The sequence below is a fragment of the Spiroplasma endosymbiont of Phycita roborella genome (assembly GCF_964031195.1).
Lineage (GTDB): Bacteria > Bacillota_I > Bacilli_A > Mycoplasmatales > VBWQ01 > Spiroplasma_E > Spiroplasma_E ixodetis_A.
This window is the reverse complement of record NZ_CAXIQJ010000007.1, coordinates 1-57,671: the sequence shown is the minus strand read 5'-3', so window position 1 is coordinate 57,671 and position 57,671 is coordinate 1. Positions and strand designations below refer to the sequence as shown.

Below are 57,671 nucleotides of genomic sequence, written 5' to 3'. Positions count from 1 at the left end.
ATGTAGTGAAGAACAAGCAATGCAAGCTTTAGAATCGTTTGAAAGTAAATGAAATAAACAATATCCTCAAATTACTAAATCTTGATATAAAAATTGAGATAATTTAATGGTTTTTATTAGTTATCCAGTAGAAATCAAAAGAGTGATTTATACTACAAATGCTATTGAATCTGTTAATAGTCAATTACGAAAAATCATCAGAAATAAAAAAGTTTTTCCTAATGATATGGCAGTTTTCAAAATATTTTACTTGGCAATTGAAAATATAACAAAAAAATGAACATTGCCTATTCAAAATTGAAATACAGCAATTGCTCATTTTATGATAAAATTTGAAGACAGAATTAATCTAAATTAGTAACTTTGTAAAACAAAGATACACAGATTATTAAAAAGCCTCTAATTTAGAAATTTAACTTATTTTTTTGAATACCTTTTTCTGTTGGATATTCTCTTAAAGTTTCTTCTCATGGTTTAATTTTTTCTTTTAGATTATTAATCACTTTTGGTATTTGTGGTTTTTGTTGTTTATTTAAAGACAATGAATTACTTGAAGGTAAAGAATTTGTTGATGTAGATTTCGAATGAAATCCTTCATCACTACTGCTAGATAATAATTTATTTTCTAAATCACAAATTTTCTCATTAAGTTTAAATATTTCTGATTCATATTTTTCAATCGTTTGTTCATCAACTTTGATAATTACTTTTTGTTGTTTTTGATTTAATAAGTTAAATAATAAATTACTATTATTTTGTAATAATTTATTATTATGGTTCAATAATTTATTTATATTTTCAGTTATTTTATTAATATTAGTTATTAAATTTTTATGATTTTCTTTTTTTTCATTATAAGTTAAATTTAAAGTTTCAATTTTTTTCTGATTATTTAAATTTGTTTCTTTTAATAATTCACAATTTTTCTCTTCTTGTTGAATTAAATTATTAATATTTTGATTTATATTGATTTTTCCAAATGAAAAAATTTTAATAAAAAAATTTTTAAATATATTAATTTTTTGTTTTTTTAACTTTAAAATTTGATTTTTATAATTAATTATTTTTGTTTCTATTTTTTCCTTTTGTTCACTTCAAAAAATAATATTAGTTTTAAAATTTTTTATTGTAATTTCATTTATTGAAATTTCGTTTTGAAAATAATTTCTTTCTTTTTCTAAATTTTGAATTTGTTTTTCAATTTCTTCAATATTTTTTTGATTTTCTAATATTTGACCATTAATAAAATCTTGTTCTTTTTTTGTAATCATATTTTTTAAATCTCCTTAAAAATAAAAAACTCATTTACTTTAAAAATAAAGCAATGAGTTAAAAAAACTTTATTTAGTTCTTATTGAAATTATATATGTTTATATATAAATATCAATATTATTTGTTAAAATATCCATCGGGATATTTGTCATCTCATTTTATATCTCCTTGATGTCTTGATTTAATATCAAAATACAAAAATATTTTGTGTTGATTATTCATAGGTTGTGACCATATAATTGCTCCTTTACCACCAACAGTTTTTATATGGTCATAATTATAAAATGATAAATCTTTACTATTTTCGTGGGTAAGCACCCCCCCATGATTAATCCTATTGTTCCGGTTGTAGCACCAGTTAGTGCTAATGCTAATGTTATTTTACTTAAATTTGTTTTTATTCATGTTTTCATCTTTAATTACTCCTTTTTTCCTTGATTTTACTTATAAATTGTACTATTTTTGATTATTTTTACAGTATCCTTTTAAATGTGTCATTATTTAGTGATAATTTCCTATTAGTTATCGAGTGAAAATTTCTCAAAAAGTGAAGTTAAATATACTTGGTAATAAAAATGGAAAGAAGCATGACTATGAAAGAAAAATATAAATACAAAATTATAAATGACATTGTTATTAATAAATTATCTAAACATCAAGCCAAAAATAAACTTAACCTAACTATTAGAAGAATTAACCAATTAATTCAAATTTTTAATAAAGAAGGTAAAGTTGGTTTTATTCATAAATCTCGCAATAAAATTTCTAATAAGGCAACAAAAATAGAAATTAAAAATAAAATTATAAACTTATATAAAACAAAATATTATAATTTTAATTTTCAACATTTTTAGGAAAAATTAATTAATGAAGAAAACACTAAAATTGCATATAGTACAGTTTATAATCTATTAATTCAAGAAAAAATCACTTCACCAAAAAGACATAAGAATAAAAAAAATAACTTGCATCCCACAAGAAATCGTAGAACAAATTTTGGTGAATTAATTCAAATGGATGCAAGTAATCATCATTGATTTGGTAACGATAAACCAAAAGCATTTTTACATGCTGCAATTGATGATGCTACAGGAAATATTGTTGGACTATGATTTGATCACCAAGAGACATTAGATGGTTATTATAATGTTTTTTATCAAATTTTAACTAAATATGGCATACCAAAGATATTTTATACTGATAATAGAACAGTTTTTGGATATAAGAAAAAAATTGATTCAGGTAAAATAAACACAGAAAATGACACTTATACTCAATTTCAAAAATGCTGTAATGATTTAGGTGTTGAAGTAATTAGAACCTCAATTCCACAAGCTAAAGGCAGAATTGAACGATTATTTGGAACACTTCAAAGTCGTTTAATTAGTGAATTACGACTTAATAAAATTAAAAATTTAGAAGATGGTAATAAATTTCTTAAAACATATATAAACATTTTTAATAATCAGTTTGCTTTTCCTATTGATGATAATAAATCTGCTATGGTTAAAGCTCCTACACAAAATGAAATAAATGTTTATCTTTCAAGATTTTGTAAAAGAAAAACAGATAGTGGTTCAACTATAACATATTATGGTAAAAAATATTTTCCTTATAAAAATAACAAAGTTCAATATATACAACCTAGAACTGATGGAATGGCAACCCTTTTTAGGACTATTTTTTGGTAGACATTTGTTTTTGATAACTAATTGGAGTTAGGTAGTTTAGAGTACTGTGAATTCTTATGTTGTTATATCAATTGATGTAATCAAATAATTCTAATTTTAATTGGATTAATGATGTAAAATTTTTATCATTAATAAATTCAATTTTGAAAGTTTTAAAGGTTGCTTCAGCAACAGCATTGTCATAAGGACATCCTTTTTTGCTTAAAGATCGAGTTATGTTGAAAGCTAATAAAAGTTTATCAATAGTTTTATTATTGAATTCATTACCGCGATCAGTATGAAATATTTCAATATCTTTTAAACAGTGATTTGATTGCATAAATGCTTGATATACTAATGATGCATCTTTTTTAACTCCAACACTATGTCCAATAATTTCGCGGTTAAATAGGTCGATTAATAGGCAAATATAGTTTCATTTACCATTAACTTGAACATAAGTTAAATCACTAACAATAACTTCATTTTTAATTCTATTATTAAAGTTTCTATTAACAAGATTGGTTATTTGACTATCATTGACTTTATTATGATAATTTTTGAATGATAATTTAGTGTATTTTGATATTAAATTATGCTTATTCATAATTTCTTTAATTTTTCTGCGTGATAAATAAATTTCTTGGTTTGCTAGTATGACTTTTAATCTTCTAGTACCATAAACTTCTTTATTTTCTTTAAAAGCACTAATAACAGCTTGTTCATAAATATTATTTTGAATTTTATTTTTTTTCTTTAAATTAAAATAATATGTTGATTTAGAGAGTTTTAAAAAATGACACATTGTGCGAATTTTATATTTAGATTTATTATTTGCAATAATCTCTACTTTCTGCCTATTATTAGTGCTGCTTGCTTTAAAATATCAATTTCCATTCGTAACTGTTTTAATTCTTTATTTGCTTGAATTAATTGTTTTTCTAAATCTGAAAGATTATCTTTAGTTTTAAAACTACCTGAATTAGTAAATTGCTTAATTCAATTGTAAGTAGCTGCTCTTGTAACATTGTATTCTTTAACAAGGCAAGATACTGATTTGCCACTTTGATATAAAGCTACTATTTGTTTTTTAAATTCATCTGAATATGAGTTAATAGTGACCATAATTATAATTCCTTTCTTTTAACTAATTTGTTCACTTGTCTATGTAATTAGTGTCCAATAAAGTGTAACCCATCCATCTTGGTATAATGTCTGGAAATAAAGGAAAGTATGTAAAAGAATATAATAATTGTAAAAATTTAATTAATAATGGTCAATATGAACAATTAATTGATTATTTATATAAAGAATTAGATAATCATAAAAAATTAAAGAAAAAATATTTTAAAAATAATAAACAAGGTATTGAAAATCAAAGTGCAAAGTGAAATATTGGTTGTTATACTGAAACTAATATTTGACATGTTTTAAAAGAAATGCTTGGTAATAGAACATATAATATTTTAATTTATATTAAAATGGTTATTTCTAAATGTAATAAAATAAATACAGAGATACAATTATTATAAATTAAAAATTTAGTTTTTTTTAAAAAAAAACTAAAAATAAATTAAAACTTATTAAATGCACTTTAGTAAGAATTTTTGTTGTGTATAAATATTAAATTTATTTTAGTAATTTTTAAAATTAAGTATTTTAGTTGAAATATCTTTTAAAAAATAGTAAGATGAATGTACAATTTCATAAAAATCCAAATTATTTCTTGTCTAAAATATAATAAGACTATATAAGATTTAATTTATTCCGGATTTTTGATAATCTCCCTCAAGTACATATTGAATGTCAAGGTCAAAAAGGACCAGAATATGTACTAACAGAACAAGAAATTAAAGAAGCGGATGTCGTTATTTTAGCAACAGATGTTGCAATTGACTTAGAACGTTTTATTGGTAAAAAAACATATACTTGTGGTACAAAACCAGTAGTTAAAGATGCTAAACAAACTATTAAAGAAAGTTTAACAAAAGCAAAAATATACGGTGAAACCAATGGAAATAGTGGTGATTTTATTTTAAATGCTTCGAAAGGTAAACCACCAATTTTAAAACATTTATTAAGTGGAGTATCATATATGATACCATTTGTTGTTTTTGCTGGTTTAATTTTTGCTATTGTTGGTGGTATCGCAAAAGGCACTTTTGGTAATGGATTTGAATTTAAAAATTCATGAGAAGAACAACTTGCTTGATTAAAAACAAATCCACCGGGAGTTAATTCTGGATTAATTGGTGGTACAACGCTAATGCATGTATTAATGATTATTACATTTTTATTAGTATCACCTGGTACGGGAATGTGATTTGGATGAGGAGTGTTTAATCTTACTGCTAGTTCTAAAATTGATGCAAGTCAACCTTTTCAGAGTAATGCTAATGTTTCATGAACATTATTTAGTGCTCTTTATGGAGGACTAATGGCTGGTTATTTAGTTAGATTTGTAAATTCATGAAAAGTGCCAAAATGATTATTACCAATTATGCCAATTATTATTATTCCTGTTTTTTGTACAGCAATTATTGCAATTCCAACAGCTTTCTTTTTAGCAGCACCGTTTGGATATGTAATGGGTGCATTGGATTATGGTTTAAGTTGAATGGGGTTACATCCAAATATAGGGTTTTTAGTTGGATTATTATTAGGAGCAATGGTTGGATTTGATATGGGTGGTCCAATTAATAAAACAGCTGTTCTTGTTGCAACATCATTAATGGTACAAGATGGTGGTCGATTAATGGGACCAGTAGCAGCAGCGATTCCGATTGCACCATTGGGTTGTGCATTAACATCAACAGTATTTAGTCGTAAATTATTTACAAAACAAGAACAATCATTAGGGTGAAATGCCTGATTATTAGGGTTTATGGGAATTTCTGAATCTGCTATTCCATTTGCAGTGAGAGATACATGAAGAACAATAGTTGCTAATGTTATTGGTAGTGCTGTTGCGGGTGCTTTAGCATTTGGTTTTGGTGTACTTGGTCATGTTGGGGCTTGAGGTTCTTTTATTATTGCTTTATTTGGTGGTGTTACTAATATTGATGGTAGTTATATTGGTATTTTATGATATGCAGTAGCTATTATTATTGGTACGGTAGTACAATCTATTATTTATACTTCACTTTTATTGCAAAAGCAAGGATTATATAGATCTTCAATTTTAACGTTATTAAATAAAATTGGAATTAAAACTAAAAATAAAAAAAGAAAATAATATTAATATATGAATAATAAAAAAAATTGATGATTTGAAAATCAATATAGTCGAAGTACAATAACTATTGATGATAAAAAAATAACTATTTATCATAAAGGATTAACAACTTTTAGTTTAAAAAAACAAACTAAAAATACTATTATGATTAATAATATTAATTATTTAGTTCTTAGAAAGCCAACTTTTTGACAGTGTGGGTACCTTTATTTTGTTTTAAAAAATGAAATTGAAAAAACTAATAATCAAGAAATTTTATTATCTAATTTATGTATAGCCTTCAAACGAAAAAATGAATTTAAAGAAGCAGAAGAAATTAAGAGTATTATTGATAATTTAATTATTTAAACTAAAAAAGCATTTTATGTCATTATTTAGTGATAATTTCCTATTAGTTATCGAGTGAAAATTTCTCAAAAAGTGAAGTTAAATATACTTGGTGATAAAAATGGAAAGAAGCATGACTATGAAAGAAAAATATAAATACAAAATTATAAATGACATTGTTATTAATAAATTATCTAAACATCAAGCCAAAAATAAACTTAACCTAACTATTAGAAGAATTAACCAATTAATTCAAATTTTTAATAAAGAAGGTAAAGTTGGTTTTATTCATAAATCTCGCAATAAAATTTCTAATAAGGCAACAAAAATAGAAATTAAAAATAAAATTATAAACTTATATAAAACAAAATATTATAATTTTAATTTTCAACATTTTCAGGAAAAATTAATTAATGAAGAAAACACTAAAATTGCATATAGTACAGTTTATAATCTATTAATTCAAGAAAAAATGACTTCACCAAAAAGACATAAGAATAAAAAAAATAACTTGCATCCCACAAGAAATCGTAGAACAAATTTTGGTGAATTAATTCAAATGGATGCAAGTAATCATCATTGATTTGGTAACGATAAACCAAAAGCATTTTTACATGCTGCAATTGATGATGCTAAAGGAAATATTGTTGGACTATGATTTGATCACCAAGAGACATTAGATGGTTATTATAATGTTTTTTATCAAATTTTAACTAAATATGGCATACCAAAGATATTTTATACTGATAATAGAACAGTTTTTGGATATAAGAAAAAAATTTATTTAGGTAAAATAAACACAGAAAATGACACTTATACTCAATTTCAAAAATGCTGTAATGATTTAGGTGTTGAAGTAATTAGAACCTCAATTCCACAAGCTAAAGGCAGAATTGAACGATTATTTGGAACACTTCAAAGTCGCTTAATTAGTGAATTACGACTTAATAAAATTAAAAATTTAGAAGATGGTAATAAATTTCTTAAAACATATATAAACATTTTTAATAATCAGTTTGCTTTTCCTATTGATGATAATAAATCTGCTATGGTTAAAGCTCCTACACAAAATGAAATAAATGTTTATCTTTCAAGATTTTGTAAAAGAAAAACAGATAGTGGTTCAACTATAACATATTATGGTAAAAAATATTTTCCTTATAAAAATAACAAAGTTCAATATATACAACCTAGAACTGATGTAATTGTACTTAAATCATTTATTAATGAATTCTATCTTAGTTATAATAATAAAATATATGAACTAAAAGAAATAGCATTAAAACCAATTATTAAAGAAGATTTGATAAAAACTAAAAAAGTTTATATACCAAATAAAGACCATCCTTGAAGATATGGATATCAATAATTTTTAATTAAAAGTAAAAAAACATATTTTAGAAGAGATTTATTTTATTAATACTAAACCATATAAAATTTTAAAACATTTGTATATGAGCAAATTTGGTGTCTTAAAATCAATTTTAAAGATATAAAGATATTGCAAATGCAATATCTTCCCCTTTTACATCTGTGGTGAGCTTGGTTTATATCCACTTGTTAAAGGTTGATTTTCACTGTTTGCACTGCGTTTTCATTGTTCAAAAATTGAATCAAAATCATAATCTAAACTTGATTTTAATTTTAAATATTTTCCTACATTATCAACCCTTTTTTGTCCTTTTGATTCGATTTTATCTTCTAAATCATATATATTTAATTTTTCAATATATGGAATTATTTTATATTTCTTTTTTAAATTTTCATTTAATGTTTTTAGATATATTTCTAGTTTTTCTATTTCTTCTTTAAGATTTTTTTCAGTATTTATTATATTATCTAATTCTTTATTATCTTTAATTTTACCCTCTAATTTTTTTATTTCAGAATAATAAAATTCATAAACTGGTGAATTAGGTTTAACTTTAAACATTTTTTATTTTCTCCTTTGAATAAATAATAAAAAAACTCATTTATTTTATCTTAAAATAAATGAGTTAAAAACTTATATAATTTTTTGTATAAATTAATTATACAAAAAATTTTAAAAAATTAAAAAACTTTATTTCTATTTTTATCTAGAAAAGAATTTATTTGGAATTTATGTTTATTTAACAGTATAACTTTTCAAAATAATTTATTTTTTAAAAAATATTTTTGGGAAATTTTCACTCGATATTGACATAATGTTTATCTATTTTTATAAATAATATGGAAACTATTTATTATTATTTTACAGTTTTTTTTATTAAAATATTAATTTTTAAGAAAAGTTTTAGTAGTAGTTATCCAATTGATAACTTTCTTCTTTTTTCGCTATCATTTTTTTCTGTATTTTCTAATTTACGCTTTTCTTTGTTAACTTCTTCTTTTGTTAATCATTCTTTTACTTTATTAAAATCTGTTTTCTTTTCTTCTGATCAATTTGTATCATCTTCATCTAATATTGCATCTAGGTATATCTTAAAAATTGCTTTTTTATTATCAGATAAATTTTGATCAGTTTGATATTTTTTGAAATTATGAAAAGCAGTTACTCGTTGTTCTAAAACATCTTTTTGTAATTCATTAAAATTAGGACAATTTGGAAGTTTTTTAATAAATGTTATAATTTTTGAATCAACATATGATAAATCATCTAACATACTATCTACTTCTTCTTTTATCTCATTATCAAGAAGATAATTTTTATTTTTAAAAGGATTACTATCTATTTTGTTAATATCAGTTAATACACTATTAACCAAATAATTAGTAACTTCTTTTAAGTTATATTTAATAGCTAAAGTTCATCAAGTTAATCCTTCTCTAGTTATATAATTATTATAGTTACATTCATTTGTTATTAAAAAATCAATAATCATCATTTCAATTTGATTTTGATTTCTTGGTAATTGATGTAATCAATCAATTATCATATCTTTAAATTTAAAAGGTTTTTCATTATTTTTATTTTTAATATCAAAATTAATTTCTAAATCACCATTTTCATTTTTTAATAATAGTGTTCTTATAATTTTTTTATTATTACTTCTAATTGCTCTATGTAATATAGTGTTATTAAACTCATCAATAGGTGTATTAATATCAAAATATTTGCAATTTTCTATTATTTCTAACATATCAAAATTGTTGTTTAGGATTGCTATTTCATAAGGTATATTACCATTATCATCTATTTGATAAAAATTAGTTTTTTAGTGATGGCAAAATTAATTCTAAAATCAGTTTTATTACCTTCTTTAGCAATAATATGTAAAAGATTTTGATTTTTAATATTAACACTATTAATATTAAAATGAGAATTATTTTGAAAATCATTAACTAATTCACGAATTTCTTTATTTGTCGGATATGCATCAGCTTTATTAATTTCTTGTATTAATAATTTGCAAAATGGAGTTTCATTTTGCAAATTTACTAAATTGGGATTAACTTGTGAATTATTAATTAGTTGCTTTGCTATATTTTTAAACTCTCCTCCAAGTTTTCAGTCTACAATATATTGTTTCATAATTGCTAAATGTAAAGGTGAATTTCCTTCAATATCTTGTTGATTTAAAAAATTTTTATCATTTTTTTTAAAATTTATTAATCAATTAATAAGTTTTATTTTATTAGTTGTAAATTCTATTAATTCACTTGAAGTTTCTCAACCTTCCTCGTGTGGATCATAGTTATATTCATCTTCTATTTCTGCTCCTTCATCTAAATCTAATAAAAAACTATTATGAAGGGCATTTCTATTATTATTATCTAAACCAATAACTTCCTCATCACTAATGTTTGGATTATTCATAAAATCTTCAATAATAGAAAATTGAATTTTTTTATTTTGAAATTGATCAATAAGGTAATTTAATGTTAGCATACTTTTATCTGTTCCTATCTATAATATGAAATTCCTGTTACTTTATTAAAAGTAACAGGAATACAAAAACTTTCTTTAATTTTACACTTATTTATATCATAATTTTTAAAAAAATCGAATACATTTATCTTAAAATTAAAATTTAGTTTACAATCAGCGTTTATTAACCTTTATATATATCATTTTTAATAATTGACTAGCAATGAAATAAACAATGACAACGCCAGCTAAATAAGCATAAAAAATTAAAGGAATTGGTGTTAAACCAATAGTAGCTCCTAATTGTGTATATGGAATACTAATGCCAATAATAGTAATTATAATTGTTGTTAAAAATAGCTGATGAGATGGCATACTTTGAATAAAAGGTACCTTAGAAGTTCGTAATAATTGTACAATTAATGTTTGTGAAGTAACTCCTAAAATAAATCATCCAGTATGAAATAATGATTGTTGATATATGCCAGCAGCACTATTAGGATCTACATTAGCAAAGTTGGAAAATATATGTAAACCGTATCCTAAAAATAAAAAGGTGGTTATATCAAATATTGAACTTAGCGGTCCATTCCAGAATGCAAAAGGTAAAATGCTTTTTGCATTTCATTTTTGTGGTTTTTTAATAAAGTCTTCATCAACCCTATCTCAAGGAATTGCTAATTGAGAAATATCATATAATAAATTTTGTAGTAAAATTTGAATTGCCATCATTGGTAAAAAAGGTAATCAAATTGAAGCAATTAAAATACTTAATGAATTACCAAAATTAGAGGAAATAGTAATTTTAATATATTTTAAAATATTACCAAAAGTATTTCTACCACTGATCACTCCTTGCTCTAAAACATCTAAATCTTTTTCTAATAAAATAATATCAGATGCTTCTTTGGCAATATCAGTAGCACTATTAACAGATATTCCAACATCAGCGTGATGCAAAGCAACAGCATCATTAATACCATCACCTAAAAAGCCAACAGTGTGACCATTTAACTTTAAAATATCAATAATTCTTGATTTTTGTAATGGGTCCATTTTCGCAAAAATAGTAGTTTTATTTACTAATGCTTGTAAATGTTGATCATCCATATCTTCAATGTCACTACCTAATAAAGGAATTCCTGGTTCTAACCCCACCTTTTTACAAATTGCTTTAGTAACAATTTCATTATCACCAGTCAAAATTTTAACATCAATTCCGTGTTGATTAAGAGTTGTTATTGCTTTAATAGCACTAGGTTTAGGTACATCTAAAAAACCTATATATCCTAATAAAACTAAATTAGATTCATCTTCTATTTTAAAAATTGTTTTGTCACTAGCAAAGTCTTGATAACCAATTGCAATTACTCGTAAACCATCATTATTTAATTCCGTACTTAATTTTAAAACATTTTCTTTAATTTTATCAGTTAAGGCAATTACTTTCCCTCCAATTTCAACTTTAGTACAAATTTTTAATATTTCTTCTACTGCTCCTTTGCAAATTAAAGTATTATTAATTTTATCTTTTGAAACTACTATTGACATTCGTCTTCTTATAAAATCAAAAGGTATTTCATCAATTTTACGATAGGGCATTTCAACTATTTTATTATGATGAGCTTTAATGTGTTGGACAATTGTTTTATCAATATTATTTTTTAATCCAGTTTGTAAAGAACTATTTAAATATGCCATTTCTAAAACTTTGTTTGATTCAACACCTTCTGGATCTAAGTGTTTAACCAACTCAATTCTATCCTCAGTTAAAGTACCAGTTTTATCAGTGCATAAAACATCCATTGCACCAAAACTTTGAATACTAGTTAAATTTTTAACAATTACTTTTTTATGTGATAATCTAATTGCACCTTTTGCTAAGTTAGCACTAACAATCATTGGTAGCATTTCGGGGGTAATACCAACAGCAACTGATATTGAAAATATTAACGCTGTTAAAATATTATTTTTAGTAATTACATTAACAATAAATATTAATGGTACCATTACACACATAAAACCAATAAGAATGTAAGTAACTTTTTTAATACCTTTACTAAAACTAGTAACAGGACGTTTACTAGTTACTGCACTAGCAATTGATCCAAAATAAGTATTAACACCTGATGCAATAACAATAGCAATAGCACCACCTGAAACAATACTAGTACCCATAAAACATATGTTTTCTAATTCTAGGATACTACTTTTTTTATTATCATCTTTAGTATGAATAGCGTGTTTTTCAACAGGAAATGTTTCACCAGTTAGTGCCGATTGATTAATAAATAGATCGGTTGAAACTAAAATTCGAACGTCAGCAGGAATCATATCACCAGAAGATAAGAAAATAATATCACCTGGTACTAAATTTTCAATTAATACTTCTTTTGTAAAATTGGCAACACTATTTAAAGCATTAAAATCAATTTTTTTATTTTTATTACTAAATCTAAAAACACTGGCTGTTGTTTCAATTAATTGTCGTAATTTTTCTGAAGATTTATAGGAACGATAATCTTGAAAGTAAGATATAAAAACACTCAAAATAATCATTACTAAAACAATAATAGCACTGTACAAATCAACATTTTTATCAGTATTAGTATCAATAATACTGTAACTAATAAAATTATAGATAACTATTATCATTAAAACAATAATAAAAGGATTAAAAATATTGTGCATTAATTTTTTGTATCAAACAAATCGTTTATGAGAAAAAACATTTTTACCATATTTTTTAAGTCTGTCTTCTACTTCTTCCTTTTTTAATCCGTACATACTACCATCTAATTGTTGGATAACTTCTTCTTTCGATAGTTGCGAAAATTGTTTAAACATGGTTGTTGTTTTTTGTTCTATATGCTTCTTTTTAAAAAATTGCATTATCAACCAACCTTTCTTCAAACGTATAATTTAATTGTATACTAAAATCAAAAGAACTTTATTTTAGTGAATAAAGTTCTTAAAACTACCAAATATTTAAGAATAATATTCTTCTATTTTCAATAAAAATTTGTATTATTTTAAATACAAATTATTTATATCAAAAATAGGAGTAAACATCAATGATTTAAAAGGAGTTGAAATATAATTATAAATCTTCTAATCAATTTTCTATATTTATTAATCAAATATGATAGTATTTAGTTAAACTTGATATGAGTTTTATATGAGTTTTTAAGCTATTATTTTTAAATAAGAATAATAGTTTTTTATTTAGAAAAATGAAAGGAAATATAAATTAATTATTTAAAAAATAATTAATTTATAAAAGGTAGTTAAAATGACTGAAAAACAGAAAATAGAAATTAATCAACTAAATTTAGAAATAAAAAAATATCATGAATCAATATGAATTCTTATCGACAAATTTAATGAATTAAATAATCTTTATAAACAACAAAAAATAAAAATATCAAATACTAAAAAAGAACAAGTATATAGGGGCGTTGCCCCTAGTTGCTTCGCAACTTACCCCAGTGGCGTAAACGCCACGGCCAACCAACCAAGGTTCTGGTTGGCTTCGACCAATAATATAGGTTTACTCTATTTTAACATCTTTCTTATTTTTCTTAGAATATTTATTTCTATAATAACAAGCACGGCATACAGTATTTTCAGTTTCTTTCTTTTCAGTTTGTAATATATTATCCAACTTATCTAATCCTACTACTCTAATATCATCAACAGTAAAATCTGGAATGGCAACCCTTTTTAGGACTATTTTTTGGTAGACATTTGTTTTTGATAACTAATTGGAGTTAGGTTGGATGGGTTACACTTTATTGGACACTAATTACATAGACAAGTGAACAAATTAGTTAAAAGAAAGGAATTATAATTATGGTCACTATTAACTCATATTCAGATGAATTTAAAAAACAAATAGTAGCTTTATATCAAAGTGGCAAATCAGTATCTTGCCTTGTTAAAGAATACAATGTTACAAGAGCAGCTACTTACAATTGAATTAAGCAATTTACTAATTCAGGTAGTTTTAAAACTAAAGATAATCTTTCAGATTTAGAAAAACAATTAATTCAAGCAAATAAAGAATTAAAACAGTTACGAATGGAAATTGATATTTTAAAGCAAGCAGCACTAATAATAGGCAGAAAGTAGAGATTATTGCAAATAATAAATCTAAATATAAAATTCGCACAATGTGTCATTTTTTAAAACTCTCTAAATCAACATATTATTTTAATTTAAAGAAAAAAAATAAAATTCAAAATAATATTTATGAACAAGCTGTTATTAGTGCTTTTAAAGAAAATAAAGAAGTTTATGGTACTAGAAGATTAAAAGTCATACTAGCAAACCAAGAAATTTATTTATCACGCAGAAAAATTAAAGAAATTATGAATAAGCATAATTTAATATCAAAATACACTAAATTATCATTCAAAAATCATAATAATAAAGTCAATGATAGTCAAATAACCAATCTTGTTAATAGAAACTTTAATAATAGAATTAAAAATGAAGTTATTGTTAGTGATTTAACTTATGTTCAAGTTAATGGTAAATGAAACTATATTTGCCTATTAATCGACCTATTTAACCGCGAAATTATTGGACATAGTGTTGGAGTTAAAAAAGATGCATCATTAGTATATCAAGCATTTATGCAATCAAATCACTGTTTAAAAGATATTGAAATATTTCATACTGATCGCGGTAATGAATTCAATAATAAAACTATTGATAAACTTTTATTAGCTTTCAACATAACTCGATCTTTAAGCAAAAAAGGATGTCCTTATGACAATGCTGTTGCTGAAGCAACTTTTAAAACTTTCAAAATTGAATTTATTAATGATAAAAATTTTACATCATTAATCCAATTAAAATTAGAATTATTTGATTACATCAATTGATATAACAACATAAGAATTCACAGTACTCTAAACTACCTAACTCCAATTAGTTATCAAAAACAAATGTCTACCAAAAAATAGTCCTAAAAAGGGTTGCCATTCCAATCATTAATGTACCTAAATTAAAACCTAAATCACCAAGTGGAAAACTAAAAAACTTCATAAAAATTGAAGCAAATAATTGCATAACCGTTGTAATAAAAGGTATAAACATAATTTCACATCCTAATGTCTTGTAAATCTAAATAATCCTAAAATTAAATAAAATACAAAACTAACATTTATTAAAGCAAGAATAGGCAAAGGTAAAGTGTATAAACTATCATAAAAGAACGACTTAATAAAAAGTGTCACAGTATGTAATCCAGCAAATGAACTTAAATACTGCATATAAATAGTTTGTACCAAAGTATTAACAACTGGTAAAAGTCTACCCAATAAAGGTAAAACAAAAACCAAACTAAAAAATAACTTTACCATTTGCTTACTCCTTTCTAATTATTAATGAGTTCCATGGATAATATGACCAACAAACTGCTTAATAAATACAAGAACCATAAATACAATTGAAATTAACACTGGTCAATTTGTAAGTGTCCCACCATCGCCAGTTGTAAATACTCAACCAAAAATATAAGTAAAAGCATTTAATAATTGTTGTCCTACACCACCAATCATATTTAATAATGCTGATAATCCAGCGGGCATATTAATCACCCCCTTTCTCTAATTCTTTTTGTTGTTTTTCCATTTCTAATTTACGTTTCTTCTTTTCAAAATCTTTACGACAAAAAATACAATCAGGCTCACTATCATTCTCCTTTATATGTTTTTTATGTTTGAATTTCTGTATACCCTCATGTATTCAATTACGACAAAATCAAAGTATAAGACAAAACCCACCAATATATAAAGCATATTTTATAATCTCCTTAAAATCCATTTTAAACACCACCTAACGTATAAGCATAAGAATAATCCCAATTTAAACTTGCTCTATCTAAATTAATCTCAGACATACTATCATCATTTAAATCAATATCAATCATGCTGTCATTTGTACTTTGATAATCACTAACACTAACATTAATTAATCTTGCTCTTTCATCTGTAAATACTTCTTGTAATTCTGTATTATTATGTGTATTTCCTAACGGTAACAATAAAGTATTTATAATCTCACTTGCTCCGGCAATAATAGTAGGAATAGCAAAATAATTACTAAAATCATTATTAATACCCATTGCTACACCACTACTAATCAAACAACCACCAGTTCCCATATTTGCTATTTTACGTATAGTTTCAAACCTATTAGGTATTAACTCAGTTAAACCACTAATAAGATTTGCTATACCAAAACCATTTAAAGATATATAAGTATCTCAATCTACAAAAGGTACATCAATTATTGGTTTAACAGTTGTAAAGGGTGGATAAGTTGGTCTTGGGGGTTCAGTAGGGCAAGGTGGTCAAAAACAAGATTCATCTCTTAATAAAAAAACTGACTTATCTACATACTGAACAAACTTAGCATAATTAACTAAACCAATTGTTCCTAATCCTAAAAATATCTTTTTATAACTATTAATAACTTTATTTCTAGTAGTTGGTCTTTGAATAATATTTCATATATCAATTCCTAACTTTTTACTAAATAATAAAGAATTAATAGAACCTAATACTGGGTCTTTTAAATATTGACCATAATAAGCACTAATTCCAATCATTGCACTTAATGGGCTTATTCCAGTTCTTAAAATTTTAGTTAAAGTATAATTACTAGTTTGTTCAAATTCATTAATAGGCATAAATAAAACTCCTTATTTTATAAAATATAAGGAGCTTATATATGAATTATAATCTAATCCATTAGGGGCTTAAAATGAAAAATATATAATCCATATATAAGCCCCTTATTAAATTCTTAGTTTATACATTATTATTTTCATTCAGTAATATCTACAATAGTACCGGATAAATCCAAAACTAAATTATAATAATTACCGACTTTTAAATTTAATTTATGTAAATATTTTGAAAAGTCATTAACAACTGTTGGATTATACCATTTATCCCTTACTTTACCAGTAGGAATATTCGTTTGTTTATTAATTTCCAAAAAGGTTAAAACATCAAAATTTAAAAATTTACCTTGATTATTTTTATCGGGTATCATCTTATCTTTTTCAATATTAACTAATTGAGTTTTAAACATAAAAATTGCTAATCCTTTCTATAAATTTTAATAAAAAAAATAATAGATTGAATTGGCAAACAATTAAGTAATTAAATTAAAAATATTATAAATACAAAATTAATTTAATAAATAAAAAGTTTTTAATATTAATATTTAACTATTCCTTGGCTGGAACTGTTACCAATTCAAATAAGTTAAATATCATTTAAAAACTAATCTAAAACAATATAAACTTATAATAATATATTACTAAATTTTATAAAAATATCAATAAATATACAAATAAAAAAAGTAAGCATTCTTTAATTCCAGCCAAGAAAAATAAAAAATACTTACTATAAATTAAGTATAGCAAAACAACAAAAAAATACAAATATAGTATATATATATATATATATATTACTTGAAAAAATTTAAAATTAATGTAAAATACGATTTTTTAAAAATATTTTTTCAATTTTAGTTTTATCAAAAACTTTATAAAGAAAATCTAAAACTTCATTTTTATTAAATTTAATTTTTAATCAATACCTAAATCGCAAACTTTCTAAACTAACATAATATTGAAAATCTTTAAAATAATCACTAACAGCAACATAATCATAACTTCCACCAATTAAATGAGTAACACCTTGTTCATTCGGTTTAGTTTTAAATAAATAAAATTCTTTTGCTTTTTCACATGCTTGTACTAATTCTTGTAAACTTAAAGTTTTAGTACCACGAACTACAAGCGGATTTTTACAATTTCTACTAAAAGAATATGTTTGAATACCAACATCTTTTTGATTTAAAGATTTAATATTTTCTTGTACTTTTGTTACATATTTACTTAAATACTTAACTACAAATTCATTTGTTCCTTTATGTACAACTTTTAAATCAATACCTTTATTATTACCAACGTGTGGTCATCATTTAGTTATCATACTATAAGGTATTTTACGATTAAATAATATATGAAAATGAACTGCACCACGTTTTTGATATTCATAAACATAAAAATATCTTAATTCACCTAAATGTTTAGAACGTTTAGGGTCATTTCATCAACGCTTTAAACGTTTAAAGAATAATTGTAAATCATGTTTTGCTTTTTTAATATCAGTTTCATTTTTATGATAAGTTAAAGTTAAAAAACTTAAAATTCTTGCATTATAAAAATTATGTAATGCTTTTTGAACTAATTTGCATTTAGTACGAACATTATTATTTCTTAACTTAGTAATATTACCAATATTTTTTACACCTAATTTATTTCTTTCATTTTTCAAAATATCAATAGGCAAAACAACATTTTTAACATAACAAGCATAAAAAATCTTTTTAACATAAAAATTATATGAAATATCCATTTATAAACATTCCTTGGCTGAAATTTCTATAAAAATAAAATTTGAATGATTTATAAATAAATATAAATCTTTATATATCTTATCATAGAAAATAAAAAAAGTATCAAACTTTACACTTGCGGTGAAAAATGATACTTAACCAAGAAAAATTATATTCTAAATATAAAAAAATACGTAATAAATATTTAATTGAAGATAATCCAGAATTAAGTAAAAAATGAGGACAAGAAATGAAAATTAGTGGACAAAAACATACAATGAAATGAAAAAAAGTAATGGAGCAAGAAAAAAGAGCACTAAAATTAAAAGAAGATTGCCAAATTTTGGAAAAAGAAATTAATGAATTAGAAATAATACTTAACCAAAAATTAGATAAAATACCTACCATTCTTAATAATAATTTTAATCATATAAAAAATAAGGCAAATGATGAAAAAATAGATAATTTACAAAATATACAACATACAGTAAAAGAATATAAACCAAATTTATAATAATAAAATTGTTATTATTCATAGTAACAATTTTATTAATTTATTACACATATATCTAATTTCTTATATCTTTTATTTTTTCTGATATAGTACTTAATTGTAAACTTAATATAAGTTTTAATTTTTAACCATTACTTTAGTTTAAAAGTAAATGGTTTTTTATATTTTAAAAAAGGAGATAAAAAGAAAAATGAAAATACAAAATAAAATTATACTAAGTTCAACCATTTTCGGTGAAGTTATAGGAAATATTGCTGGATGATATTCAATCCCAACAATGATTGCTGAATGATTAGATATTATGGAATATGATTTTATTGATAATTATATAAACAATGATTTTAATCCATATCGTTCTACAGTTAAGGGTGTTTTAATATGAGGTTTAATTTCAGCAGTAACAATGGCAATAACTTCAACTGTTAGTGTAAAAACTATTGAATATGTAAAAGTACTTTATGAAAATAGAAGACAAACAAATAGTAGAGAAATTGATGAAACAACACCTTTACTATCACAAACACAAATAAATTCAATAAATAATAATGAAGTAGAACCACCATTAGTATTAAATCCAGCAATAAGTGCAATTTTATAATTAATATGGAGTGGAAAAGATATGAAAAAAATATTATTACTACTTGCAATAAGTAATACTTTATCAATGACCAATAGTAATTTTTCTTATAATATTAATTCAAATTTAACAAGTATAATAAAAAGTAATGATGAAATTAATTTTTTAGCAACAGCAGATATTCATGCTGGATATCCTCAATCAGTTAGTGACAAAACAATTAGTGCCCTTGCTAAACATTTACCAGAAAATAATAATAGAGGTGTTATTATTTCTGGTGATTTAACAGGTTATGTTAAATATACAGGGAATTTATTTTCTTATAAATTAATGTTAGCATCAATCTCTAATCATCTTTTAGCAGGTTTTGGTAACCATGATTCTGATACTACTTGTAAAGTTAACCAAACTTGACTTAACCAAAATATTGTTAAACAAAATGCTATGACAGCAACTCACTTACTCTATTATACTTCAAAAAATGAAGTTTCTGTATATTCTTGAAATTGATTAGGTATACATTTTGTTCAATGCAGTTTAGCGCCAATTAATAAAGATACTTCAGGTTGAAATTTTGGAAGAAGTGATCCTGGGCCAGCATTAACTGAATTACAAAAAGATTTAGAAATAAATGTTGGTTTGAGTAATATGCCAATTGTTTTAGCTTTTCATTATGGATATGATGATTTTTCAATTGATCAAGAATGATGAAATAAAGAACAAAGAACTGAATTTGAAAATGCAATTTTAGCAAAATACAATGTTATTTTAATGTTAACTGGACATCAACACTTTGTGCCAACCAAATATGATGAAAAAATAATTGCAGTTAATGTTGGTAAAAAAACAATTTATGATGTTTTAAGTGGTAGTGCACTTTTTGGTGGTTATTCTGAAATTTCTATAAATAAAACTAACAAAGAAATTACAATTAAACGTCATAACGTACAACAAAATGATGAAATTGTTATTAATAAAAAAATTAAATATTAATTAAAATTAAAAAGTAAGTTTTATTAAAACTTACTTTTTTTAAATATACAAATTTTTTATTTATTATAATTTGGTGCTTCTTTTGTTAGTTCAACATCATGAGGATGTGATTCTCTTAAACCAGCACTTGAAATTTTTACAAATTTAGAATCTTGGATTAAAGATAAAATATTTTTAGCACCAACATAACCCATACCACTTCTAATACCACCAACTAATTGAAAAACAACATCTTGTACTTTTCCTTTAAAAGGAACGCGTGCTTCAATTCCTTCTGGCACTAATTTTTTAATTCCTTTTTGAAAATAACGATCACTACTACCACGTTTCATGGCAACTAATGAACCCATACCAACATAATTTTTATATTTTTTACCATTGACAATAATTTCCTCACCTGGTGATTCTTCTGTTCCGGCTAAAATGCTACCTAACATTACACAATTGCTACCAGCAGCAATTGCTTTTACAATATCACCAGAATATTTAATACCACCATCAGCAATGACAGTTACGTTTTTATTTTTTGCTCAATTATAAACATCATTAATAGCAGTAATTTGTGGAACACCAACTCCTGCTATTATTCTAGTAGTACAAATGCTACCAGGACCAACACCAACTTTAATACAATTTGCGCCAGCTTCATAAAGTGCTTGTGCTCCAACTGCAGTACAAATATTTCCAGCAATAATATCTAATTTTGGATAAGTTTTACGAATTATTTTAACTGTTTTTAAAATCCCTAAACTATGACCATGTGCTGAATCAACAACTAATACATCAACTTTTGCTTTAACTAATGCCTCAACTCTTGCTAAAGTGTATTCACCAACACCAACAGCAGCACCAACTCTTAATCGTCCTTGATCATCTTTACAAGCATTTGGATAATCAATAGCTTTATCAATATCTTTTGTTGTAATTAAACCAATCAATTTATTATTTGAACCAACAATTGGTAGTTTTTCAATTTTATTTTTTAACATAACTTGTTTTGCTTGTTCGATTGTTGTTGTTTTATCACCAACAATTAAATTTTTGGTAGTCATAATATTTTTAACTAATGCATTATCATTATCAAGATATTTCAAATCACGATTAGTAACAATTCCAATTAGTTGATTTTCTTCATTTACAACAGGCAATCCAGAAATTCGATAAGTACTCATAATTGATTTTGCTTCACTAATTAAAGTTTGAACACCAATAGTAATTGGATCAGTAATAAAACCTGACTCATTTCTTTTCACTTTTTGTACTTCTAAAGCTTGTTCAGCAATTGATAAATTTTTATGAATAATGCCAATACCACCAACTCTTGCCATGGCAATTGCTAGATCAGATTCAGTAACTGTATCCATAGCAGCAGATAAAATTGGAATATTTAATTCAATTTTATTTGTTAATTTAGTTTTTAAAGAAACTTGATTTGGTAAAACTTCTGAATATCCTGGAACTAATAATACATCATCAAAAGTAATTCCTTCACATATTATTTTTTGATTTAAATCTTTATTCATAGTTTACTCCCATTCTATAGTACCTGGTGGCTTTGATGTAATATCATAAACTACTCTATTAACACCATCTACTTTATTAATAATCTCATTTGCAACTTCATCTAGAAATTCTCATGGTAAATGTGAACTTGTTGCTGTCATAAAGTCAATTGTATTAACGCTTCTTAAACTAACAACATAATCATAAGTGCGATTATCACCCATTACGCCCACAGTTTTAACTGGTAGCAAAGTGGCAAATGCTTGTGATACTTGATTATATATATTTTTTTCTTTCAATTTGGTAATAAAAATATGATCAACTTCTTGTAAAATTAAACATTTTTCTTTTGTTACTTCTTCTATAACTCTAACTCCTAATCCAGGACCAGGGAAAGGATGACGATTAATTAATGTTTCAGGTAACCCAAGTTTTAAACCAATTTCTCTTACTTCATCTTTAAATAAGGTTTTTAATGGTTCTAACAATTTAAATTGTAAATCATCAGGTAAACCACCAACATTATGATGAGTTTTAATTGTTTTTGAACTTGCATGTTTACTTGAAGATTCAATAATATCTGGATAAATTGTTCCTTGTGCTAAAAAATCAGCCGTTTTAAATTTTCTTGCTGCTGTTGTAAATACATCAATAAATTGTTTACCAATAATTTTTCTTTTTTCTTCAGCATTTTTAACACCTTTTAAGGCAGTAAAAAAATGTTTACTTGCATCAATCATTTCAAGATTAAGTTTAAAATTTTGTTTATAAATTTCCATCACATCAATTGCTTCATTTTTTCTCAATAAACCTGTATCAACAAAAATGCAAGTTAACTGTTTACCAATTGCCTTAGAAATAATGGCAGCGGCAACTGAAGAATCAACTCCACCACTTAAACCTAAAATAACTTGTTTATCTTGGACTTTATCTTTAATTTCTGAAATTTGATTACTAATAAAATCATCTAAACTTCAATCTTTCGTGCAACTTGCTATTGTAAATAAAAAATTTTCAATTATTTGCTTACCAAATTCTGAATGGGTAACTTCAGCATGAAATTGGATACCATAAATTGGTTTAGTCAAATGTGCAATTGCTGAAATTGAAGAATCAGAATGAGCTATTTGTATAAAATCTTTTGGAATTTTTGTTACATGATCAGCATGACTCATTCATACTTTTGATTGATTAGCAACTTTTTTAAACAATTTATTATTTGGTTGATCAAGATATAAAATTGATTTTCCAAATTCTTGTTCATCTGCTAATTCTACTTTCCCTTTAAAATGATTTGTCAATAATTGCATGCCATAACAAACGCCTAAAATGGCAACTGGTAAATTAAAAATTGCTTGATCAATTTTATAAGCATTTTGTAAATAAACACTTGATGGTCCACCAGATAAAATAATTGCTTTTAAATTGGGATATGTTTTTATTTTTTGATAACTAATATTAAAAGATAAAACTTCAGTATAAACATTTGCTTCTCTTACTCTTCTTGCTAATAATTGTGTATATTGACTTCCAAAATCTAAAATCAATACTTGTGTATTTATCATTTTTATTCCTCCAAATATAATAGTAATTAAATCATTTTTTGACAAAAAATAAAATAGATTACACTAATAATTATTTTATGATAAATTTTAATTTCTTTAAAATATAATTAAAAAAATTGAAATTAATGATAAGAACATATGAAAAAGAGTAATCATTTATTAATGATTACTCTTAAAAGTTAAATTATATTTTAAAGAAATTAAGTTGTAACTGATCTGGCTTCATTTTCATGAATTTTAATTCGTTCTAATTCTGTTTCGGGTTCATTAAGTAAATATTTTATTGCTTCTTCTTCAGTCATTGGTATGAATTCTTGATCTAATTGATTTTGATAATCTAAATTTGATGCTAAGCGTATTTTTAATTTTGGTTGATAATAAATAAAATATCAAATAACAGCAATTGCAATAAACATTCAAAACATTAAGAACTCAATAATAACAGCTATTAATACTTCGCCTCTTTTATTAATCATGTCATTAACCATGCCATAATTAAAAACAACAAACTGACTAAGCAAAAATAAACCACAAGCAACAAAAATAATTCATTCTCAAATTTTAATTTTAATTTGTTTACGATAACCCATAACACATGTGGCAGCTAATACAAAAATATATACAGCAATAGTAATGTTAGTAGAAAATCCTAGTACTGTATTAAAATCAAAAGGTGCACCAATTAAATCTGGGATTATTAACATAATAATACAAGCAATAATAGTAATAATTAAATTAGCTGTACTAGCACGCATTGCAATATTTTCTTTATTTAATTTGGCTAATTTTTCAGTAATATATCCTTCTTTGGCTAATGGTTGAATCATACCACCAGAATATAAAGAATTTTGCATAGCACCATTTAATTTCAATGATAAAGTAGAAACAACTAGTACAATCATACCAGTAATACCAGCAATTCCTGATATAACATTATTTGGATTATATTCATTAGTAGCTCCAGATCAACCATTTTGGCCATTTGTACCGTCAATAGTAATGGCACCAAATATTAATACTGATACAGCTAAATAAAAAATAGTTGATAATAATAAAACTATTAAAATACCTTTACCAAAGTTTTTAGTTGGATTTTTAACATTTTTTCCAACAACAATAAAAGTTTCAAAACCAATAAAGAAATAGAAGAATCCACTAAATGCATTATTAATTTTTGGTAAAGTTAAATTAATGTTTTTTGTTCCTTCAGCCGCTTCTGAAAATGCTAAACCTTTATTAGTTACTACCAAAATAATAGCACAAACAATTAAAAACAAAGCAGAACCTCATTTAATAATACCAGAAATATTAACAAATCAACGAAATCCCTTCATTCCAAAATACATGCAACTAGCAACAGCAGCATAAATAAAAATACCAATACTATCAATAATTAAACTTGATCATCGTTCAGGAGCTCAATCAAAAATTGATAATTGATCTAAATTCACTCGAAACATAGAAATAATAGTTACAATAATTGTTGAAGGTAAAGTAATATATTGAATAAAACCAATTATTCAACCTCAAAAACGACCAAAAACTCCACGAACATAAACATAAGCGCCACCATTAGTGTCATGATAAACACGACTACATTTAGTAAAAGCAAGTGCAGTTCCCGCAGCAATTAAAGCACATAATAAAATAACTCATAGCATATATAAACCAACGCCACCATTATTTCAATAATAAATGCCAATTAATGCCATTGGAAATGCAATACCACAAGTATAGTTAAAACCAATTCATATTAATTCATTAAGACTAATTTTTTCATTATTAGCACGAGATGATTTTGCTCAAAATTTTAATTTTTTTAAATTAAACATTCAATTAGTAATTCCTTTCAAAAAATAAATTATTTTTAATTATAACTTAAAAAAATATTTTTATGATAAAAAATATTTTTATTTTTTAATTATCAAAATTTTATGATATTAGAACAAAAGTAGTTTTAAAGTGATTAGCAAATTAAACAATAAAATATAACAAATTATATTATTATAATTTGTTATATAAAGAATTACTAATTATTTTACTTTTAATTTTCCTTAAATAATGAGTAAAAAAAAAGGGCGGTTGTCAAAGTTACGAAATAATTAATTATCATATTAGTAACTTATTTCCGAAATTACCATTTAAAAATGATGATAGACAAATTAAATTCTCTTTTACCCTTAAATTTATATTCGTGGATGGGTTACACTTTATTGGACACTAATTACATAGACAAGTGAACAAATTAGTTAAAAGAAAGGAATTATAATTATGGTCACTATTAACTCATATTCAGATGAATTTAAAAAACAAATAGTAGCTTTATATCAAAGTGGCAAATCAGTATCTTGCCTTGTTAAAGAATACAATGTTACAAGAGCAGCTACTTACAATTGAATTAAGCAATTTACTAATTCAGGTAGTTTTAAAACTAAAGATAATCTTTCAGATTTAGAAAAACAATTAATTCAAGCAAATAAAGAATTAAAACAGTTACGAATGGAAATTGATATTTTAAAGCAAGCAGCACTAATAATAGGCAGAAAGTAGAGATTATTGCAAATAATAAATCTAAATATAAAATTCGCACAATGTGTCATTTTTTAAAACTCTCTAAATCAACATATTATTTTAATTTAAAGAAAAAAAATAAAATTCAAAATAATATTTATGAACAAGCTGTTATTAGTGCTTTTAAAGAAAATAAAGAAGTTTATGGTACTAGAAGATTAAAAGTCATACTAGCAAACCAAGAAATTTATTTATCACGCAGAAAAATTAAAGAAATTATGAATAAGCATAATTTAATATCAAAATACACTAAATTATCATTCAAAAATTATCATAATAAAGTCAATGATAGTCAAATAACCAATCTTGTTAATAGAAACTTTAATAATAGAATTAAAAATGAAGTTATTGTTAGTGATTTAACTTATGTTCAAGTTAATGGTAAATGAAACTATATTTGCCTATTAATCGACCTATTTAACCGCGAAATTATTGGACATAGTGTTGGAGTTAAAAAAGATGCATCATTAGTATATCAAGCATTTATGCAATCAAATCACTGTTTAAAAGATATTGAAATATTCCATACTGATCGCGGTAATGAATTCAATAATAAAACTATTGATAAACTTTTATTAGCTTTCAACATAACTCGATCTTTAAGCAAAAAAGGATGTCCTTATGACAATGCTGTTGCTGAAGCAACTTTTAAAACTTTCAAAATTGAATTTATTAATGATAAAAATTTTACATCATTAATCCAATTAAAATTAGAATTATTTGATTACATCAATTGATATAACAACATAAGAATTCACAGTACTCTAAACTACCTAACTCCAATTAGTTATCAAAAACAAATGTCTACCAAAAAATAGTCCTAAAAAGGGTTGCCATTCCAATCTTTAATTGCAATTGCTTGCTGAACAAAAGCCAAAGTAATAGATTTTAAATCTTTTATTTTATTAAAAACTTTTTTACCATCATGTAATATAATTTCTTTACCATTAATTAAGTCTCTAGGAGTTGTTCCTATTCATAATCCTCCATCATAATAAGGTTGGAATAAATAGTTAGCATGTTGTTTAACTTTATTAGTAACTGATTGACCATCACGATTAGGGTTAACTTCAATTCAATTACGAATTAAACCTTTTCACGTTTCTAAATTTATTTTTATCATAATTACTTTTTTTCCTTTCATTAAAATAATAAGATTTATTAAAATATTAATTTTTCTAAAATTATTTCAAAATAAAAAATAATTGGCAATTTAGCACCAATTTTAAAATATTATTAGGAAAATTAAATTAAAATAAATCTTAATTCTAATTTTATACTTGAAAAAATTAATATGTAATAAAAAATTTCTTATAAAAAAGTACTTTTTTATAAGAAATTAATTAAAAATACTTAAAAATGTCCAAAAAATAGACATTTTTAATAAAAATAAATTTATACAAATTTTTTAATAGCACTATGATTAGAACTAATAATTCTAATACCACCATGATTTTTATGAAAAGCAACTTGAATTTTATCACCAATTAATTTAGTAATAATACCTTTGCCAAAAATTTCATGAATAATTATATCTCCAACATTTCAATTATTAGTTATTTCAACCTTATCTTTATTATCAGCTTTATAGTAATTAAATTTAGAATGATTACGATTTTGATAAGTTGCTGCCATTTCTTGATGTTCGTTATTAATGATTTTTAAATATTTAAGATCTAAATCTTTTAAGAAACGAGATGGTTGTTTCATACGATCCAAGATATATGAATATCCACCGGCACTAGATAAAAATAATCATTTTTTTGCCCTAGTAATTGAAACATAAAAAAGTCGTCGTTCTTCTTCAATTTTATCTAAGTTTTCTATACTAGATTTACCTATTCCAGGCAAAATACCTTCATTAATGCCAACTATAAAAACAACATCAAATTCTAAACCTTTAGCACTGTGAATTGTCATTAAATTAACGGCTTTATTAGTACTATTTTCATCTAAATCAGTATATAAACTTACTTCTTGTAAAAATGAGGTTAATAATTCTTCGTCTTGTAATTCATTATTACTACTATCATATTCAAGCAATTGTTCTAATAATTGTTGAACATTTTCAATTCTTTCTTTTTCAAGATTATCTTCTAGTTTTTTTAAATAATTAGTTTTATTTAATAAATTTTCAACCATGTTATGTAAAGAAGTAACATCTTTGATATTAGTTTGCATCTCATTAATTAAATTAATTAAAGGTTGTAAATGTTGACGATAATTTTTTGGTAATCCATACTGAAATTTAAATAAGTATTCATTTAAAGTTAGTGATTGTTCATTAGCAAGTAATAATAAGTTATCAATAGCTTTTGGTCCAATTTTAGGTGTTGCATTTAAAATTCTAATCATTGATATATTATCATTTCAAACAATAATTTTTAAATATGCCAAAATGTCTTTAATTTCTTTACGTTCAAAAAATTTATAACCACCAAAAATTTTATAATTTATATTATTATTAATCAAAGCTTGTTCTAAATCTTTTGATAAATAATTATTACGATAAAGAATAGCAATTTTATTCAAATCTAAATGATATTTTAAATGAATTTTTTTAACAGTTGTTGCAACTCAATGTGCTTCTTGATCACTACTACTAGCATGATACATAACAATATCATTACCAAGATCATTTTTAGTAAACAGTTCTTTTTCAATACGTTGAACATTATTTTTAATTAAACTATTAGCTGTATTTAAAATCTTAGTTGTTGAACGATAATTTTGATTTAAAATAAATGTTTGTGTATTAGGAAATTGTTTAGTAAAATTCAATATTAAATTAATATTTGCTCCTCTTCAACTATAAATAGTTTGATCGGGATCACCAACTACAGTAATATTTTTATGATTTTTAGCAAGTGACAATAAAATATTATATTGAATATCATTAGTGTCTTGAAATTCATCAACTAAAATAAAATCAAATTTCTTTTCTCATTTTGTTAAAATATATGGAAATTCTTTAAATAGACGTTCAACTAATAATAATAAATCATCAAAATCTAAACATGAATTAATAAATTGATATTTTTTATACGATTCAAAAACTTTGATACGTAAAATTCACTCATCTTGATTTTGATAATCAGCTAATAATTCATCTTGAGAAAGATAATTATTTTTTCAGTTAGAAATATTAGAACTTAATAATCTTAACTCCTGCAATTCAGCTTTATGTGAAAATTCTTTTTGAAAAATATCTTTTAATATTTTTTGTTGATCTTCTTGATCAATAATATTAAAATTATTATTAATATTTAAATGATGAATATCTCTTCTTAATATTTTGGCACATAATGCATGATAAGTAACAATATTAACATTAATGTTGATATCATTTAAAAGTTGCATTATTCGTTCTTTCATTTCGCGTGCTGCTTTATTAGTAAAAGTTAATGCCAATATTTTTTCACTAGCAATTTTAATTACATTAATTAAGTAAGCAATTTTATATGTTATAACCCGCGTCTTTCCAACTCCAGCCCCCGCAATAATACGACATGGGCCATCAACATTAATAATTGCTTGTAGTTGTTGTTCATTTAGATTTTCTAAAAGTTTTGTTTTATCCATGTTATTTATCCTTAAGTTAGTAAGAGTATATACTATTAAAGACTATTTATATTTTCTAATTCGTCATCATTAATATTTCCTGGTTGAGAATAAACTAAATGAATATGTGGATCATTAACGTTAGTTAATATCTTCCGTTTATTAGTTGCAAGCGGTTTCTTGTTAATGACAAAAGTTTTATGATTACGATCAAAGAATAGCTGATGATATTTATCAATTTTAGTGACGATCATAATCCCACAATACCAAGCAAAATCAAAACTAACTACAGAACGAATAAGAATATTTAATCAAGAATTTAAAGTACTATTACTATTAATAGTAGCAATGTTTTCATTAAAAGTCAATTTCATAAAAAGAATTATTGAAGTGGTTAATAATAAAGGAATAAAAACTAAAAATAGTTCACGATAAAAAAAATGTTTTAACTTTAAATCTTGATTTTTTTCATTTACTAATCTTATTTGAAAAATTAATTTTCCTAAAGTTTGACCCTTACATTTTCATGGAATAATAACAAAATATATAATAACAATAATTATATTAATAATAAAAATAATTATTAATTGTCATGATTCTTGATTACCTTTATTATCTAAATAATGGATTGCTAATCCAATTATTAATGGGATTAAACTAACAAAAATCACGTCAAAAATACGTGCAATAATACGTTTTCATGTTTTAGCTATTATATATGTTTCGGTTGTATCTAATTTTTTAATATTCATTTTTTTACTCTCAATATTTTGAATCATCTCTAATATTATTATCTTTAAAATATTTCTTAAAATAAGTACTTAGATCAGGAGCATAAGTGGTAAATTTATCATTTGGATTAATAGTATTAAAATAAGAATTTTTTTTAAAATTTTTAAATTTAAATTCAATAATTTCTTTGACACGATTATATGTTTTTTCAATTAATGCAGGTTTTTTAGAAATACTAATAAATCTTAAAAGAGTATATAGATAGTATCTAACAAAAGCATATTCCAACTCTTCATATAAAACTTTTTTAATTTTATAATTATTATAATAGTTTAAAATATGTATTCATTGATGCATTAGTTCAAAAATATTATCATTTTCCAATGTGTTATTTTTAGACGTTAATAATGTTTCATTAATTGCATAATATGTTTTACAATGTGCTAAAAATGAGTATAAAAATAAACTATCAAATTGGATTTCTTTACGAAATTGTAAATTATATTCATTAATAATACTAACTTTCATGATTTTTGTTGTTAAAACTGGTGTTGTTAAAGCAAAGACTATTTTTCCTTGTGTTGTATTTAAATTATATAATTTATTAACTTCAGTTCTAATTGTTGAATGAAAAACATTATTTATATCAAATTCATAACGAACACAATATTCAATACAATCTAAATCTTTATTATTATCTAAAATTTTATTAACTGTTTCAACAAAATTAACGCTAAGAATTTCAGTTGGATTTAAAATAACTACATATTGTCCGGAAATATATTTAAGACCAAGATTACGACTAATGGCAATACCTGATACTTGATAATTAGTAATCATTTTTAAATTTTGTGGATATAATTTAAAATATTTACTAAATATCTCCAAATTTTCATTGTTAATGCCATCATCAACAACAACAACTTCAAAATTAGTTTTTTTATTTACAAAAATCTTTGCTAAAAAAGAATCTAAGTGTTCGGATTCAAATGAAGTTGTATATAAAATAAAAGTTAGTAGCATAATAAATATTTCCTCCCTTTTATAAATAATTATAACACTTCTTTAACAATTTTAAGTGAAGGTTTATCAACATTTATTTTTTATTTTTTTGATTACTATTTTTAAGTTTATTTTTAGATTCTAAAGTAGATTTTTCTATATTATCTGTTTCTTTAATAACTTTAACAGTCATATTTTTATGATCAAAAATAGTTTTTAAATTACCTTCAATAATAACGGTTTCAGTATTATTAGGTTTAATAACGTTTCGCTTTGCGGGATTGGTAACTTTTTTCTTTTTTTGTCCTTTTAATATTTCTGCTCTTAATAAAGCACGTGTTTTTCTAATTTCAAATTTTTCAAATTTAAAAAGAAATGATTTAATAAACTTTTTATACGAATTAACAAAATATCGAAGTCTTTTCTTGCTTCGAGCATGATTATCATATTTTAATAAAATACAAACATAGTTTAATTCATTTCTTGCTTCTGATTCAATTAATGAATTAAAAAAACTGTGATAATTATGACTTAAGTTATATGGTTGACCAGATATTGGACTTTTATAAGGAGTAAAACCTAGATTACCAGTAGTTTTATAATACTTAAAATCAGCAATTCGTGTTGTCATTTGTCCCTTAGGATGTTCTGGTGATTTAATTTCTGATATTTTAAAAATATTATTTGTATCAAATTCTAAAAAATAGCAATATACCTTATGAACAAAGTTACCTGCAGTTTTAAAAGCAATATACAAATCTACTTTTGCTTCATAATTTAAATTATCAAAAATACTAACGTATGGTTGATAAAAATCATATTTTTTATCAATAATTTCTCATCCTTGTTTTTTAATAGTAAGTTCAATCTCATCAGCACAAATATTTGGATTTAAAATAATTTTCTTCATTTTCTACTCCTAACTCTAATATTTTCTAAGTCTATTTTATCAAATTATATATAAAGTGTGGGCTAAGAAAATTTTCCACTTTGATTAATAATTAAAGTACTTTAATTATTACTATTAAACAGCTAACAATACATCATAAAATTATCTTTAAACTATATGAATATATCATATATTTCTACACATAATAAACATTCCTTTTTGTTCGCTAGTTATTAATTAAATTACACCACTTACTCCTTCCAATTTTGAAAATGTTTCATGGTTATTACAAAAGAAATTTTAATCAATTTATTATTAGAAACATGAGTATTAATTGAAAGCATAGTCCCTTAACTAGCAAAATATGTTATAGTAACATTATTAATAATTTTTTAATACATAAGTCATTTTCTTCTTTTACTTTTTTATGTTTTTTATTTTATAAATTAAGTTTTTTTGAAAAAATAATATATAACATTCTTTAAAGTACTCTATTTTTATTAGAAAATATTAATAAAAAAGGACACCTAAAAATATAATGTTTAATTTTCATCAGTAGTAGTTTTATTATTTAATGATGAAGAATTATTAACAACTAATTTAATTTTTTTATTTCCAACTTGATTTTTTGCATCTTTATGATCATATCATCAATTAAGTAACAATGATAATGGTACTAAAATATAATAAATATTAATAAACAACCAATACTTCATAAAATAGTCATTGGATTAGGATTAATAAGAATTTCTCTTAGTCCTTTTATTGCATAACTAAATGGTAAAAAATTATACATTACTTGAAAAAACTTGGGTTCTAATTCAACAGGAAAAGTACCACTTGATGAAGAAAGTTGTAATATTAAAAGAATAACAATTAAAAATCTACCTAAATCATGATTACGAAACATGTGAGCAATTGATTGAACAACCAAGTCAAAAATAATTGCTATTAATCACATGTATAAAAACATTTGTCAAAAACGTTGTCATAAATCAATATTATTAAATAATAGTAATAATGAAGTTACTAAAATTGTTGACTGAATTAAACCAAAAATAATCATTCATGCTGATTTAGCTAAATAGTTTGATCAAAATTTAGTTTTTGGAATATCTTTATTTCTAATAAAAGTAAAAGTTAATAATAAAGTACCTACTCACATTCCAATACACATGAAATATGGTCCTAAACCAAATCCATAAGGAGATTTATCTTGACCTTCAATATTAATATTAAAATTAATAAAGTTAATAGGTGCCAATAAAGTATGATTCATTCAATAATCATGTTCTAAAACTTTAATATGTTTAATATCTCTGTTGCTTGTTACACTATCAATATTAGCATTAAATTGTTCAGCATGAAGACCTAAACCAGGAACAGCAATTGAAAGAATACCATAAATTTCTTTTAAAATTGGTTGTAAATGCTGATAACCTGAATCAGAAGCATCTTTATCTCAATAATCAAATACTTGATCACTAATAACAACAGGTAAAAACTTACTAAAAATATTATCTTTTAATGCATTTAAAGCAAAATCATTAATTTCACCTAAAATCGGACTAACTTTATATGAAGCTTGTAAACTAATTTTTGGTCTAATAGTAATTTGATTAATAAGATTCCAAATTCTTCCTGGAGTTTTAATATTTTCAATAACTACTTTAAAAGCTTTTTTAAAAAAATCATTAAAATCCTTAGTAAAACAACTATCAATAATAATTTCAGTTAAAAAAGTTTTGTCATTTTGATGTTGATAATAACTTTTTCAATCATCATAATAATAAACAGTAAATGTTTTTTTCTCATTGTTAATTTGTAAATCATTAATTTTAAATTCATAAGCACCACTACTATTAGGATTTTCATCATCCAAATTTAAATTATGTCTATTAATAACACGATTAATTCCTACTGCAGAACTATCATTATTAACTAAAGCAATTGGTAAACGATTAATATTTCCCAATGGATTAAAAAAAGCTCATAAAGCAATAAACGCATATAAAAATGGAATAAAACATAGTGCAATACTTTTAATAACTGTTCTTTTATTTTTATAAATGTATTTAGTCCCCACTGCTTTAAAAACCACTTTAAATTCTTGAATCACAATTTTAAATTTATTTAAAATTTTTAACACTTTGTTACTCCTTAATAGATTATCTTTAATAAATTTAGTTATAATAATATTATAAATACATTTGATAAAAAGGGAGAAAAAATATTATGTTGCAATTAACAATTAAAGGTAAACCCGTTCATATTAAAAATGAAATAATCAAAGTTGGAGATACTTTATCATTTTCTGCAGTTAATAAAACAATGGATAATATGAATTTGGAAAAATTCACTAATAAATTTAAAATTATTTCTAGTGTACCAAGCATTGATACTAAAACTTGTGCTTTACAAACTATACACTTTAATAAAGAGGCCACTAAATTAAAAGATACATTAGTTACTAAAAACTACATATTTAAAAGTGGTGGAGATAATAATGAACAAAATGAAAATATTAATATGACAAGTAGCAATTTTAAAGGTAAAAATTTAACTGATATATATGATTGAAATGTTAATGAAATATTTAAACGTTGTGGTGTTCATATACCAAGTCAAAAGAAATCTGCACAACAATCAGTTCCCGAAAGTACAGCAGTTAATATTTCAACTATTAATTATATTGAACAAAAATTATGACAATTTAATATTGATATTCTTAAATTTATTCAAATATTAGTACGTATGGATAAAGATTTATTAAATAGTAAAACATTTAATATTAATGATGAACAAGAAATTAATAATTTAACTGTTAAATTAAAATTATTTAATCCCGAAAATAACCAATTAATAGGAGAGAACAATGGAAAACAACAACAAACCACAAACGAAGTTTCCACAGAAACAAACTAAACTTAATCAAGCAGAAGTAGAAAATGATTATTTAATTGATAATATTCCTTATGACTTTACTAATATGATGCGCGCTACTAGTGACCCTGAACTTAAAAGAGCATATGATGAATTTAAACTAAGAACTTTATATATTTATGAAATTGAACGTTTATTTAAAAATAATGAAAATAATAGTTTAAGATTTTCAGCAAACACTATTAAAATTGGTTTTATTGATATTGATAAAGCATTAAAAACTACTGCTGCTGAAACATCTGATTTTACTATGCAGTTAAATCAAAGAGCAAGCACTAATATTAATGATAATACTATTGAATATAGTATGACTGATATTAAAAATTTAATATTTCAAGAAATAAATTTATTAAATCAATTTAAATTATATGCTGTATCTATTAATGAACCTTTAACAGAAACTAATATTGATAATTTATATATCATTAATAATTATTCACAACCTTATCAAAATCCAAAAACAAGAAGTACTAAAAGTATAACTATTATTAAAATTAAAGATTTTAAAACAAGAGATGGTTATCCAATAATTATTAAATTACAAAAACCATTAGACAAAGATACAAAAGTAACTGGTTTAAAAATTAAAGCCCCTAGAAGCATGATTTTTGGCAATATAAAGGTACTTGGTGAAGTTGACAATATGGAAGTATACCCAAAGTTATTTGTTAAAGATAAGATAGCATTTCCGCTGTTATCAATGCCTATTGAAACTCAACCAAAAGTTAGAATATTACAACAATGATTTAGTGAACAAATATTACCTTGAAATCTAGCAAAACAATTTATTGCTCAAGAAAAATCAGTTTTAGACTTAATTGCTATTGGTGGTGGAAGTGAAACAAGAAAAGAAATTATTAATAATGCAAGAGTAACTAATGCTAAATTAGGTTATGATGTTACTAAAAATTTAAAAGTATGACCATTAGCCGATGAAATAGAATTAAAAGATAAAAAATTAGAATCATGATTTTTAGTAGGTAACTATAATTTATTTATTTCTACAACTAATAAATTTCATGATGTTGAGCTTGAAATAAAAGATAGACCACCAATTGATAGTTTACAAAAAGTATTATTAGACATGTTAACTTATACATATAGTTATAATAGAAACTTTGATGGTTTTGATCCATCACATCTTGAACAAAAAATATCACAATTACGTGCAAAATTTGAAGGACAAAAACCTGAAGAAGTAATTAGCAATTTGTTTAAACAATGAAAATTAGATTACCCAAATTATGTAAATTTACCACAAGTACAAATACTTAAAAAAATAATTATTATGTTATCAAATAATATTTATTCAAGTATGTCAATTAATAAAGGTTTAAATGATGATAATAAAATTTTATTACCTTATTATTTTGAATTAAAATCAAATCCAATTCATAGAAATCCTGATGAAGTCTGAGAGTTTAAAGATGTAAAAGTAATATTAAAATCTCAATATTTTGATTTTACAGATATAAATAATATTAAATTAAAAAATAATGACATTAGCCAAAATGAATTATTCAAATTAGATGATAACCAATTTAACTGACTATCTATAATTAATGAATTAGAAAGTAATAACATATCTTCATTAATTCCAGCTGATTGAACATTAGGTAATGGTGAATATGGCAAATACTTTACAAGAGCAATTATTGGAAAAATAAAAATTGAAAATGCTTTAAATTTATATAGTTCTAATAAATCTCAATTATTTTCCAAATTAGAATTTTATAAAGAAATTTCACAAATTGATAATGACAATAAATTTGAATTACAAATTGAAAATCCTATTAATAATTTAAATAGGATTGAAATCAGCGGAATATTTGGTGCCGGTAATTATGATTTAATTTTAATAACTGATAAACAAGAAATAAACTTAAAAAATATTAATTTATTTGATAAATACAACGAAAATATTTCTTATATAAATTTAGAAATTTAGAAAATATATAGCATTCAAATTAACTATTTTTTTTAATTACACTAATTAGATTAATTATTAAAGTTAAAACTAATGTAATAATTCCAAAAAATAACATTGATAAAATTCAATAACTTCAACCATAAATAAATCATGAAAGAAATCAATAAGGTGAAATAAAATCTAAATAATCATTTATGTTAATTCCTTTAATTTTATATTGATGAATTAAATAAAATGAACGAAATAACATAAATATTGAATATAAAAAAGGAAAAATCAATACTAACCAAAAATCTTTTTTATAATAAGTTCGATTAATCACACAATAGTCACGATAAATAATTGAGTAAATTGTTAATAATATAGGAATAACTAAATGCCCAATTAAAGTACCAGAAAATGATAATGGTTCTTGTAATCTTGCTAAAATATAATCATTTCATCCATATGTAAATATTCCACATCAAAAAGTAACTCCGGCTATTAAATTATAAACTAATGAAAAAATTTTAAAATTATAACTAGTAATTAAACGAATATTAATTTTTTTAAAAAAAACAAATAAATTTCATGAACTTCAAATTAAAGAAATAATGGTTGCTCAAACACTAAATCATCTTAAGATATCAATAATAAAAACTCAATAACTTAAATTAATATCACCTTGTCAAAATTTTACTGATAATGCATAAAAACTAAATAATCAAATTAAAATTAATCATACTATTTGAATTTTTCTATTATTTTTCATAATAAACCATTTTATTTAGATTTTCTTATTAAAATATCCATTAGGATAAATACCATCTCATTTTACATCACTTTTAGATGCAGAATTAATTGAAATATATAAATATATTTTATGAATATCATCTTTTTTTTCTGACCATATCGTTGTACAAGCCCCCCCCAGTGGACCTTACCATCATAATCTAAAAAATATTGTAAATTATTTGTTTTGTGATGTGTTATTGAACCAATTATTAAACCAGTTACTCCACTTATTGCACCAGTTAGTGCTAATGCTAATGTTATTTTACTTAAATTTGTTTTTATTCATGTTTTCATATTAAATTACTCCTTACTTATATTTTTATAAAATTGTACAACGTTTTGAACAACATTTACTTTTTTTGATATTTTGTTTATTGTTTTTTATTTTTTTATCTTCTACTACTTCATTTAAATTTATATGTTCTCATACTTCTTCATTATAAGTGATTGATTGTCTAACTCCATTTATATTATCTACATATCATGTTGTTGTATTATTTTTAGATGTTTTCATATTAAATTACTCCTTTTTTCCTTGATTTTACTTATAAATTGTACTATTTTTGATTATTTTTACAAGTATGCTTTTAAAGTTTGTCATTATTTAGTGATAATTTCCTATTAGTTATCGAGTGAAAATTTCTCAAAAAGTGAAGTTAAATATACTTGGTGATAAAAATGGAAAGAAGCATGACTATGAAAGAAAAATATAAATACAAAATTATAAATGACATTGTTATTAATAAATTATCTAAACATCAAGCCAAAAATAAACTTAACCTAACTATTAGAAGAATTAACCAATTAATTCAAATTTTTAATAAAGAAGGTAAAGTTGGTTTTATTCATAAATCTCGCAATAAAATTTCTAATAAGGCAACAAAAATAGAAATTAAAAATAAAATTATAAACTTATATAAAACAAAATATTATAATTTTAATTTTCAACATTTTCAGGAAAAATTAATTAATGAAGAAAACACTAAAATTGCATATAGTACAGTTTATAATCTATTAATTCAAGAAAAAATCACTTCACCAAAAAGACATAAGAATAAAAAAAATAACTTGCATCCCACAAGAAATCGTAGAACAAATTTTGGTGAATTAATTCAAATGGATGCAAGTAATCATCATTGATTTGGTAACGATAAACCAAAAGCATTTTTACATGCTGCAATTGATGATGCTACAGGAAATATTGTTGGACTATGATTTGGATGGGTTACACTTTATTGGACACTAATTACATAGACAAGTGAACAAATTAGTTAAAAGAAAGGAATTATAATTATGGTCACTATTAACTCATATTCAGATGAATTTAAAAAACAAATAGTAGCTTTATATCAAAGTGGCAAATCAGTATCTTGCCTTGTTAAAGAATACAATGTTACAAGAGCAGCTACTTACAATTGAATTAAGCAATTTACTAATTCAGGTAGTTTTAAAACTAAAGATAATCTTTCAGATTTAGAAAAACAATTAATTCAAGCAAATAAAGAATTAAAACAGTTACGAATGGAAATTGATATTTTAAAGCAAGCAGCACTAATAATAGGCAGAAAGTAGAGATTATTGCAAATAATAAATCTAAATATAAAATTCGCACAATGTGTCATTTTTTAAAACTCTCTAAATCAACATATTATTTTAATTTAAAGAAAAAAAATAAAATTCAAAATAATATTTATGAACAAGCTGTTATTAGTGCTTTTAAAGAAAATAAAGAAGTTTATGGTACTAGAAGATTAAAAGTCATACTAGCAAACCAAGAAATTTATTTATCACGCAGAAAAATTAAAGAAATTATGAATAAGCATAATTTAATATCAAAATACACTAAATTATCATTCAAAAATTATCATAATAAAGTCAATGATAGTCAAATAACCAATCTTGTTAATAGAAACTTTAATAATAGAATTAAAAATGAAGTTATTGTTAGTGATTTAACTTATGTTCAAGTTAATGGTAAATGAAACTATATTTGCCTATTAATCGACCTATTTAACCGCGAAATTATTGGACATAGTGTTGGAGTTAAAAAAGATGCATCATTAGTATATCAAGCATTTATGCAATCAAATCACTGTTTAAAAGATATTGAAATATTTCATACTGATCGCGGTAATGAATTCAATAATAAAACTATTGATAAACTTTTATTAGCTTTCAACATAACTCGATCTTTAAGCAAAAAAGGATGTCCTTATGACAATGCTGTTGCTGAAGCAACTTTTAAAACTTTCAAAATTGAATTTATTAATGATAAAAATTTTACATCATTAATCCAATTAAAATTAGAATTATTTGATTACATCAATTGATATAACAACATAAGAATTCACAGTACTCTAAACTACCTAACTCCAATTAGTTATCAAAAACAAATGTCTACCAAAAAATAGTCCTAAAAAGGGTTGCCATTCCATAATTTTTAATTAAAAGTAAAAAAACATATTTTAGAAGAGATTTATTTTATTAATACTAAACCATATAAAATTTTAAAACATTTGTATATGAGCAAATTTGGTGTCTTAAAATCAATTTTAAAGATATAAAGATATTGCAAATGCAATATCTTCCCCTTTTACATCTGTGGTGAGCTTGGTTTATATCCACTTGTTAAAGGTTGATTTTCACTGTTTGCACTGCGTTTTCATTGTTCAAAAATTGAATCAAAATCATAATCTAAACTTGATTTTAATTTTAAATATTTTCCTACATTATCAACCCTTTTTTGTCCTTTTGATTCGATTTTATCTTCTAAATCATATATATTTAATTTTTCAATATATGGAATTATTTTATATTTCTTTTTTAAATTTTCATTTAATGTTTTTAGATATATTTCTAGTTTTTCTATTTCTTCTTTAAGATTTTTTTCAGTATTTATTATATTATCTAATTCTTTATTATCTTTAATTTTACCCTCTAATTTTTTTATTTCAGAATAATAAAATTCATAAACTGGTGAATTAGGTTTAACTTTAAACATTTTTTCTTTTCTCCTTTGAATAAATAATAAAAAAACTCATTTATTTTAAGATAAAATAATGAGTTAAAAACTTATATAATTTTTTGTATAAATTAATTATACAAAAAATTTTAAAAAATTAAAAAACTTTATTTCTATTTTTATCTAGAAAAGAATTTATTTGGAATTTATGTTTATTTAACAGTATAACTTTTCAAAATAATTTATTTTTTAAAAAATATTTTTGGGAAATTTTCACTCGATATTGACAGTATGCTTTTAAATGCAAAATAACGCCTAAATTAAAGGCGTTTATTTTGTAATACCTATACTATTAATTATATTGAAATTGTTTATTATATTTTAAATATGAAAGTGGTTTTTTTAAATAATTTTTTATTTTAGTTAAAATTACACTTATATATTTATATAATATATGCAGTAAATTATTTTTTTAAATTATTTACAATAAATTTAGATTTTTTTAAAATAGTTAGGAGAAATAAATGTGAATTTTAATTATAAATGAAATTTTAGAGAACAAAGTGCAAAAATTGATAATTTAATTTTAGAACATATAACAAAGAAATGAGAAAAATGAGATTGAAGAATAAAAAATACAAGAGATAAAAAGAAATATAAAATTGTTGACTATCAATATCGAACAAGAAAAACATTATATGGAATGGTAACATATAAAAGAAGAATTTATGAATATTTTAATGAAGAATTACAAGAATGAATTCGTGTTTGTTTAGTTGATGAAATACTACAATTACCTAAATATAAAAGAATTGGTGAAGATATTGAAGATACTATTATTGAAAATTTTGCAGATGGAAAAAGATATCGTGATATTTGTGTTATTTGTAAAAAAGCAGGCATTAGTGTTAGTAGTGTTCATAGAGTTTTTAAAAATTTTGAAATAGTTGAAGCAAATCCAGTAAAAGTAAAATTAGAAAAAAATCAACCTATTTTTGTAGCAATTGATGATGGTCATCGAAAATTTTGAAATTTTAAACGTAAAGGTACAAAACATTCTATGCGATTAATAGTAACATATACAGATAATATTAATCACAAAGTACAAAATAAAAGAGTAAAAGCAATTATTAGACCAACAAAAACAAAAATTGGAGTTAAAAAAACTGTTGAATTTGTTAAAGAACATTGTCAAAAATTTTACGAAAACATTGAACAAGCAAAAATTATTATTTGTGGTGATAGTGCAGGATGAATTAAAGAAGTTGCTGATTATTTAAGTACACAGTTTGTTTTAGATAAATTCCATTTAATTAGAACATTATATCTTGGTATAATGGCTGGAAATAAAGGAAAATATTTAAAAGAATATAATTATTGCAAAAATTTAATTAATAATGGTCAATATGAAAAATTAATTGAATATTTATATAAAGAATTAGATAATCATAAAAAATTAAAGAAAAAATATTTTAAAAATAATAAACAAGGTATTGAAAATCAAAGTGCAAAGTGAAATATTGGTTGTTATACTGAAACAAATATTTGACATGTTTTAAAAGAAATGCTTGGTAATAGAACATATAATATTTTAATTTATATTAAAATGGTTATTTTTAAATGTAATAAGATAAATACAGAAATACAATTATTATAGATTAAAATTGAATTTTTTTTTTAAAAAATCAAAATAAAATAAAATTTATTAAATGTGTTTTAATAAGAATTTTTGTTGTGTATAAATATTAAATTTATTTTTTAATTTTTTAGTAATTTTTAAAAATAAGTATTTTAGTTGCATTTAAGTTAAAAAAATTATATTATTTAAATACAATTTCATAAAAATCCAAATTATTTCTTGTCTGAAATATAATAAGACTATATAGATTTAATTTATTCCGGATTTTTGACAATCTCCCAATAATTTTACTAGTGTTAAATCATGACCTGCATAAATAATAATTATTTTTTTATAATGATTCAATAATAAAGTTATTAACTTTATTTTTAAATCATTATTGATGTTACTCAAAATTTCATCTAATAAAATTACTTTTCAATCATAAAAAAATAAACTTAAGAAAATAATTATTTGTTTTTGACCTTGACTAAGATTAGCCCCATATTCTTGACAATAATAAAATGTTGTTAAACCTAAACTGCCCAAGAGATCATTAAATCCTAATTTTTGAAAATTTATTAATTTTTCTTTTATAATATTAAATGATAAAATATTTTCTAAAACTGTACCGTTATGAATAATAGAATTTGAATGTAAATAAATACATTTTTTTTGTCAAAATTCATATGAAATATTATCTAATCCAATTTCATTATTAATTAAAATTTTACCTTGAAAAGGCACATATTTCTGAATTAATAATGATAGTAAGGTTGTTTTACCAATGCCAGAAGGACCAATAATAATATTACTTTGTTTTAATATTAAATTTAAATTACTAAAAACTACTTTATTTCTTAAATTAAAATAACAATCTTTTAATACTATTTTATTAATTGATATTGAAAAAAATTTTTGTTATTCTTATATTGTAATCTACAATTAATAAAATTATTAAATCTTTGAAATGATTTAATAAAAACCGGAAAGAAAATAAGACTATTACCAATATTTTGAAAAAAAGAATTAATATAAATACTAATACTAGTAATAAATATTAATTGAGATAGATTAATTTTACCATCAAAAATTAATATTAATGATAAATATATAGTAATAAAACTAATAATATTTTTAATAAAACTTGTTAACGAACTATTATTAATAACTAAATTATTTAATTGTCAATAATTATTAATATGTGTATTATACTTTTTAACTAATATACTTTTAATATGCAGTTGCAAATTGCGAAAATAGGCATCTTCAAAATTTTTTTGACTTAAAATTATTTGTTGCTGCAAATCTAATTTGGTAACTAGTTCTTTTTTTACTAATGGTTTTTTTCATAACATTATTATAAAATTAATTAATACTGTTATAAAACCATTTAATAAATTTACTAATCAAATCATAAAATGAATCTTAATCAAAACTATGCTAACAATAACACTAGTAATAAAATTAATAATTATCTCTAAACTATTATGACAAAACATAGTTGATATATTATTAATATCTTGATATATTTGTAAAAAATCACTACCATTATATTTTTGTATTTCTATTGGTTTACTTTTAAATCATTTATTATGAAATAAATCTACTAAAAAGTTATTGAAATAAAAATAAAATTTTTGACATATTTTATTTAAAATATATTCAATTAAAATTTTCATTAAATTAATAAAAAAGAAACTTAATAATAAAATCATTGCTAACTGTAAACTATTATTTAAAATAATTTGATTAATAAAATGCTTATAAAATACTTGTGCTATAAAAAAGGTAGTAACCAAAAATAAATTATTAATTATTATAATTAATGAATAATATAAATAATTTGGAATCAAAAATGGTGAAAAATTTTTAATTTTATTCATCTTTTTTTTATTAGTAATAAAGAATTTATTTATTATATTAGTTGAAATAACAACATTTGTAAAAATTTTTGCAAAATCTTCAATATTTTTTCAACTAAGTTCAATATCTTCTGGATTTGCCACCAGTCATTTATTTTTTTTCTTTTTGTAAATAACTACAAAATGAAATCCAACATTAGCATTATATATTTGAATAATTAATGGTTTAACAATTATTAGTGATTTTAATTTATCAAAATTAATATTATAAGATTTTAATAATAAATTATAATTACTAGCCAATTGTTTTAATTCTAAAAGATTAATTCCCAATTTTGTTAAAAATATATCTTTTTTTTATGTCATTAATTAATAACTTCTTCTTAAAATAAAACCTATATATCATAGCAAGACATGCCAAACCACAATCATTTTCTGTTTCTTGTTGAACAAAAGGATATTTCATATAAAAAATCACCGCCAATAATAATTAACAGTGATTACCATTTTTTCCTTTTTATTACTTACGATGTTTTTTCTTTTTAGCAGCAGCGCTTTGTTTTTCGCGTTTTTCATCACGCGCAGAAAGAAAATGTTTATGTCTTTTTTCTGCTCTTTTAGTCTCTTGGGCCTTTTTACTAAATCCTTTTAAAAGACGTTGAAACTCTTGTTCACTACTTGTTCGTTCTTCGTTTTCTTTGTTGTCTGATGATGGTGATTTTTTCACTGAATGCATTCATGTCAGCTCCTATTTTTTATTTTACTTTAACAATTATATTAGTAAATTAAAAAATTATCAATATTTTTATACAATATTAAACTTTTTATTTTAAAAAAAAATTAAAAGTAAGATTATCTTTTAAAATTTCACACTTACTAACTATTATTTAATAATACTTAATGATTTTATCATATTTTAAATGTTTATGTTTTTAATAAATAAAATAAAAATTTATTTATAAAATAAATCTAAATGAACGATTTGACACTAAAAATGGAATAAAATTTAAATCTTCTTTAGAAAGTTTACCAACAACGTTACGAATACCATCATTTTTAATTTTATTTGTAATAATATGTAATTCACCGCGATAATTTTGTGCTTTATTATTAAGAATAACAACATCACCTTTTTCTAATCATTTTGATTAGTATTGTTAGCAGGGATATCTAATTCTTGATATATAACTCGAGAAATAACACTACGAATTATATCTCGTGCTAAATCAGATCTAACTTTATGAATATTTTTGTCAAAAAGAATCTGTTGTTCACTATCAGTAATATTAGAATTTAACTCAATTTTTAACGATAAATTTTTATAATCAATTTCATTTATCATTTTCAAATCATATTCTGTTAAAAACTGGTTAGCAATAATTATCATATCAATGCATAAAGCAATATAATGACGAATTTGTGTTACCAATGGTCAATCACGATGCAGTTCTAATGTTGGTAAATTATCATTATATTTTCAAGGTCCAATTTTATCTTTTCCTAATAATGTAACAAAGCTGGCAAATGGAATTTTATTAACAACGCTTTCAGATTGATTTAAACAAAAAAAGTCAATATCAGCACCGGTATATCTTTGTGGATAAAAATTATAACAACTAATAAGGTTATTAACATTAGCTTTATAAAATAATATTAAGTAGTTGATATCATTAACAACATATGAACCATTAATAAATATTTTAAAATTTAAACGATTTTGACTTAATTTTGCTTGATGTTTAATATCAATTCCTTCGTTGCAACGAATACCCGATAAACCATACATTTTAAAAAACTTTATGAAATCAAGTCGTTTATTAAGATTCAGATTAAATTCATTAATAAATTCAATATTAATATCTGCAAAAACATGCATATTATACTTTTTAGCAATTTGTGTTAATACTACTAATTTTTTTAAATTTTCATAATCTGTTTTTTTAAAACTAATTAAAGTTGTAAAAATAGTTTTAATATTATTCTTGGCTAATAATTCGGTATAATTTTTAATTTCTTCTAAATTTGCTAAATGTAAATAAACTGCAGCACCAATTTTTTCCATTTACTTCCTCCTTTACTTTTTATATATTAATTTTATCATTTTGTAACTTAATAATTTTTAATTTTTACAATAAATAATGTAAAGGATTCCTAGTTTGATAAAATAACTACTTCTACATAAAAATAAGAAAATTGACTACGCTAATCTTAATTTTAATACACCTTATACATTAATAAATCTATAATTTACATTTATTCATGTTAAGTATTAACTTTATAAATATAATTATTTTTTATGCTAATATTTATTTATAATTTAATAAAAGTTGATTCCTAATATAGAAATTTATTTATATTAGGTTTTTTATTAAATTAAAATTAAAGAAAGGAAAAAGATTAAAAGATATGCCTTTAACTTATATAGAAAAAGAAAAACTATTACAAAATGAATGAGAAAAAAGAAAAAAAGAAGCAATAATATGGGAGCGTGTCGAAGATGTCGATAACTAAAAAGTTTTAAAAATAGCTCCTTTCTTTTTTAAATCCTTAAATTAAAAATAAATGACAAAAGATGAGAATAAAAATCTTGTCTTTTTTTTGTAATTGTAAAATTTTAAAATTTTTAATAAACCTCTTTAACGCTATTATCAACACGTGTTAGGGAACTAAAAAAGTGAACTACAACACAGTTGTTAAAAATAGTAGCTAGCATGTGGACTTGCATGAATAAATAAAAAGTGGAGTGATACCTAATAAAATATACTAACCATTTAATGGTAATTCTTGGGGTGGGAGCGAATTGGAAACTAGTATATATAGACCTGTTGTAGGGACCTATTGTATTAATTCTATTCTTTATTTAACCAACCTTGCCACTCCCCAGTGAGCAAGTGTTGGTTTTATTTTTTATTTTTTTTGAAAAATTTTTTTGGGCGAGAAAATAAATTTCAAACTTGTAAAAAAAATTGAGCGGTGCCGGTTCAATTAAAATATTAATTTATTAAACATAAATTAAATAAATATTGAATCGAATGCCTCGATTTATTTTTAAAATTTCATAATTTATTTTTGAGCCCAGTTTTCATGGAATGAAAAAAACGAATAGTGTGATTATTAATAATTAAAAAATCAAAATATATGTTCTTTATGCTAGAAGCAACAGAACATATTAGGAAAGGATTATTATGCAAATAGAATTTAAAAAAGAACAAATTGTAAAAGATAAACCACAATCTATTCTTATTGATTATGGTGAATATAAATTACAATGTCCAAAATGAATGGTTAAAAATAATAGTTTTATTGCTGATGATAAATATACATATTGAGTTTTTAATTTAGAAAATATTAAAAGAGAATTAAGTGGTAATGAATTAATAAAATTATTAGAACCCTATATTAAAGACCAAAAAATAACTGTTAATCAACCAATTACTCCAAAAGAATATTATCTTAATGATATCAAACTTGAACCATTAACATTTTATGAACAGCATAATAGTTGATTTATTGGTGAAATAACAGATAACAAAACTAAAATTACTAATCCTTGTTTTAAATATAACATTACGTGAGAAGAGAACAGAAAAGATTTTAAAATAAATAATCCATATAAACATGATGATTTACCAATTAATTATATAGTTACTTCCTATAAAGAAAAATCAACTCATAATGAAAAAGTATTTTTGTTGAACATGTAAACAAAATAAATTAGATTATTTATTCTTTAATACTAAGGATATAAAAAACAAGAAAATATTTTTAAGAGATAAAAATAATAAAGCAATTTGTTATGACTGTATTTTAAATATTAGGTTAAGTAGGAGGTATAAATATGAATAAAGAAAAAATAATTAATTATCTTGAAAATGAATTTATGGAATTACTTAAAGATGATATTAGTAGTGAAATTAAAATTAATATTAGTAATTGAAAACTTAAATTAATAATGAAATTACAAGAAAAAATTAAAAATGGTGAATTTGATTAATTATGCAATATGACTTAATTATTGGAATTGACCCCGCTGGAATTGGCAACAATGGAATTGTTATTTATTCAAATGAAACTAATAATATTATTTTTAATGAAACGTTTAATACATTAACTGTTTTATGAACTAAAAATATGTATAAAGAAAAATTTCAATTAATTAAAGAAAAATTTATTAATAAAAAAATATTAGTTATTGTAGAAAATTTCTTTTTAAGTTCAAAACAATTATTAACTAATCCATTAGCAACTCCTAAAATTATTGGTGCATTAATGGTATTAGTACAAGATGTTTTCAACTGAGATTATTTCGAAAATCACCCAAAAAATAAAAATAAAATAACAGAATATAAAGGAAATATAAAATTAACAAAACATGAACAAGATGCTTATAAGCATATTCAATATTATTTAAAAAATCATAAAAAAATATTAATTTTTGATAATTATTTAAGGAAATTATAAAGATGAAAGAGAAAGTAAATTATGTCAAATTAACAGTAAAACTAAGTAACACTATTGAAGCAAAATATTATGAAAAAGGTAATAAAGAATTATATTATAGTGTTCGAGGTCAGTGAAATGGATTAAACTATGTTACTTTAATTTTTAACAACCCAAAATTTTATAGACGCTGTATTTTATTAAACAAAAATGATGAAATTATAGTAACTGGTCAAATCTTTAATACTTTAAACATTCCTAAAAATCGTGCATTTTGTTCAATTAATGTTAAATGATTTAAAAAATGAAAAGAGTAAAAAAATGATATTATGAAAAATTTTATTAATAGTACCAATATTAATAACAAGCATAACACTAATAATATTTTTAATATTTATTATTAAAGAATTAAAAAATGAATATAAAGTATTAAAAATATTAAATGAAATTGCTAATCAAATTAAAAATAAGGAGAAATAATTAATGATAATATTACCTACTTTGTTTGAAAATAAAGATGAAATTGAAATATTATCACCATTTCCAAAAGCAATTCATACAAGTAATGATATTAGAGCAATTATTTTAAGACAATATCCAAATGTTAAATCAAAACACATAATTGTTTCTGAACCAGAAAGTAATGTTGCATTAATAGTTGGTGATAATGATGTTTATCAAGGTTGAATTAAAGTAACAATTAAAAAATTAGAAAATTAAAGGAGATTAAAATGCCAAGTATAGAAAATACACAATCAAATTATACTTTAACTAAATTAATTAGAACTGGTATAAGTCCAATTTGTGCAATGATTGGTACAAGTGCTTATTATGGTCAAGTGATTGTAAATCCAGTATTAGGTTCAATTAATAGTTTATTATTTGGTAAAAAATTAGGTTTAGATATTTGAAATTTAAATCAAAGACCAAATACTAAAACTAAATTAATTAATAGTTCTAAAAAAATATTATTAGGTTTAGGAACAATTGGATTAGCAAATTATAGTAAATGAACAAAGAATAATATTACTCCAATTATTCCACCAACACCAATGCCAATAATTACTACAACTACAACTGAGGGTCCTCCATGATTACTATTAAATAAACAAGAAAATCAGTCATTAATGGATTGAGATACATATATTAGTTTAAATGCTTATGGTATATCAAATCTTATTAGTGGATTAACTGAGTTAATACCTTGGAATGGCAACCCTTTTTAGGACTATTTTTTGGTAGACATTTGTTTTTGATAACTAACTGGAGTTAGGTAGTTTAGAGTACTGTGAATTCTTATGTTGTTATATCAATTGATGTAATCAAATAATTCTAATTTTAATTGGATTAATGATGTAAAATTTTTATCATTAATAAATTCAATTTTGAAAGTTTTAAAAGTTGCTTCAGCAACAGCATTGTCATAAGGACATCCTTTTTTGCTTAAAGATCGAGTTATGTTGAAAGCTAATAAAAGTTTATCAATAGTTTTATTATTGAATTCATTACCGCGATCAGTATGAAATATTTCAATATCTTTTAAACAGTGATTTGATTGCATAAATGCTTGATATACTAATGATGCATCTTTTTTAACTCCAACACTATGTCCAATAATTTCGCGGTTAAATAGGTCGATTAATAGGCAAATATAGTTTCATTTACCATTAACTTGAACATAAGTTAAATCACTAACAATAACTTCATTTTTAATTCTATTATTAAAGTTTCTATTAACAAGATTGGTTATTTGACTATCATTGACTTTATTATGATAATTTTTGAATGATAATTTAGTGTATTTTGATATTAAATTATGCTTATTCATAATTTCTTTAATTTTTCTGCGTGATAAATAAATTTCTTGGTTTGCTAGTATGACTTTTAATCTTCTAGTACCATAAACTTCTTTATTTTCTTTAAAAGCACTAATAACAGCTTGTTCATAAATATTATTTTGAATTTTATTTTTTTTCTTTAAATTAAAATAATATGTTGATTTAGAGAGTTTTAAAAAATGACACATTGTGCGAATTTTATATTTAGATTTATTATTTGCAATAATCTCTACTTTCTGCCTATTATTAGTGCTGCTTGCTTTAAAATATCAATTTCCATTCGTAACTGTTTTAATTCTTTATTTGCTTGAATTAATTGTTTTTCTAAATCTGAAAGATTATCTTTAGTTTTAAAACTACTTGAATTAGTAAATTGCTTAATTCAATTGTAAGTAGCTGCTCTTGTAACATTGTATTCTTTAACAAGGCAAGATACTGATTTGCCACTTTGATATAAAGCTACTATTTGTTTTTTAAATTCATCTGAATATGAGTTAATAGTGACCATAATTATAATTCCTTTCTTTTAACTAATTTGTTCACTTGTCTATGTAATTAGTGTCCAATAAAGTGTAACCCATCCACCTAATAAATTTGAAACAATGGAATGGCAACCCTTTTTAGGACTATTTTTTGGTAGACATTTGTTTTTGATAACTAATTGGAGTTAGGTAGTTTAGAGTACTGTGAATTCTTATGTTGTTATATCAATTGATGTAATCAAATAATTCTAATTTTAATTGGATTAATGATGTAAAATTTTTATCATTAATAAATTCAATTTTGAAAGTTTTAAAAGTTGCTTCAGCAACAGCATTGTCATAAGGACATCCTTTTTTGCTTAAAGATCGAGTTATGTTGAAAGCTAATAAAAGCTTATCAATAGTTTTATTATTGAATTCATTACCGCGATCAGTATGAAATATTTCAATATCTTTTAAACAGTGATTTGATTGCATAAATGCTTGATATACTAATGATGCATCTTTTTTAACTCCAACACTATGTCCAATAATTTCGCGGTTAAATAGGTCGATTAATAGGCAAATATAGTTTCATTTACCATTAACTTGAACATAAGTTAAATCACTAACAATAACTTCATTTTTAATTCTATTATTAAAGTTTCTATTAACAAGATTGGTTATTTGACTATCATTGACTTTATTATGATAATTTTTGAATGATAATTTAGTGTATTTTGATATTAAATTATGCTTATTCATAATTTCTTTAATTTTTCTGCGTGATAAATAAATTTCTTGGTTTGCTAGTATGACTTTTAATCTTCTAGTACCATAAACTTCTTTATTTTCTTTAAAAGCACTAATAACAGCTTGTTCATAAATATTATTTTGAATTTTATTTTTTTTCTTTAAATTAAAATAATATATTGATTTAGAGAGTTTTAAAAAATGACACATTGTGCGAATTTTATATTTAGATTTATTATTTGCAATAATCTCTATTTTCTGCCTATTATTAGTGCTGCTTGCTTTAAAATATCAATTTCCATTCGTAACTGTTTTAATTCTTTATTTGCTTGAATTAATTGTTTTTCTAAATCTGAAAGATTATCTTTAGTTTTAAAACTACCTGAATTAGTAAATTGCTTAATTCAATTGTAAGTAGCTGCTCTTGTAACATTGTATTCTTTAACAAGGCAAGATACTGATTTGCCACTTTGATATAAAGCTACTATTTGTTTTTTAAATTCATCTGAATATGAGTTAATAGTGACCATAATTATAATTCCTTTCTTTTAACTAATTTGTTCACTTGTCTATGTAATTAGTGTCCAATAAAGTGTAACCCATCCACAATAAGAAAGATTTGTAATATGGCTACTGGTGGATGTTTAATATCAAGTGGTGTTGCAATGGGTATAAATAATGATTTTAATAATGCTTATGCTATACCTACAATAGTTGCTGGTGCAAATGAAATTATCCATAATTTACTACCTATGGAAACTACAAATCATATTGAAGAAATGCAAGAAACACCATTTAATGATGAAACATCAAGATTAGTAAATGATAATAGATTTACTATTAATAGTGAAACAACTAGTCAATATGGTAGTGATAATATGAGCGAAGTACCATTAAATCATGATAATGCTTCACTAAATTGAGATTATAATCACATGAGTTTATAAAGGAGGTGAATAATTTATGAATAAAGAAAAATTACTTGAATATTATAATAATGAAATTCAGACATATAAAGAGAGAATGGAACAATTAAATAAAGAAATTGCCTTATTAGTAAGCATTATAAGTAATTCAAAATCGATGATTGAAAGAATTAATGGTGGTCAATTTGATGAATAATTAAAAAATAAATAATTGAAAGGAAAATATTGAAATGAAAGAATTTTTACATGAATTAATAATTATTGGAACAAGTGTTGGAACATTAATTTGCAGAGAAATTATTGTTTTATTAAAAAGATTTATCACAACTCCAAAACATGTTAGAGCAAATAACAAAATTATAAAACATCAAAAAAAATTAGCAAAATTAAATGAAAAGATTAATAAAGGAGAAAAATAATATGACAAAAATTGAATTTAATGAAAAATATAGAAAACAAGATATTAGTATTGATAGAGATTTTGATTTACATATTGATAATTGTTTTAAATTTTCTGATATTGATACATTAGAAAATGCAGTTAATGATTATAAAAAATTAATAAGTGAAATGCCACAATTAGTTAAAGATTGATTATTGGGATAAGATTAGGAGAATGTTAAATGTTAGAAAATGAAGATAATGTTCAACAAACAACTGAACCTTTAACTGAAAATAATGCTCAACAAGAAATAGAAAATAAAGTTAATGAAGCAGAAAATAAGTTAAATAAACTTAATCAAGAAATTAAAGAAAAAGAAATAATTAATATATTTAAAAAATATCAAGTTAAAACTGAATTTTATGATTTTTTAAAATTTAAAACTAATAATTTAGAAAATTCAAAAATTGAAGAAACTATTAAAAAAATTATTAAAGAACAACCAGTATTTAAAGAAATAATTAATACAGGTGGTAAACAACAAACAATAATAACAAATCAACAAAATTCAATAAAAAGTACATTATTGGATTATAAAAAAAATAATAATTTATAACAGAAAGGAAATCAAAAAATGGCAATACAATTCAATAAAAATTTAGATAATACCGAAAAATTAGTAGAAGCACCAGAGTTTATAGAATTTTATAAACAATCAAATTCACCATGATCAAGTTTTTTTCCTATCGAAATGGTTAATTCAACAAAAATTGAATTTATAGTTAAAAAACCAAAAAATTCAGAAATTAAAGTATTAAAATGAAATGATAAAAGCAAAGGATTAGATGTTAGTTATGCTGAAACTGTTAAAATTTTAAAAGAAATTAAAGAAGAAGCGGTTGCGGGTGAAATAATTGCTAATGTTGATTTAAATGCTGAAAATGGACAAAATTTATTAAATACAATGCAATATGAAGTTGCTAATGACTTAGCAGATTATTTAGCAAATAATGATACAAATGTAATTGCAAAATATGCAACTAAAATAGACATTACTGATAAAACACCATTAGGATATTTAAAATCAATGTTAGATGCTTGAAATACTTTATTTCAACTAAGAAATAGTAATAATTGTCGTTTTTTTATTACTAATAATCTTTATGATACTATTGTTTATTTAGCCAATAATAAAGGTCTAATTACTGATAATCAAATTGCTCAACAATTAAGATTAAATGGAAATAATTTATACATCAAAGGTGTACTATGTCAAATTGTAATGGATGATTATATGACATTTACTGATAATAATGAAACTAAAATTATGTCTTTTGTTTTAGCAACACCAAGAGCAATGAAAAGATATATGTTACAAAATACAGTTGTATATGTTCAAGATATTGCTGATGGTAAAGTTGGAAGAAGATATTTAGTTGGTGGAGAAGTAACTGGTGAATCAATACCCTATATAACAGATGAAGAAACAACTTCACGCTGAATGTTATGTGCAATTGTTAATAATGATAAAAATGATTTAAAAACTAAAATTACAAGTTTAACAACTGATATTACTGCAAATGTTAATAACAATAATAGTGAATTAAATACACAAATAAAAAGTACTAATGAACTTAAATCATTAAATCCTAATTTAACAAATCCAACTATTAAATATTTTAGTGATGCACAAGGAAAAACTAATGTAAGTAATCAAAAACAAAAAGCAGGTGACTTATATATAACCATTACTGCTAATGTTAATGACTTAAATTATAAAGGAACAACAAATCCAATTAAAATAACTCTTAAATAAAGGAAATTAATATTATGCCAATCGGTACAACTAGTACAGCAATACTTTTAAACATAAATAAACCAAAACATACTAGAACAAGTAACCAACAAGAAAACAAAAGTTTTTGATGAGAAATTTTAGAAATGATTGGTGTACAAGTTATAGCAGTAGCACTTGCTCCTTTTACTGGTGGATTAAGTGAAAGTGTAGCCCTTGGATTAGGTGCAAGTGATTTAATTGCTAGTATTAGTGCTGTTGGTGTAGAATTTTTAACTGATTTTACTATTAATCAAGTTTATGATTATTTAAAAGGAAATGTAACACCATTAAATACTTTTTTTAATATATTACCAGCATTTGCTGGACTTAATAAAATTAGTCGTGGTTATCGTACAAGTAAATTTATTAAACTAGCACAAAAAACTAAAACATTAGAACAAGTGGGAATTAAAGAAGCAAAAAATTTACAAGAAATTATTAGTCAAGTAAGTGGAAAAGAAATTTTAACAGATAAAATTATTGGTAATAAACGTTATTTAATGAATTATAGTTTTACTCCTAATCGTGAAACAGTATTACGAGATTTAGGTTATGTTGCTGAAAGACAATATAAAAATAATTTTCAAAAACTAGAAACAGAAAAATTAATGGAACACTTATTATTACAAAATACTGGAATGGCAACCCTTTTTAGGACTATTTTTTGGTAGACATTTGTTTTTGATAACTAATTGGAGTTAGGTAGTTTAGAGTACTGTGAATTCTTATGTTGTTATATCAATTGATGTAATCAAATAATTCTAATTTTAATTGGATTAATGATGTAAAATTTTTATCATTAATAAATTCAATTTTGAAAGTTTTAAAAGTTGCTTCAGCAACAGCATTGTCATAAGGACATCCTTTTTTGCTTAAAGATCGAGTTATGTTGAAAGCTAATAAAAGTTTATCAATAGTTTTATTATTGAATTCATTACCGCGATCAGTATGAAATATTTCAATATCTTTTAAACAGTGATTTGATTGCATAAATGCTTGATATACTAATGATGCATCTTTTTTAACTCCAACACTATGTCCAATAATTTCGCGGTTAAATAGGTCGATTAATAGGCAAATATAGTTTCATTTACCATTAACTTGAACATAAGTTAAATCACTAACAATAACTTCATTTTTAATTCTATTATTAAAGTTTCTATTAACAAGATTGGTTATTTGACTATCATTGACTTTATTATGATAATTTTTGAATGATAATTTAGTGTATTTTGATATTAAATTATGCTTATTCATAATTTCTTTAATTTTTCTGCGTGATAAATAAATTTCTTGGTTTGCTAGTATGACTTTTAATCTTCTAGTACCATAAACTTCTTTATTTTCTTTAAAAGCACTAATAACAGCTTGTTCATAAATATTATTTTGAATTTTATTTTTTTTCTTTAAATTAAAATAATATGTTGATTTAGAGAGTTTTAAAAAATGACACATTGTGCGAATTTTATATTTAGATTTATTATTTGCAATAATCTCTACTTTCTGCCTATTATTAGTGCTGCTTGCTTTAAAATATCAATTTCCATTCGTAACTGTTTTAATTCTTTATTTGCTTGAATTAATTGTTTTTCTAAATCTGAAAGATTATCTTTAGTTTTAAAACTACCTGAATTAGTAAATTGCTTAATTCAATTGTAAGTAGCTGCTCTTGTAACATTGTATTCTTTAACAAGGCAAGATACTGATTTGCCACTTTGATATAAAGCTACTATTTGTTTTTTAAATTCATCTGAATATGAGTTAATAGTGACCATAATTATAATTCCTTTCTTTTAACTAATTTGTTCACTTGTCTATGTAATTAGTGTCCAATAAAGTGTAACCCATCCATACATTAATAAAACTAAGTCCACAATTAACTCCTAAATTTAAAATTAAAGATATTGAAAAAGCAAATAACTTTTTAAAAAAATTTAATACTGATTTAAAAGAAGTATTAAAAATGAATCAACATGATTGATTAAATTTAGTTCATACAATACATACAGAAAATAGATATGGAAAAACTTTAATTTTAGATTTACAAAAAATTCGTGCTAATGCTATTAAATTTAATTTTAAAAATAATATTATTCATCAACTTGTTTTAAAAGCAAATCAAACTTTTAAATATTTTGATATTAGATTTTATTTAAAAAAAGGTTTAAATAAATTTTGAAAAGATACACCATATTTTGAAAAAATAAGAGAAAGTATATATAAATTACAAGAAAAATTTGAAAAGTTAGAAAAACAA

At 22.9% G+C, this 57,671-nt stretch carries 67 protein-coding genes and 3 pseudogenes (1 of these 70 running past the window's edge); 32 read left to right on the top strand and 38 right to left on the bottom strand.

Features of this window, described 5'->3' with window-relative positions; translation table 4 throughout:
* Positions 1 to 358, top strand: partial view of an IS256 family transposase gene (locus AAHM95_RS09370; RefSeq protein WP_342274699.1) — the 3' portion only. The gene continues 881 nt to the left of window position 1, outside the view; only the last 358 of its 1,239 coding nucleotides appear in the window; the start codon falls outside the window, past its left edge; the stop codon is at positions 356 to 358.
* 46 nt (positions 359 to 404) lie between these two features.
* Here the strand turns inward: AAHM95_RS09370 and AAHM95_RS09365 are convergent, their stop codons facing one another.
* The 3 genes from AAHM95_RS09365 to AAHM95_RS09355 all read right to left on the bottom strand — a co-directional run bounded on the left by AAHM95_RS09365 (position 405) and on the right by AAHM95_RS09355 (position 1,685).
* On the bottom strand, positions 405 to 1,271 hold the full coding sequence (locus AAHM95_RS09365) for a hypothetical protein (RefSeq protein ID WP_281748376.1): 867 nt from the start codon (positions 1,269 to 1,271) through the stop codon (positions 405 to 407).
* 118 nt (positions 1,272 to 1,389) lie between these two features.
* Positions 1,390 to 1,590 (bottom strand): hypothetical protein, encoded by a 201-nt coding sequence (locus AAHM95_RS09360; protein WP_342274737.1) that lies wholly within the window; start codon positions 1,588 to 1,590, stop codon positions 1,390 to 1,392.
* Positions 1,536 to 1,685: a hypothetical protein gene (locus AAHM95_RS09355; protein ID WP_342274736.1), complete on the bottom strand. Its 150-nt coding sequence runs from the start codon at positions 1,683 to 1,685 to the stop codon at positions 1,536 to 1,538. Before AAHM95_RS09355 ends, AAHM95_RS09360 begins: the two co-directional genes overlap by 55 nt.
* A 162-nt stretch (positions 1,686 to 1,847) precedes the next feature.
* Between AAHM95_RS09355 and AAHM95_RS09345 the strand changes: the two are divergent.
* A pseudogene (locus tag AAHM95_RS09345) lies at positions 1,848 to 2,927 on the top strand (ISNCY family transposase); the annotation flags it as partial.
* Between the two features lie 22 nt (positions 2,928 to 2,949).
* Here the strand turns inward: AAHM95_RS09345 and AAHM95_RS09340 are convergent.
* A protein-coding gene (locus AAHM95_RS09340; protein ID WP_338975281.1) for an IS3 family transposase occupies positions 2,950 to 4,067 on the bottom strand; the annotation gives its coding sequence in 2 pieces (ribosomal slippage) (positions 2,950 to 3,797 and positions 3,797 to 4,067; 1,119 coding nt in all).
* An 86-nt stretch (positions 4,068 to 4,153) separates the two neighbouring features.
* Between AAHM95_RS09340 and AAHM95_RS09335 the strand changes: the two genes are divergently transcribed.
* The 5 genes and pseudogenes from AAHM95_RS09335 (at position 4,154) to AAHM95_RS09320 (ending at position 7,873) form a co-directional block, all read left to right on the top strand.
* Positions 4,154 to 4,474 carry a hypothetical protein gene (locus AAHM95_RS09335; protein WP_342274734.1) on the top strand — a complete coding sequence of 107 codons (321 nt, stop codon included), beginning with the start codon at positions 4,154 to 4,156 and terminating at the stop codon, positions 4,472 to 4,474.
* 218 nt (positions 4,475 to 4,692) lie between these two features.
* Positions 4,693 to 4,908, top strand: a pseudogene (locus tag AAHM95_RS09695) (PTS fructose transporter subunit IIB); the annotation flags it as partial.
* Positions 4,909 to 5,037: 129 nt separating this feature from the next.
* A complete protein-coding gene (locus AAHM95_RS09330; RefSeq protein WP_342274733.1) occupies positions 5,038 to 6,177 on the top strand; it encodes a hypothetical protein in 1,140 nt (379 codons plus the stop codon).
* A 9-nt stretch (positions 6,178 to 6,186) separates the two neighbouring features.
* Positions 6,187 to 6,525 (top strand): hypothetical protein, encoded by a 339-nt coding sequence (locus tag AAHM95_RS09325; protein ID WP_338962903.1) that lies wholly within the window; start codon positions 6,187 to 6,189, stop codon positions 6,523 to 6,525.
* 100 nt (positions 6,526 to 6,625) lie between these two features.
* Positions 6,626 to 7,873 carry an ISNCY family transposase gene (locus AAHM95_RS09320; RefSeq protein WP_342274732.1) on the top strand — a complete coding sequence of 416 codons (1,248 nt, stop codon included), beginning with the start codon at positions 6,626 to 6,628 and terminating at the stop codon, positions 7,871 to 7,873.
* Positions 7,874 to 8,029: 156 nt separating this feature from the next.
* Here the strand turns inward: AAHM95_RS09320 and AAHM95_RS09315 are convergent, their stop codons facing one another.
* The 4 genes from AAHM95_RS09315 to mgtA all read right to left on the bottom strand — a co-directional run bounded on the left by AAHM95_RS09315 (position 8,030) and on the right by mgtA (position 13,246).
* Positions 8,030 to 8,437 carry a hypothetical protein gene (locus tag AAHM95_RS09315; RefSeq protein ID WP_342273977.1) on the bottom strand — a complete coding sequence of 136 codons (408 nt, stop codon included), beginning with the start codon at positions 8,435 to 8,437 and terminating at the stop codon, positions 8,030 to 8,032.
* A gap of 352 nt (positions 8,438 to 8,789) precedes the next feature.
* Positions 8,790 to 9,626: a hypothetical protein gene (locus AAHM95_RS09310; protein WP_342274731.1), complete on the bottom strand. Its 837-nt coding sequence runs from the start codon at positions 9,624 to 9,626 to the stop codon at positions 8,790 to 8,792.
* A 53-nt stretch (positions 9,627 to 9,679) separates the two neighbouring features.
* On the bottom strand, positions 9,680 to 10,375 hold the full coding sequence (locus tag AAHM95_RS09305) for a hypothetical protein (protein WP_342274730.1): 696 nt from the start codon (positions 10,373 to 10,375) through the stop codon (positions 9,680 to 9,682).
* Positions 10,376 to 10,522: 147 nt separating this feature from the next.
* Complete coding sequence (gene mgtA / locus AAHM95_RS09300) at positions 10,523 to 13,246, bottom strand: magnesium-translocating P-type ATPase (protein ID WP_342274729.1); 2,724 nt, start codon at positions 13,244 to 13,246, stop codon at positions 10,523 to 10,525.
* 960 nt (positions 13,247 to 14,206) lie between these two features.
* Between mgtA and AAHM95_RS09295 the strand changes: the two genes are divergently transcribed.
* A protein-coding gene (locus AAHM95_RS09295; protein WP_425289637.1) for an IS3 family transposase occupies positions 14,207 to 15,324 on the top strand; the annotation gives its coding sequence in 2 pieces (ribosomal slippage) (positions 14,207 to 14,477 and positions 14,477 to 15,324; 1,119 coding nt in all).
* Here the strand turns inward: AAHM95_RS09295 and AAHM95_RS09290 are convergent.
* The 7 genes from AAHM95_RS09290 to AAHM95_RS09260 all read right to left on the bottom strand — a co-directional run bounded on the left by AAHM95_RS09290 (position 15,311) and on the right by AAHM95_RS09260 (position 18,798).
* Positions 15,311 to 15,457: a hypothetical protein gene (locus AAHM95_RS09290; protein WP_342274727.1), complete on the bottom strand. Its 147-nt coding sequence runs from the start codon at positions 15,455 to 15,457 to the stop codon at positions 15,311 to 15,313. The genes AAHM95_RS09295 and AAHM95_RS09290 overlap by 14 nt on opposite strands.
* 11 nt (positions 15,458 to 15,468) lie before the next feature.
* Positions 15,469 to 15,723 carry a hypothetical protein gene (locus AAHM95_RS09285; RefSeq protein ID WP_174480864.1) on the bottom strand — a complete coding sequence of 85 codons (255 nt, stop codon included), beginning with the start codon at positions 15,721 to 15,723 and terminating at the stop codon, positions 15,469 to 15,471.
* Between the two features lie 21 nt (positions 15,724 to 15,744).
* Complete coding sequence (locus AAHM95_RS09280; protein WP_174480363.1) at positions 15,745 to 15,951, bottom strand: hypothetical protein; 207 nt, start codon at positions 15,949 to 15,951, stop codon at positions 15,745 to 15,747.
* 1 nt (position 15,952) lies between these two features.
* Positions 15,953 to 16,186 (bottom strand): hypothetical protein, encoded by a 234-nt coding sequence (locus tag AAHM95_RS09275; protein WP_338974507.1) that lies wholly within the window; start codon positions 16,184 to 16,186, stop codon positions 15,953 to 15,955.
* 1 nt (position 16,187) lies between these two features.
* Positions 16,188 to 17,054: a hypothetical protein gene (locus tag AAHM95_RS09270; protein ID WP_342274726.1), complete on the bottom strand. Its 867-nt coding sequence runs from the start codon at positions 17,052 to 17,054 to the stop codon at positions 16,188 to 16,190.
* Positions 17,055 to 17,185: 131 nt separating this feature from the next.
* Positions 17,186 to 17,461: a hypothetical protein gene (locus tag AAHM95_RS09265; protein ID WP_338974505.1), complete on the bottom strand. Its 276-nt coding sequence runs from the start codon at positions 17,459 to 17,461 to the stop codon at positions 17,186 to 17,188.
* A gap of 401 nt (positions 17,462 to 17,862) precedes the next feature.
* Positions 17,863 to 18,798, bottom strand: coding sequence for a rolling circle replication-associated protein (locus AAHM95_RS09260; RefSeq protein WP_342274725.1), 936 nt, complete (start codon positions 18,796 to 18,798; stop codon positions 17,863 to 17,865).
* Between the two features lie 128 nt (positions 18,799 to 18,926).
* On the opposite strand from AAHM95_RS09260, the gene AAHM95_RS09255 reads away from it, so the two are divergent.
* The 3 genes from AAHM95_RS09255 (at position 18,927) to AAHM95_RS09245 (ending at position 20,862) form a co-directional block, all read left to right on the top strand.
* On the top strand, positions 18,927 to 19,292 hold the full coding sequence (locus AAHM95_RS09255; protein ID WP_342274724.1) for a hypothetical protein: 366 nt from the start codon (positions 18,927 to 18,929) through the stop codon (positions 19,290 to 19,292).
* Between the two features lie 190 nt (positions 19,293 to 19,482).
* Complete coding sequence (locus tag AAHM95_RS09250; RefSeq protein WP_342274723.1) at positions 19,483 to 19,890, top strand: hypothetical protein; 408 nt, start codon at positions 19,483 to 19,485, stop codon at positions 19,888 to 19,890.
* A gap of 21 nt (positions 19,891 to 19,911) precedes the next feature.
* Positions 19,912 to 20,862, top strand: a complete 951-nt coding sequence (locus AAHM95_RS09245; protein WP_342274722.1) for a metallophosphoesterase — start codon at positions 19,912 to 19,914, stop codon at positions 20,860 to 20,862.
* 56 nt (positions 20,863 to 20,918) lie between these two features.
* Here the strand turns inward: AAHM95_RS09245 and guaB are convergent, their stop codons facing one another.
* From guaB to AAHM95_RS09230, 3 genes are all read right to left on the bottom strand, one after another.
* The gene (gene guaB / locus AAHM95_RS09240) at positions 20,919 to 22,385 is read right to left on the bottom strand and encodes an IMP dehydrogenase (RefSeq protein ID WP_342274721.1); all 1,467 of its coding nucleotides are present in this window, start codon (positions 22,383 to 22,385) and stop codon (positions 20,919 to 20,921) included.
* Positions 22,386 to 22,388: 3 nt separating this feature from the next.
* Positions 22,389 to 23,930, bottom strand: coding sequence for a glutamine-hydrolyzing GMP synthase (gene guaA, locus AAHM95_RS09235; protein ID WP_338975106.1), 1,542 nt, complete (start codon positions 23,928 to 23,930; stop codon positions 22,389 to 22,391).
* Between the two features lie 200 nt (positions 23,931 to 24,130).
* The gene (locus tag AAHM95_RS09230) at positions 24,131 to 25,762 is read right to left on the bottom strand and encodes an APC family permease (RefSeq protein ID WP_342274720.1); all 1,632 of its coding nucleotides are present in this window, start codon (positions 25,760 to 25,762) and stop codon (positions 24,131 to 24,133) included.
* A 439-nt stretch (positions 25,763 to 26,201) separates the two neighbouring features.
* Here AAHM95_RS09230 and AAHM95_RS09225 point away from each other — a divergent pair.
* A protein-coding gene (locus tag AAHM95_RS09225) for an IS3 family transposase (protein ID WP_338975281.1) occupies positions 26,202 to 27,319 on the top strand; the annotation gives its coding sequence in 2 pieces (ribosomal slippage) (positions 26,202 to 26,472 and positions 26,472 to 27,319; 1,119 coding nt in all).
* Between the two features lie 2 nt (positions 27,320 to 27,321).
* Here AAHM95_RS09225 and AAHM95_RS09220 read toward each other — a convergent pair.
* From AAHM95_RS09220 to AAHM95_RS09190, 7 genes are all read right to left on the bottom strand, one after another.
* Positions 27,322 to 27,624 (bottom strand): hypothetical protein, encoded by a 303-nt coding sequence (locus AAHM95_RS09220; protein ID WP_342274719.1) that lies wholly within the window; start codon positions 27,622 to 27,624, stop codon positions 27,322 to 27,324.
* Positions 27,625 to 27,896: 272 nt separating this feature from the next.
* Positions 27,897 to 30,083: an ATP-dependent helicase gene (locus AAHM95_RS09215; protein WP_342274718.1), complete on the bottom strand. Its 2,187-nt coding sequence runs from the start codon at positions 30,081 to 30,083 to the stop codon at positions 27,897 to 27,899.
* Between the two features lie 35 nt (positions 30,084 to 30,118).
* The gene (locus tag AAHM95_RS09210) at positions 30,119 to 30,814 is read right to left on the bottom strand and encodes an RDD family protein (RefSeq protein ID WP_281749370.1); all 696 of its coding nucleotides are present in this window, start codon (positions 30,812 to 30,814) and stop codon (positions 30,119 to 30,121) included.
* A 4-nt stretch (positions 30,815 to 30,818) separates the two neighbouring features.
* Complete coding sequence (locus AAHM95_RS09205) at positions 30,819 to 31,817, bottom strand: glycosyltransferase family A protein (protein WP_338979250.1); 999 nt, start codon at positions 31,815 to 31,817, stop codon at positions 30,819 to 30,821.
* A 73-nt stretch (positions 31,818 to 31,890) separates the two neighbouring features.
* Complete coding sequence (locus AAHM95_RS09200) at positions 31,891 to 32,706, bottom strand: hypothetical protein (protein WP_281749372.1); 816 nt, start codon at positions 32,704 to 32,706, stop codon at positions 31,891 to 31,893.
* A gap of 521 nt (positions 32,707 to 33,227) precedes the next feature.
* Complete coding sequence (locus tag AAHM95_RS09195) at positions 33,228 to 33,401, bottom strand: hypothetical protein (protein ID WP_342274717.1); 174 nt, start codon at positions 33,399 to 33,401, stop codon at positions 33,228 to 33,230.
* Positions 33,362 to 34,834 (bottom strand): YhgE/Pip family protein, encoded by a 1,473-nt coding sequence (locus AAHM95_RS09190; protein WP_342274716.1) that lies wholly within the window; start codon positions 34,832 to 34,834, stop codon positions 33,362 to 33,364. The genes AAHM95_RS09195 and AAHM95_RS09190 overlap by 40 nt, the downstream gene beginning before the upstream one ends.
* 86 nt (positions 34,835 to 34,920) lie before the next feature.
* Between AAHM95_RS09190 and AAHM95_RS09185 the strand changes: the two genes are divergently transcribed.
* Positions 34,921 to 35,610, top strand: a complete 690-nt coding sequence (locus AAHM95_RS09185; protein ID WP_342274715.1) for a hypothetical protein — start codon at positions 34,921 to 34,923, stop codon at positions 35,608 to 35,610.
* Positions 35,561 to 37,576 (top strand): hypothetical protein, encoded by a 2,016-nt coding sequence (locus tag AAHM95_RS09180; protein WP_342274714.1) that lies wholly within the window; start codon positions 35,561 to 35,563, stop codon positions 37,574 to 37,576. The genes AAHM95_RS09185 and AAHM95_RS09180 overlap by 50 nt, the downstream gene beginning before the upstream one ends.
* A 19-nt stretch (positions 37,577 to 37,595) precedes the next feature.
* Here the strand turns inward: AAHM95_RS09180 and AAHM95_RS09175 are convergent, their stop codons facing one another.
* The 3 genes from AAHM95_RS09175 to AAHM95_RS09165 all read right to left on the bottom strand — a co-directional run bounded on the left by AAHM95_RS09175 (position 37,596) and on the right by AAHM95_RS09165 (position 38,846).
* Positions 37,596 to 38,309, bottom strand: a complete 714-nt coding sequence (locus AAHM95_RS09175; RefSeq protein WP_342274713.1) for a hypothetical protein — start codon at positions 38,307 to 38,309, stop codon at positions 37,596 to 37,598.
* 62 nt (positions 38,310 to 38,371) lie between these two features.
* On the bottom strand, positions 38,372 to 38,626 hold the full coding sequence (locus AAHM95_RS09170; RefSeq protein WP_339042266.1) for a hypothetical protein: 255 nt from the start codon (positions 38,624 to 38,626) through the stop codon (positions 38,372 to 38,374).
* A gap of 25 nt (positions 38,627 to 38,651) precedes the next feature.
* A complete protein-coding gene (locus tag AAHM95_RS09165) occupies positions 38,652 to 38,846 on the bottom strand; it encodes a hypothetical protein (RefSeq protein WP_339041801.1) in 195 nt (64 codons plus the stop codon).
* A gap of 164 nt (positions 38,847 to 39,010) precedes the next feature.
* On the opposite strand from AAHM95_RS09165, the pseudogene AAHM95_RS09160 reads away from it, so the two are divergent.
* Together AAHM95_RS09160 and AAHM95_RS09155 are read left to right on the top strand one after the other, a co-directional pair.
* Positions 39,011 to 39,583, top strand: a pseudogene (locus AAHM95_RS09160) (transposase family protein); the annotation flags it as partial.
* Between the two features lie 42 nt (positions 39,584 to 39,625).
* A protein-coding gene (locus AAHM95_RS09155; protein WP_338975281.1) for an IS3 family transposase occupies positions 39,626 to 40,743 on the top strand; the annotation gives its coding sequence in 2 pieces (ribosomal slippage) (positions 39,626 to 39,896 and positions 39,896 to 40,743; 1,119 coding nt in all).
* A 182-nt stretch (positions 40,744 to 40,925) separates the two neighbouring features.
* Here AAHM95_RS09155 and AAHM95_RS09150 read toward each other — a convergent pair.
* Entirely contained in the window at positions 40,926 to 41,333 is a 408-nt protein-coding gene (locus AAHM95_RS09150; RefSeq protein WP_342273977.1) for a hypothetical protein, read from the bottom strand.
* 487 nt (positions 41,334 to 41,820) lie between these two features.
* Between AAHM95_RS09150 and AAHM95_RS09145 the strand changes: the two genes are divergently transcribed.
* Entirely contained in the window at positions 41,821 to 42,951 is a 1,131-nt protein-coding gene (locus tag AAHM95_RS09145; protein ID WP_342274711.1) for an Mbov_0401 family ICE element transposase-like protein, read from the top strand.
* 231 nt (positions 42,952 to 43,182) lie between these two features.
* Here AAHM95_RS09145 and AAHM95_RS09140 read toward each other — a convergent pair whose 3' ends face one another.
* The 6 genes from AAHM95_RS09140 to AAHM95_RS09125 form a co-directional block, all read right to left on the bottom strand.
* Positions 43,183 to 43,722: an ATP-binding cassette domain-containing protein gene (locus AAHM95_RS09140; protein WP_342274761.1), complete on the bottom strand. Its 540-nt coding sequence runs from the start codon at positions 43,720 to 43,722 to the stop codon at positions 43,183 to 43,185.
* A gap of 77 nt (positions 43,723 to 43,799) precedes the next feature.
* Entirely contained in the window at positions 43,800 to 45,110 is a 1,311-nt protein-coding gene (locus AAHM95_RS09135) for a cysteine peptidase family C39 domain-containing protein (protein WP_342274710.1), read from the bottom strand.
* A complete protein-coding gene (locus AAHM95_RS09690; RefSeq protein ID WP_425289636.1) occupies positions 45,100 to 45,243 on the bottom strand; it encodes a cysteine peptidase family C39 domain-containing protein in 144 nt (47 codons plus the stop codon). Before AAHM95_RS09690 ends, AAHM95_RS09135 begins: the two co-directional genes overlap by 11 nt.
* 54 nt (positions 45,244 to 45,297) lie before the next feature.
* Positions 45,298 to 45,513 carry a hypothetical protein gene (locus tag AAHM95_RS09130; protein WP_174480618.1) on the bottom strand — a complete coding sequence of 72 codons (216 nt, stop codon included), beginning with the start codon at positions 45,511 to 45,513 and terminating at the stop codon, positions 45,298 to 45,300.
* Positions 45,514 to 45,733: 220 nt separating this feature from the next.
* Entirely contained in the window at positions 45,734 to 45,916 is a 183-nt protein-coding gene (locus tag AAHM95_RS09685) for a phospho-sugar glycosidase domain-containing protein (protein WP_425289638.1), read from the bottom strand.
* On the bottom strand, positions 45,913 to 46,839 hold the full coding sequence (locus AAHM95_RS09125; RefSeq protein WP_342274709.1) for a MupG family TIM beta-alpha barrel fold protein: 927 nt from the start codon (positions 46,837 to 46,839) through the stop codon (positions 45,913 to 45,915). The genes AAHM95_RS09685 and AAHM95_RS09125 overlap by 4 nt, the downstream gene beginning before the upstream one ends.
* Before the next feature lie 1,123 nt (positions 46,840 to 47,962).
* Between AAHM95_RS09125 and AAHM95_RS09120 the strand changes: the two genes are divergently transcribed.
* The 7 genes from AAHM95_RS09120 to AAHM95_RS09090 all read left to right on the top strand — a co-directional run bounded on the left by AAHM95_RS09120 (position 47,963) and on the right by AAHM95_RS09090 (position 50,443).
* A complete protein-coding gene (locus AAHM95_RS09120) occupies positions 47,963 to 48,481 on the top strand; it encodes a hypothetical protein (RefSeq protein WP_342273781.1) in 519 nt (172 codons plus the stop codon).
* Between the two features lie 134 nt (positions 48,482 to 48,615).
* On the top strand, positions 48,616 to 48,771 hold the full coding sequence (locus tag AAHM95_RS09115; protein WP_342273782.1) for a hypothetical protein: 156 nt from the start codon (positions 48,616 to 48,618) through the stop codon (positions 48,769 to 48,771).
* A 2-nt stretch (positions 48,772 to 48,773) separates the two neighbouring features.
* Entirely contained in the window at positions 48,774 to 49,238 is a 465-nt protein-coding gene (locus AAHM95_RS09110) for a hypothetical protein (protein ID WP_342273783.1), read from the top strand.
* Positions 49,239 to 49,240: 2 nt separating this feature from the next.
* On the top strand, positions 49,241 to 49,534 hold the full coding sequence (locus tag AAHM95_RS09105) for a hypothetical protein (RefSeq protein WP_342273784.1): 294 nt from the start codon (positions 49,241 to 49,243) through the stop codon (positions 49,532 to 49,534).
* A gap of 4 nt (positions 49,535 to 49,538) precedes the next feature.
* Complete coding sequence (locus tag AAHM95_RS09100; RefSeq protein WP_342273785.1) at positions 49,539 to 49,697, top strand: hypothetical protein; 159 nt, start codon at positions 49,539 to 49,541, stop codon at positions 49,695 to 49,697.
* A 3-nt stretch (positions 49,698 to 49,700) separates the two neighbouring features.
* Positions 49,701 to 49,937 carry a hypothetical protein gene (locus AAHM95_RS09095; protein WP_339041654.1) on the top strand — a complete coding sequence of 79 codons (237 nt, stop codon included), beginning with the start codon at positions 49,701 to 49,703 and terminating at the stop codon, positions 49,935 to 49,937.
* 11 nt (positions 49,938 to 49,948) lie between these two features.
* Complete coding sequence (locus AAHM95_RS09090; RefSeq protein ID WP_342274708.1) at positions 49,949 to 50,443, top strand: hypothetical protein; 495 nt, start codon at positions 49,949 to 49,951, stop codon at positions 50,441 to 50,443.
* Between the two features lie 2 nt (positions 50,444 to 50,445).
* Here the strand turns inward: AAHM95_RS09090 and AAHM95_RS09085 are convergent.
* Together AAHM95_RS09085 and AAHM95_RS09080 are read right to left on the bottom strand one after the other, a co-directional pair.
* Positions 50,446 to 51,563 (bottom strand): IS3 family transposase gene (locus AAHM95_RS09085; protein WP_342274212.1). Its coding sequence is split into 2 segments (ribosomal slippage): positions 50,446 to 51,293 and positions 51,293 to 51,563, totalling 1,119 coding nucleotides; the frame shifts between segments, so codons are not numbered across the junction.
* Between the two features lie 118 nt (positions 51,564 to 51,681).
* A protein-coding gene (locus AAHM95_RS09080) for an IS3 family transposase (RefSeq protein WP_342274707.1) occupies positions 51,682 to 52,799 on the bottom strand; the annotation gives its coding sequence in 2 pieces (ribosomal slippage) (positions 51,682 to 52,529 and positions 52,529 to 52,799; 1,119 coding nt in all).
* A 96-nt stretch (positions 52,800 to 52,895) separates the two neighbouring features.
* On the opposite strand from AAHM95_RS09080, the gene AAHM95_RS09075 reads away from it, so the two are divergent.
* Genes AAHM95_RS09075 through AAHM95_RS09045 form a run of 7 tightly spaced genes read left to right on the top strand, consistent with a single transcriptional unit; the run spans position 52,896 to position 56,085 of the window.
* Positions 52,896 to 53,216 carry a hypothetical protein gene (locus AAHM95_RS09075; RefSeq protein ID WP_342274706.1) on the top strand — a complete coding sequence of 107 codons (321 nt, stop codon included), beginning with the start codon at positions 52,896 to 52,898 and terminating at the stop codon, positions 53,214 to 53,216.
* Positions 53,217 to 53,232: 16 nt separating this feature from the next.
* Positions 53,233 to 53,391 (top strand): hypothetical protein, encoded by a 159-nt coding sequence (locus tag AAHM95_RS09070; RefSeq protein WP_281747961.1) that lies wholly within the window; start codon positions 53,233 to 53,235, stop codon positions 53,389 to 53,391.
* Between the two features lie 34 nt (positions 53,392 to 53,425).
* The gene (locus AAHM95_RS09065) at positions 53,426 to 53,614 is read left to right on the top strand and encodes a hypothetical protein (RefSeq protein ID WP_174481134.1); all 189 of its coding nucleotides are present in this window, start codon (positions 53,426 to 53,428) and stop codon (positions 53,612 to 53,614) included.
* A gap of 1 nt (position 53,615) precedes the next feature.
* On the top strand, positions 53,616 to 53,801 hold the full coding sequence (locus AAHM95_RS09060) for a hypothetical protein (RefSeq protein ID WP_281748210.1): 186 nt from the start codon (positions 53,616 to 53,618) through the stop codon (positions 53,799 to 53,801).
* Between the two features lie 17 nt (positions 53,802 to 53,818).
* Positions 53,819 to 54,193, top strand: coding sequence for a hypothetical protein (locus tag AAHM95_RS09055; protein ID WP_338961095.1), 375 nt, complete (start codon positions 53,819 to 53,821; stop codon positions 54,191 to 54,193).
* Between the two features lie 18 nt (positions 54,194 to 54,211).
* Complete coding sequence (locus tag AAHM95_RS09050) at positions 54,212 to 55,393, top strand: hypothetical protein (RefSeq protein WP_342273787.1); 1,182 nt, start codon at positions 54,212 to 54,214, stop codon at positions 55,391 to 55,393.
* Positions 55,394 to 55,407: 14 nt separating this feature from the next.
* Positions 55,408 to 56,085 (top strand): hypothetical protein, encoded by a 678-nt coding sequence (locus AAHM95_RS09045; RefSeq protein ID WP_342274705.1) that lies wholly within the window; start codon positions 55,408 to 55,410, stop codon positions 56,083 to 56,085.
* Here the strand turns inward: AAHM95_RS09045 and AAHM95_RS09040 are convergent.
* A protein-coding gene (locus tag AAHM95_RS09040) for an IS3 family transposase (RefSeq protein WP_338975281.1) occupies positions 56,072 to 57,189 on the bottom strand; the annotation gives its coding sequence in 2 pieces (ribosomal slippage) (positions 56,072 to 56,919 and positions 56,919 to 57,189; 1,119 coding nt in all). The two genes, AAHM95_RS09045 and AAHM95_RS09040, sit on opposite strands and share 14 nt — an antisense overlap.
* 188 nt (positions 57,190 to 57,377) lie before the next feature.
* On the opposite strand from AAHM95_RS09040, the gene AAHM95_RS09035 reads away from it, so the two are divergent.
* On the top strand, positions 57,378 to 57,671 hold a 294-nt coding region (locus AAHM95_RS09035; protein WP_342274704.1), incomplete at its 3' end, for a hypothetical protein.